Annotated in this window: 54 protein-coding genes, 1 rRNA gene and 1 pseudogene (1 of these 56 running past the window's edge); 27 read left to right on the forward strand and 29 right to left on the reverse strand. The window is 38.1% G+C overall.

The annotated features are described in order from the left end of the window. Positions 1 to 110, reverse strand: a 16S ribosomal RNA gene (locus ZA06_RS00050); the annotation flags it as partial. Between the two features lie 639 nt (positions 111 to 749). On the opposite strand from ZA06_RS00050, the gene thrS reads away from it, so the two are divergent. The 4 genes from thrS (at position 750) to rplT (ending at position 3980) form a co-directional block, all read left to right on the forward strand. Continuing rightward, positions 750 to 2693 carry a threonine--tRNA ligase gene (gene thrS, locus ZA06_RS00055; RefSeq protein WP_053975388.1) on the forward strand — a complete coding sequence of 648 codons (1944 nt, stop codon included), beginning with the start codon at positions 750 to 752 and terminating at the stop codon, positions 2691 to 2693. A gap of 30 nt (positions 2694 to 2723) precedes the next feature. Next, on the forward strand, positions 2724 to 3278 hold the full coding sequence (gene infC, locus ZA06_RS00060) for a translation initiation factor IF-3 (protein WP_205625697.1): 555 nt from the start codon (positions 2724 to 2726) through the stop codon (positions 3276 to 3278). 55 nt (positions 3279 to 3333) lie between these two features. Then, on the forward strand, positions 3334 to 3531 hold the full coding sequence (rpmI, locus tag ZA06_RS00065) for a 50S ribosomal protein L35 (protein WP_053975390.1): 198 nt from the start codon (positions 3334 to 3336) through the stop codon (positions 3529 to 3531). Between the two features lie 104 nt (positions 3532 to 3635). Beyond that, positions 3636 to 3980, forward strand: a complete 345-nt coding sequence (gene rplT / locus ZA06_RS00070) for a 50S ribosomal protein L20 (RefSeq protein ID WP_053975391.1) — start codon at positions 3636 to 3638, stop codon at positions 3978 to 3980. 108 nt (positions 3981 to 4088) lie between these two features. On the opposite strand, the gene ZA06_RS00075 is transcribed toward rplT, so the two are convergent. Beyond that, on the reverse strand, positions 4089 to 5237 hold the full coding sequence (locus tag ZA06_RS00075) for an ATP-grasp domain-containing protein (RefSeq protein WP_053975392.1): 1149 nt from the start codon (positions 5235 to 5237) through the stop codon (positions 4089 to 4091). A gap of 317 nt (positions 5238 to 5554) precedes the next feature. Here ZA06_RS00075 and ZA06_RS00080 point away from each other — a divergent pair, with 317 nt between their 5' ends. The 3 genes from ZA06_RS00080 to ZA06_RS00090 all read left to right on the forward strand — a co-directional run bounded on the left by ZA06_RS00080 (position 5555) and on the right by ZA06_RS00090 (position 10931). After that, positions 5555 to 6622, forward strand: a complete 1068-nt coding sequence (locus ZA06_RS00080; protein ID WP_157503019.1) for a hypothetical protein — start codon at positions 5555 to 5557, stop codon at positions 6620 to 6622. Between the two features lie 159 nt (positions 6623 to 6781). Then, positions 6782 to 10042, forward strand: coding sequence for an amidohydrolase family protein (locus ZA06_RS00085; RefSeq protein ID WP_053976994.1), 3261 nt, complete (start codon positions 6782 to 6784; stop codon positions 10040 to 10042). A gap of 67 nt (positions 10043 to 10109) precedes the next feature. Beyond that, positions 10110 to 10931, forward strand: coding sequence for an HAD family hydrolase (locus ZA06_RS00090; RefSeq protein ID WP_053976995.1), 822 nt, complete (start codon positions 10110 to 10112; stop codon positions 10929 to 10931). Here ZA06_RS00090 and ZA06_RS00095 read toward each other — a convergent pair. The 8 genes and pseudogenes from ZA06_RS00095 to tgt all read right to left on the reverse strand — a co-directional run bounded on the left by ZA06_RS00095 (position 10914) and on the right by tgt (position 19827). Further along, positions 10914 to 11335, reverse strand: a pseudogene (locus ZA06_RS00095) (secondary thiamine-phosphate synthase enzyme YjbQ). The gene ZA06_RS00090 and the pseudogene ZA06_RS00095 overlap by 18 nt on opposite strands. A gap of 6 nt (positions 11336 to 11341) precedes the next feature. Then, entirely contained in the window at positions 11342 to 12526 is a 1185-nt protein-coding gene (locus ZA06_RS00100) for a hypothetical protein (protein WP_053976996.1), read from the reverse strand. 156 nt (positions 12527 to 12682) lie between these two features. Then, positions 12683 to 13705, reverse strand: coding sequence for an AI-2E family transporter (locus ZA06_RS00105; protein WP_082331880.1), 1023 nt, complete (start codon positions 13703 to 13705; stop codon positions 12683 to 12685). Between the two features lie 206 nt (positions 13706 to 13911). After that, on the reverse strand, positions 13912 to 15456 hold the full coding sequence (gene dnaB / locus ZA06_RS00110; protein WP_053975394.1) for a replicative DNA helicase: 1545 nt from the start codon (positions 15454 to 15456) through the stop codon (positions 13912 to 13914). Positions 15457 to 15627: 171 nt separating this feature from the next. Then, positions 15628 to 16581, reverse strand: coding sequence for an acetyl-CoA carboxylase carboxyltransferase subunit alpha (locus ZA06_RS00115; protein WP_053975395.1), 954 nt, complete (start codon positions 16579 to 16581; stop codon positions 15628 to 15630). A gap of 157 nt (positions 16582 to 16738) precedes the next feature. Further along, positions 16739 to 17629 (reverse strand): DMT family transporter, encoded by an 891-nt coding sequence (locus tag ZA06_RS00120; RefSeq protein ID WP_053975396.1) that lies wholly within the window; start codon positions 17627 to 17629, stop codon positions 16739 to 16741. Then, a complete protein-coding gene (locus ZA06_RS00125) occupies positions 17616 to 18692 on the reverse strand; it encodes an LptF/LptG family permease (protein WP_053975397.1) in 1077 nt (358 codons plus the stop codon). Before ZA06_RS00125 ends, ZA06_RS00120 begins: the two co-directional genes overlap by 14 nt. A 4-nt stretch (positions 18693 to 18696) precedes the next feature. Next, positions 18697 to 19827: a tRNA guanosine(34) transglycosylase Tgt gene (gene tgt / locus ZA06_RS00130; RefSeq protein ID WP_053975398.1), complete on the reverse strand. Its 1131-nt coding sequence runs from the start codon at positions 19825 to 19827 to the stop codon at positions 18697 to 18699. A gap of 249 nt (positions 19828 to 20076) precedes the next feature. Here tgt and ZA06_RS00135 point away from each other — a divergent pair, with 249 nt between their 5' ends. The 3 genes from ZA06_RS00135 to ZA06_RS00145 are packed head-to-tail and all read left to right on the forward strand — an operon-like array spanning position 20077 to position 22586. Continuing rightward, positions 20077 to 20922: a transketolase gene (locus ZA06_RS00135; RefSeq protein ID WP_053975399.1), complete on the forward strand. Its 846-nt coding sequence runs from the start codon at positions 20077 to 20079 to the stop codon at positions 20920 to 20922. 17 nt (positions 20923 to 20939) lie between these two features. After that, on the forward strand, positions 20940 to 21893 hold the full coding sequence (locus ZA06_RS00140) for a transketolase family protein (protein ID WP_053975400.1): 954 nt from the start codon (positions 20940 to 20942) through the stop codon (positions 21891 to 21893). Between the two features lie 54 nt (positions 21894 to 21947). Next, entirely contained in the window at positions 21948 to 22586 is a 639-nt protein-coding gene (locus ZA06_RS00145) for an outer membrane beta-barrel protein (RefSeq protein WP_082331881.1), read from the forward strand. A 70-nt stretch (positions 22587 to 22656) separates the two neighbouring features. On the opposite strand, the gene hisS is transcribed toward ZA06_RS00145, so the two are convergent. Beyond that, on the reverse strand, positions 22657 to 24027 hold the full coding sequence (gene hisS, locus ZA06_RS00150) for a histidine--tRNA ligase (protein WP_053975401.1): 1371 nt from the start codon (positions 24025 to 24027) through the stop codon (positions 22657 to 22659). Between the two features lie 131 nt (positions 24028 to 24158). On the opposite strand from hisS, the gene ZA06_RS00155 reads away from it, so the two are divergent. Beyond that, positions 24159 to 25400 carry an ABC transporter permease gene (locus tag ZA06_RS00155; RefSeq protein ID WP_053975402.1) on the forward strand — a complete coding sequence of 414 codons (1242 nt, stop codon included), beginning with the start codon at positions 24159 to 24161 and terminating at the stop codon, positions 25398 to 25400. Positions 25401 to 25404: 4 nt separating this feature from the next. On the opposite strand, the gene ZA06_RS00160 is transcribed toward ZA06_RS00155, so the two are convergent. The 4 genes from ZA06_RS00160 to rpsF form a co-directional block, all read right to left on the reverse strand. Next, on the reverse strand, positions 25405 to 25872 hold the full coding sequence (locus ZA06_RS00160) for a DUF6495 family protein (RefSeq protein ID WP_053975403.1): 468 nt from the start codon (positions 25870 to 25872) through the stop codon (positions 25405 to 25407). A gap of 71 nt (positions 25873 to 25943) precedes the next feature. Then, a complete protein-coding gene (gene rplI / locus ZA06_RS00165; RefSeq protein WP_053975404.1) occupies positions 25944 to 26393 on the reverse strand; it encodes a 50S ribosomal protein L9 in 450 nt (149 codons plus the stop codon). A gap of 13 nt (positions 26394 to 26406) precedes the next feature. After that, positions 26407 to 26703: a 30S ribosomal protein S18 gene (gene rpsR / locus ZA06_RS00170; protein WP_053975405.1), complete on the reverse strand. Its 297-nt coding sequence runs from the start codon at positions 26701 to 26703 to the stop codon at positions 26407 to 26409. Positions 26704 to 26706: 3 nt separating this feature from the next. Further along, entirely contained in the window at positions 26707 to 27045 is a 339-nt protein-coding gene (gene rpsF, locus ZA06_RS00175) for a 30S ribosomal protein S6 (protein ID WP_053975406.1), read from the reverse strand. Between the two features lie 198 nt (positions 27046 to 27243). Here rpsF and ZA06_RS00180 point away from each other — a divergent pair, with 198 nt between their 5' ends. Next, complete coding sequence (locus ZA06_RS00180; RefSeq protein ID WP_053976999.1) at positions 27244 to 27939, forward strand: LytR/AlgR family response regulator transcription factor; 696 nt, start codon at positions 27244 to 27246, stop codon at positions 27937 to 27939. Positions 27940 to 27980: 41 nt separating this feature from the next. Here the strand turns inward: ZA06_RS00180 and priA are convergent, their stop codons facing one another. From priA to nadC, 3 genes are read right to left on the reverse strand one after another with little or no spacing between them, the layout of a single operon-like run. After that, the gene (priA, locus tag ZA06_RS00185) at positions 27981 to 30434 is read right to left on the reverse strand and encodes a replication restart helicase PriA (RefSeq protein WP_053975407.1); all 2454 of its coding nucleotides are present in this window, start codon (positions 30432 to 30434) and stop codon (positions 27981 to 27983) included. 1 nt (position 30435) lies between these two features. After that, entirely contained in the window at positions 30436 to 31377 is a 942-nt protein-coding gene (locus tag ZA06_RS00190; protein WP_053975408.1) for a YihY/virulence factor BrkB family protein, read from the reverse strand. Between the two features lie 36 nt (positions 31378 to 31413). After that, positions 31414 to 32274, reverse strand: a complete 861-nt coding sequence (nadC, locus tag ZA06_RS00195) for a carboxylating nicotinate-nucleotide diphosphorylase (RefSeq protein WP_053975409.1) — start codon at positions 32272 to 32274, stop codon at positions 31414 to 31416. Between the two features lie 96 nt (positions 32275 to 32370). Here nadC and rlmH point away from each other — a divergent pair, with 96 nt between their 5' ends. Next, a complete protein-coding gene (gene rlmH, locus ZA06_RS00200) occupies positions 32371 to 32844 on the forward strand; it encodes a 23S rRNA (pseudouridine(1915)-N(3))-methyltransferase RlmH (protein WP_053975410.1) in 474 nt (157 codons plus the stop codon). Positions 32845 to 32846: 2 nt separating this feature from the next. Here rlmH and ZA06_RS00205 read toward each other — a convergent pair whose 3' ends face one another. From ZA06_RS00205 to ZA06_RS00220, 4 genes are all read right to left on the reverse strand, one after another. Continuing rightward, a complete protein-coding gene (locus tag ZA06_RS00205; protein ID WP_053975411.1) occupies positions 32847 to 33872 on the reverse strand; it encodes a DUF481 domain-containing protein in 1026 nt (341 codons plus the stop codon). 68 nt (positions 33873 to 33940) lie between these two features. Next, positions 33941 to 34240: an HPF/RaiA family ribosome-associated protein gene (locus ZA06_RS00210; RefSeq protein WP_053975412.1), complete on the reverse strand. Its 300-nt coding sequence runs from the start codon at positions 34238 to 34240 to the stop codon at positions 33941 to 33943. Between the two features lie 83 nt (positions 34241 to 34323). Next, positions 34324 to 36387: a M3 family metallopeptidase gene (locus ZA06_RS00215; protein ID WP_082331882.1), complete on the reverse strand. Its 2064-nt coding sequence runs from the start codon at positions 36385 to 36387 to the stop codon at positions 34324 to 34326. Positions 36388 to 36418: 31 nt separating this feature from the next. Beyond that, the gene (locus ZA06_RS00220) at positions 36419 to 37966 is read right to left on the reverse strand and encodes a tetratricopeptide repeat protein (RefSeq protein WP_053975414.1); all 1548 of its coding nucleotides are present in this window, start codon (positions 37964 to 37966) and stop codon (positions 36419 to 36421) included. A 154-nt stretch (positions 37967 to 38120) separates the two neighbouring features. Here ZA06_RS00220 and ZA06_RS00225 point away from each other — a divergent pair, with 154 nt between their 5' ends. The 3 genes from ZA06_RS00225 (at position 38121) to ZA06_RS00235 (ending at position 41640) form a co-directional block, all read left to right on the forward strand. Further along, on the forward strand, positions 38121 to 38696 hold the full coding sequence (locus tag ZA06_RS00225) for a non-canonical purine NTP diphosphatase (protein ID WP_053975415.1): 576 nt from the start codon (positions 38121 to 38123) through the stop codon (positions 38694 to 38696). A gap of 193 nt (positions 38697 to 38889) precedes the next feature. Next, positions 38890 to 40695 carry a DEAD/DEAH box helicase gene (locus tag ZA06_RS00230; protein WP_053975416.1) on the forward strand — a complete coding sequence of 602 codons (1806 nt, stop codon included), beginning with the start codon at positions 38890 to 38892 and terminating at the stop codon, positions 40693 to 40695. A 162-nt stretch (positions 40696 to 40857) separates the two neighbouring features. Further along, positions 40858 to 41640 carry a carboxypeptidase-like regulatory domain-containing protein gene (locus ZA06_RS00235; protein ID WP_053975417.1) on the forward strand — a complete coding sequence of 261 codons (783 nt, stop codon included), beginning with the start codon at positions 40858 to 40860 and terminating at the stop codon, positions 41638 to 41640. Between the two features lie 37 nt (positions 41641 to 41677). Here the strand turns inward: ZA06_RS00235 and ZA06_RS00240 are convergent, their stop codons facing one another. Next, positions 41678 to 42052, reverse strand: a complete 375-nt coding sequence (locus ZA06_RS00240; protein ID WP_053975418.1) for a VOC family protein — start codon at positions 42050 to 42052, stop codon at positions 41678 to 41680. A 29-nt stretch (positions 42053 to 42081) separates the two neighbouring features. Continuing rightward, complete coding sequence (locus tag ZA06_RS00245; protein ID WP_053975419.1) at positions 42082 to 42747, reverse strand: TrmH family RNA methyltransferase; 666 nt, start codon at positions 42745 to 42747, stop codon at positions 42082 to 42084. 36 nt (positions 42748 to 42783) lie between these two features. On the opposite strand from ZA06_RS00245, the gene ZA06_RS00250 reads away from it, so the two are divergent. Both ZA06_RS00250 and ZA06_RS00255 read left to right on the forward strand, forming a co-directional pair. Next, complete coding sequence (locus tag ZA06_RS00250) at positions 42784 to 43467, forward strand: SIR2 family NAD-dependent protein deacylase (protein ID WP_053975420.1); 684 nt, start codon at positions 42784 to 42786, stop codon at positions 43465 to 43467. A 159-nt stretch (positions 43468 to 43626) separates the two neighbouring features. After that, on the forward strand, positions 43627 to 44856 hold the full coding sequence (locus ZA06_RS00255) for a LamG domain-containing protein (RefSeq protein WP_053975421.1): 1230 nt from the start codon (positions 43627 to 43629) through the stop codon (positions 44854 to 44856). A 44-nt stretch (positions 44857 to 44900) separates the two neighbouring features. On the opposite strand, the gene ZA06_RS00260 is transcribed toward ZA06_RS00255, so the two are convergent. Further along, positions 44901 to 46016: a C1 family peptidase gene (locus tag ZA06_RS00260; RefSeq protein WP_394332248.1), complete on the reverse strand. Its 1116-nt coding sequence runs from the start codon at positions 46014 to 46016 to the stop codon at positions 44901 to 44903. A 182-nt stretch (positions 46017 to 46198) separates the two neighbouring features. Between ZA06_RS00260 and ZA06_RS00265 the strand changes: the two genes are divergently transcribed. The 4 genes from ZA06_RS00265 to ZA06_RS00280 all read left to right on the forward strand — a co-directional run bounded on the left by ZA06_RS00265 (position 46199) and on the right by ZA06_RS00280 (position 49346). Further along, positions 46199 to 47266 carry a BamA/TamA family outer membrane protein gene (locus ZA06_RS00265; protein ID WP_082331884.1) on the forward strand — a complete coding sequence of 356 codons (1068 nt, stop codon included), beginning with the start codon at positions 46199 to 46201 and terminating at the stop codon, positions 47264 to 47266. Positions 47267 to 47374: 108 nt separating this feature from the next. Further along, positions 47375 to 48073, forward strand: a complete 699-nt coding sequence (locus ZA06_RS00270) for a lysoplasmalogenase (RefSeq protein WP_053975423.1) — start codon at positions 47375 to 47377, stop codon at positions 48071 to 48073. A 133-nt stretch (positions 48074 to 48206) separates the two neighbouring features. Continuing rightward, entirely contained in the window at positions 48207 to 48701 is a 495-nt protein-coding gene (locus tag ZA06_RS00275; protein ID WP_053975424.1) for an RNA polymerase sigma factor, read from the forward strand. A 3-nt stretch (positions 48702 to 48704) separates the two neighbouring features. After that, on the forward strand, positions 48705 to 49346 hold the full coding sequence (locus ZA06_RS00280) for a hypothetical protein (RefSeq protein WP_053975425.1): 642 nt from the start codon (positions 48705 to 48707) through the stop codon (positions 49344 to 49346). Positions 49347 to 49361: 15 nt separating this feature from the next. Here the strand turns inward: ZA06_RS00280 and ZA06_RS00285 are convergent, their stop codons facing one another. Both ZA06_RS00285 and ZA06_RS00290 read right to left on the reverse strand, forming a co-directional pair. Then, positions 49362 to 50159: a lysophospholipid acyltransferase family protein gene (locus tag ZA06_RS00285; RefSeq protein WP_053975426.1), complete on the reverse strand. Its 798-nt coding sequence runs from the start codon at positions 50157 to 50159 to the stop codon at positions 49362 to 49364. A gap of 45 nt (positions 50160 to 50204) precedes the next feature. After that, a complete protein-coding gene (locus ZA06_RS00290; RefSeq protein ID WP_053975427.1) occupies positions 50205 to 50846 on the reverse strand; it encodes an NUDIX hydrolase in 642 nt (213 codons plus the stop codon). 59 nt (positions 50847 to 50905) lie between these two features. On the opposite strand from ZA06_RS00290, the gene ZA06_RS00295 reads away from it, so the two are divergent. Together ZA06_RS00295 and ZA06_RS00300 are read left to right on the forward strand one after the other, a co-directional pair. Beyond that, positions 50906 to 51640 carry a peptidylprolyl isomerase gene (locus tag ZA06_RS00295; RefSeq protein ID WP_053975428.1) on the forward strand — a complete coding sequence of 245 codons (735 nt, stop codon included), beginning with the start codon at positions 50906 to 50908 and terminating at the stop codon, positions 51638 to 51640. A 94-nt stretch (positions 51641 to 51734) separates the two neighbouring features. Beyond that, on the forward strand, positions 51735 to 53897 hold the full coding sequence (locus ZA06_RS00300; RefSeq protein WP_053975429.1) for a M3 family metallopeptidase: 2163 nt from the start codon (positions 51735 to 51737) through the stop codon (positions 53895 to 53897). A gap of 72 nt (positions 53898 to 53969) precedes the next feature. Here ZA06_RS00300 and ZA06_RS00305 read toward each other — a convergent pair whose 3' ends face one another. Together ZA06_RS00305 and ZA06_RS00310 are read right to left on the reverse strand one after the other, a co-directional pair. Continuing rightward, on the reverse strand, positions 53970 to 54575 hold the full coding sequence (locus ZA06_RS00305; RefSeq protein ID WP_053975430.1) for a trimeric intracellular cation channel family protein: 606 nt from the start codon (positions 54573 to 54575) through the stop codon (positions 53970 to 53972). Continuing rightward, the gene (locus tag ZA06_RS00310; RefSeq protein ID WP_053975431.1) at positions 54575 to 55291 is read right to left on the reverse strand and encodes an RDD family protein; all 717 of its coding nucleotides are present in this window, start codon (positions 55289 to 55291) and stop codon (positions 54575 to 54577) included. The genes ZA06_RS00305 and ZA06_RS00310 overlap by 1 nt, the downstream gene beginning before the upstream one ends. A 32-nt stretch (positions 55292 to 55323) precedes the next feature. Between ZA06_RS00310 and ZA06_RS00315 the strand changes: the two genes are divergently transcribed. The 3 genes in view from ZA06_RS00315 to ZA06_RS00325 are tightly spaced (each overlapping or abutting the next) and all read left to right on the forward strand, a layout consistent with a single transcriptional unit that may run on beyond the window. Beyond that, the gene (locus tag ZA06_RS00315) at positions 55324 to 56298 is read left to right on the forward strand and encodes a stage II sporulation protein M (protein ID WP_053975432.1); all 975 of its coding nucleotides are present in this window, start codon (positions 55324 to 55326) and stop codon (positions 56296 to 56298) included. Then, the gene (locus ZA06_RS00320; RefSeq protein WP_053975433.1) at positions 56298 to 57170 is read left to right on the forward strand and encodes a hypothetical protein; all 873 of its coding nucleotides are present in this window, start codon (positions 56298 to 56300) and stop codon (positions 57168 to 57170) included. The genes ZA06_RS00315 and ZA06_RS00320 overlap by 1 nt, the downstream gene beginning before the upstream one ends. Then, positions 57171 to 57671, forward strand: the 5' portion of a protein-coding gene (locus tag ZA06_RS00325; RefSeq protein WP_053975434.1) for a DUF4129 domain-containing protein. The gene runs 249 nt beyond the window's last position; only the first 501 of its 750 coding nucleotides appear in the window; it begins with the start codon at positions 57171 to 57173; its stop codon lies beyond the right edge, outside the window. It begins immediately after the preceding gene.

Genomic DNA, 57671 nt, shown 5'->3' on the forward strand with positions numbered 1-57671 from the left:
ACGCCCCCGTGCGCCACTCGTCAGCCACCGAAGTGCTGTTACCGTTCGACTTGCATGTGTTAGGCCTGCCGCTAGCGTTCATCCTGAGCCAGGATCAAACTCTTCATCGTTAAATCTTAAATATTATATAGACTATCGAAACGGAATTTTCTGGTTCTCAAAATGGCTTGTTCTTTGTTCGACCAGATCTCAAAATAAGATCGGTCTTACGCTGTCAATTCAATATGTTAATGAACTTGTCTTCTTTGTTTTTCCTAAGCTTATCGCTTAAGCGGGTGCAAATATAGAACCCTTTTTTGAGTCTCACAAACAGTTCGGTCATTTTTTTGAAAAAGTTTTTTTTTCGAGGCGCAATCGCCTCTCAAAACACTTATAACCGACTCTCTCAATGAACTCCTCTCGCCTTCGCAGCGCTCGCTGTTTTTGCGGCTGCAAATATACCGCCTTTTTGGATATGCGCAAGCCTTTTTTGCGGTTTTTGGAAAATATTTTGAAGCAAGGAGTTTAGAGGGCTGGAATTGAGGTGTTTGGATGTGGAAATATTTTATTCCTCGTAATGTGCTTCTACCCCTACCCTTTTCTATCTATTCTTATGTATATAATATGTATCGCTTTCCACTACTATATATAATACCGTATTCAACCAAACGCTACACTCCTCAATGAGGTCATTCCAAATAATACATATATATGTATTGTATGAAATTATTTATCCTCTTATCTTTGTCCTCTTAAATAGAAGACAATAAATGATTGATATTACATTACCAGATGGAACGGTAAAAAGCTTTGAACAAGGCGTTACACCGATGGATGTTGCTAAAAGCATCAGTGAGGGGTTTGCTAGAAACGTGATTTCGGCAAATTTTAATAACGAAACCATTGAAGTTTCTACCCCAATAACTACCAACGGTTCCTTAATATTATATACATGGAATGATAAAGATGGGAAAAAGGCCTTTTGGCACTCTAGCTCTCACGTATTGGCCCAAGCTTTGGAAGAATTGTATCCTGGTGTAAAACTGTCTATAGGTCCTGCCATTGAAAATGGGTTTTATTATGATGTTGATTTTGGTGACCAATCCATTTCTGATAAGGACTTCAAGGCTATTGAAACCAAAATGCTAGAGATTGCTAGAGGAAAGCACGATTTTAAGATGCGTTCTGTTTCCAAGGCAGATGCTTTGGCTATGTACCAATCTCAAGGTAATGAATACAAAGTAGAATTGATCGAAAATCTAGAAGATGGTACCATTACTTTTTGTGACCATTCTACCTTTACAGATTTATGTCGAGGAGGTCACATTCCTAACACAGGTATCATTAAAGCTGTAAAATTGCTTTCGGTAGCTGGTGCTTACTGGAGAGGAAACGAAAACAACAAACAACTGACTAGAGTTTACGGCATATCCTTCCCTAAACAAAAGGACCTGACTGAGTACCTTCATTTATTGGAAGAGGCCAAAAAACGTGACCATAGAAAACTTGGGAAAGAATTGGAACTTTTCACCTTCTCCCAAAAAGTTGGTCAAGGGTTACCATTATGGCTCCCAAAAGGAGCTGCTTTAAGAGAGCGTTTGGAAAACTTCCTCAAAAAAGCTCAAAAGAAAGCAGGTTACGAAATGGTAGTGACACCTCATATTGGTCAAAAGGAATTATATGTAACTTCTGGTCACTATGCAAAATATGGAGAAGACAGTTTTCAACCAATCCACACACCTAACGAAGGAGAAGAGTTTTTGTTGAAACCAATGAACTGCCCTCACCACTGTGAAATTTACAATACCCGTCCTTTCTCCTATAAAGAGTTACCAAAGCGCTATGCAGAATTTGGTACCGTATATAGATATGAGCAAAGTGGAGAGTTACACGGCTTGACTCGTGTAAGAGGTTTTACTCAAGATGATGCGCATATTTTCTGTACACCAGATCAATTGGATACTGAATTTAAGGAAGTAATCGATTTGGTACTTTATGTATTTGGATCTTTAGGTTTCGAAAACTTCACTGCTCAAGTATCTGTTCGTGATCCAGAGAATCCAGAGAAATATATAGGTAAAGTTGAAAATTGGGAGAAAGCCGAGCAAGCCATTATCAATGCAGCCAAAGACAAAGGTTTAAATTATGTGATTGAAGAAGGTGAAGCCGCCTTTTACGGTCCAAAATTAGACTTTATGGTTAAGGATGCCTTAGGAAGACAATGGCAATTAGGAACCATTCAGGTGGACTATAACTTACCTGAGCGTTTTGACCTTACATATAAAGGTAGTGACAATGAGCTTCACAGACCTGTTATGATTCACCGTGCCCCGTTTGGAAGTATGGAACGTTTCGTAGCAATTTTGTTGGAACACACTGGAGGAAACTTCCCTCTTTGGCTGGTTCCTGAGCAGGCTATTGTACTATGTATAAGTGAGAAATATGAAAAATACGCCGAAAAAGTTTTAAATTTGTTGGAAAATCACGAAATTCGCGCCCTCATAGATAATCGTAACGAAACCATAGGAAAGAAAATCCGTGAAGCGGAAATGAAAAAGATTCCATATATGGTGATTATCGGTGAAAATGAAGAAGCTGAGGGTAAAATTTCAGTTCGTCAACATGGTGGAGAAGATTTAGGTTCCATAACCATTGAAGAGTTTTCAAACATTGTTGACCAAGAGATCAAAAAGACCTTAAAAACCTTTAAATAAAAAATTAAGTTTAACTAAAATTTATAAGTCATAGCAATACGTAGACAAAGAAATAACTTTAAGAGAGAACAAAAGGAAGACCAGCACAGAATTAACTCTAAAATTAGAGCCGAAAAGGTACGTCTTGTTGGTGATAATGTAGAGGTAGGCATCTACGACATTAGGCCAGCATTGGCCCTTGCCGAAGAACAAGGTTTAGACCTTGTAGAAATATCACCAAAAGCTGATCCGCCTGTTTGTAAGGTTATGGATTATAAAAAGTTTCTTTACGAACAAAAGAAACGTGATAAAGCATTAAAAGCAAAAGCGTCTAAAGTTGTTGTAAAAGAAATTCGTTTTGGTCCTCAGACTGATGACCACGATTACGAATTCAAAAAGAAACACGCTGAGAAATTCCTTAAGGAAGGTGCTAAACTAAAAGCATTTGTATTCTTTAAAGGGCGTTCGATTGTGTTTAAAGAGCAGGGACAAATTCTATTGTTGAAATTGGCTCAGGATCTCGAAGAATTTGGTAAGGTAGAACAAATGCCAAAATTGGAAGGAAAACGTATGACCATGTTCATTGCTCCTAAAAAAACAAAATAACACCTATTAAGGTAAACAATAATAAGCGAAACGTAAATTAAAAACTAGGAGAAAGATGCCTAAAATGAAAACTAAATCAAGTGCCAAGAAACGTTTTAAACTTACTGGCACTGGTAAGATTAAGAGAAAGCACGCTTTTAAAAGTCACATTTTGACTAAAAAATCTAAAAAGCGTAAACTTGCCTTGACTCATGATACTTTAGTACATAAGTCAGACGAGAACAATGTTAAAACCATGTTACGCTTGAAGTAATATCGGTCTTTAACCGGTTAACAAATTTATAAACCCTGGAGTTAGGCCAAAATTAACAAGTGTCAATTTTATTGACCGCCTACTACAAAAAAACAAATTAAGAAATGCCAAGATCAGTAAATTCAGTTGCTAAGAGAGCTAGAAGAAAAAAGGTTCTTAAGCAGGCCAAAGGTTACTTTGGAAGACGTAAAAACGTTTGGACAGTAGCCAAAAACGCGGTTGAAAAAGCGATGCAATACTCGTACAGAGACCGTAGAAACAAAAAAAGAACTTTCCGTGCTTTATGGATTCAACGTATCAATGCAGGAGCTAGATTACACGGAATGTCATATTCTAAGTTTATGGGAGCCCTTAAAGCTAACAATATCGAATTGAACCGTAAGGTTCTTGCCGATTTAGCAATGAACAACCCAGAAGCTTTTGAAGCAATCGTAAACAAAGTAAAGTAAGGCGTTCGCCTAAATAATAACAACAATTCGCTTATAAAAAACCGATTCAATTTGAATCGGTTTTTTTTGTTTAAAAGTAAAACTTAGCCCTTCGATTTTACATTATATTCATTCCCTTCCTACTTTAATTTTAACCAAATTTGCTAAGCTTACCTTCGTAAAGCTTATATATTTAAATATAAAGGGCAATGGGTCCTTTAAAGCAAATTTTAAAGGAGTATTATTTAACATATAACTGAAATCAAATAACAATTTCCTATCTTTAACAATACTCAACAATAATCCCTTGAGGTTTAAAAAAGATATATAATTGTATTTAGGGACTACAAAATTCACGTTAGAAATAGCTAAACAGTATAAATAAGGGAAATTAATTCCTGCTGTTAATGAAGCATCCAAGGAACCCCAAAAACGAGTATTGACTTCTATTACCTTATATACTTTAGCCTCTATGTCATACCTTAAATCTACATGTGCGACACCTGACCAATTCAAAGATTCCATCATCTTTTTTACTATTCTATATAAATTTTCATCGTAAACAAATTTAACTCCAAGCAAAGGTCTAAATGGATTGGTGTTTGGCATGGTACACTTTTGAATGGTAAATGCCAAGATATCCCCCGATTTACATAATACGCTGCATCCAATATCATAACCTTTTACATATTCCTGAACAATTTGGCTATTAGTAAAATTATTATTTAAAAAATAATATTCTAACTCATCTTTAGTGTTAAAAAGAAAAACCCCTTCTCCTCCTCCTCTACCTTCAACAGGTTTTACTATGAGTGGAAACTTAAGTTTATTAATCCGAAACTTTTCTTCCATTAAAAATAGAGCCGTCTCAGGATAAGGTAAGTCATTAATCAACAAATGCCGTGCTAACATCCATTTGTTTTTTGCTTTTGTAAAATCTACAATTGATGGTAACAAACATAGTTTTTCTGATATTAATTTCCCTCTAAATTTTATAATTGTTTCTATACCTGATTCGTAAATAGGAAGCAACACATCAATCTTATACTCTTTTATTTCTTGATTAATATTTTCTATCCAATCTAGTTCATTTTCTGTTTTGGGATAAAAAGAGAAGTTTTTAATATGCCTTGAAAGCCTCATTGGTATGTACTTCTTATTAGACATAACATAAATATTAATCCCCTTTACTTGAGATAAGCCATTAACTACATATAAAAGCAAACTACTCTCTCCATCAGGAATTAAAATTGACAACATCGTCTCAATTTTACCCATATTATTTTAAATTAATAATATTAAAATACATTTTTAAAGCATTGCGTTTTAATTACTTAAAATAGTAATTTTCCTTCATTATATAAAAAAAATATAACAAAGTTCACACAATCATATTACACTTCATACAGCGACCTTAATTTATGAATCATCATTACCCCTTTAATTCTAACACATTACAGTTTAAACTGTAATTTATCGGATAAATTTATTCATCATCCAATTTATGATTACTTTTTTTAGAATATTACCTATTTTCATCTAAGTGAAAAATGGTTAATAGCAAAAAACAAATATTAATTCATAAATATTAAATGATGAAAATTAGACTTACAAATTATTCCAATTTGATTTTTGGTCTATTCATGCTATTTGCCATGTTTAGTTGCCAAGTGGAACCCTTAAATTCTGAAAAGAAAAGCCAAAATGCTCTATCCTTTGTCGTGTGCAATACCACTAGCTCCCAAGTTGACTTAATTGCAGGAAATGGAAATGGGAATGGTTATGTCGTTGGAAATGTCACTGTTGAAACGATTGATTCTAATTACAAGATCACTTACAACATTACAAATGAATTTTATTGCATTACAGAAACGCATTTATCTGTTGTAAATAGCCCTTATGATTTTCCTGTTAATGGAGGAAGCAATCCCAAGATTGGTAATTTTGAATATGGAGATGATGATTTGGATTGTGAAAAATCGATTTCCTACCTTGTGCCTATTTCCAAAGGTTCATATATAGCTGCCCATGCAAAAGTAAACTGCATCTCACAATCCCCCGAAGATGTCATTTCCAAACTACCTGGAACTGTGCAAGTATGTGTTGAAGCAAAACCAGGCACAGACAGTTATTTTGATCTTAATATCTCTGAAGGAACTACCATATCAGGAATAAGCGGTGCTTGGTGTCTTGATTATGACACCCATTTAAATTATGGTGATGACTGTTTTGATGCAGATGTCTATACTATATTTGATGACTTAACTGGGTTGCCACTTGATTACGAAGAAACATTAGGTGCGATTAATTGGATTCTCAATCAAGATTTCATCAGTCAGGGCTATACCATGGGAGAGATTCAATTTGCAATCTGGAAGTTCATTGAAGATGAAGAAATTGACGGTCCATACTTAGGAGAGTACACACTAGCAAAAGCCTTAGAAATTTACAAAGCAGCCCTTTCACATTTGGATTTTGAACCGGGATGTGGTGATTTATTAGGAGTCATTTTGATGCCTCAGATACCATCAATTCAACCAACAATCATTACCATACCAATTGATTGCTATGAAGGAGAATGCAGCGAAACCGCTTGGGGAGATGGCTGTGGTTTCCCAGGTAACAGTTGGGCTACATATTTCCAATATGGGGCTCCTGAATAATAATAATAATAATAATAATAATAGTTTTTAAAACACATTAAAAAAAGCCAGTTCAATTTGAACTGGCTTTTTTTATATTACCGGTACTCCCTCGCTAAATTTGTTGTCAAAAATCACTATTTATAAGTATATTTCGAGCCAAAACAATTCATTATGCAAATGTTACGAACAAGCTCTTTAATTCTATTACTTCTATCATGTCATTTTACGCTCTTTAGTCAGGATAAAGACAAAACCCCAACTTGGGATGTCAACAATCCACAAGGTGATTTTGATTATCAAACCCATCATTTTTCTACTGATGAAGGGACTTGGATGAATCTAGATGTAAGCCCCGACGGTCAATTTATTGTTTTTGATATGTTGGGCGATATCTACAAAATAAAAAGTATTGGAGGAAAAGCCACTTGTTTGAGAGAAGGAATTGCTTTTGAGGTGCAACCTCGTTTTAGTCCTGATGGAAAACATATTTCTTTTACTAGTGATGCGGGTGGTGGTGACAATATTTGGATGATGGATGCCGATGGTAAAAATGCCAAAGCCATCACCAAGGAGGATTTTAGACTTTTAAACAACGCTATTTGGACTCCAGATGGGCAATATATCATAGCTAGAAAACACTTTACTTCTGAACGATCGGCTGGTGCGGGTGAAATGTGGATGTACCACAAAACAGGAGGTAGTGGTATCCAACTTACCAAACGCAAAAACGACCAACAGGATGTCAACGAGCCTAGCATGTCTCCTGACGGCAAATACCTTTATTATAGTGAGGACATGTACCCTGGAGGATATTTTCAATACAACAAAGACCCAAATAGCCAAATTTATGTGATCAACAAATACAACATGGCAACTGGGGAAATTGACAGAATTAGTGGCGGTCCTGGAGGAGCTGCTCGTCCTCAAATTTCCAGAGATGGAAAAAAACTTGCCTTTGTAAAACGAGTACGAGAAAAATCGGTGCTGTATATTCATGATTTGGAAACTGGTCAAGAGTGGCCACTTTATGACAAGTTGAACAAGGATCAACAGGAAGCTTGGGCCATTTTTGGCGTCTACCCTAACTTCAACTGGATGCCTAACAATGAAGAGATAGTGTTTTGGGCTGGTGGTAAAATCAATAAAATCAACATCAACTCTTTAGAGGTTACCAACATTCCATTTCAAGTAGATGCTAACATTAAAATTGCCAAAGCTGTTGAATTTGACAATCCTGTGGCTCCCGACACCTTTGATGCTAAAGTTATTAGACGTGCAGTAACTTCCCCTGACGGAAAAACACTTGTGTTTAGTGCTGTTGGGCATTTATGGTCGCAAAAACTTCCAAATGGTACTCCAAAACGTTTTACCTCTAACACCGATTTTGAATTTGAACCAAAATTCTCATCGGATGGAAAAAGCATTGTTTATGTAACTTGGAACGATGAAGACTTGGGTGCCATCTATAAAATTCCTGCTTCTGGAGGGACTCCAGTAAAATTGACTTCTGAAAAAGGAATCTACAGAAATCCTTCCTTCTCTCACAACAGTAACCAAATTGTTTATTTGAAAGAAGCCGGTAACAATGATCAAGGTTATGCTTATGACAACAACCATGGGATTTATGTAATGAATGCCGATGGCAGCAATTCCAAATTTGTAACCAAAGAAGGAGATTTTCCTTTCTTTAATAATGAAGACACAAAAATCATTTACCAAACGGGAGGCAAATTCTTTGGAGAACTTACAAAGGAGTTGAAAATTGCCAATCTTAATGGTAATGACGATCAAGTATTGGTAAAATCAAAACACGGCAACAGATTAGTGCCTAGTCCTGACGGCAATTGGATTGCTTTTATTCATCTGCATAAAGTATATATGGCTCCAATGCCACATGCTGGCCAGACTTTGGATATCACAGATGCAACTAAATTTGTCCCTGTAACCCAACTTTCAAAAGATGCCGGACTAAACCTTCACTGGTCTGCTGACAGCAAAAAATTACACTGGACTTTAGGGAACACCTATTACACGGCAAACATTTCAGACGACACGAAATTGGTTGAAGATGGCATTACCATCAATTTAAAAGTGAAAACTGATAAACCTGAAGGACGTATTGCTTTAACAGGAGCAAGAATTATTACCATGGAAGGTGATGAAGTAATTGAAAATGGAACCATCATTATCAATGAAAACAGAATTGAATCTTTGGGCAGCGATTCCGATGTCAAAATCCCATCCAATTCGAAAGTATATGATGTCACTGGAAAAACCATTATGCCCGGGATTGTAGATGTACATGCTCACGTTGGTGGGTTTAGAGATGGTTTGCCTACTCAAAAACACTGGCAATTCTACGCTAATCTAGCTTTTGGTGTCACTACTGCACATGATCCATCGGCTAATTCTGAAACTATTTTCACCTTATCTGAATTACAAAAAAGTGGTGATATGGTTGGACCAAGATTATTCTCTACTGGATTCATTCTTTATGGTGCCGATGGCGATTTTAAAGCTGTTATCAACGGACTTAAAGATGCCCGTTCTTCCATTAGACGTACCAAAGCATTTGGAGCACTTTCAGTAAAAAGTTACAACCAACCAAGACGTGACCAACGCCAACAAGTATTACAAGCCGCTCGTGAAGAAGGTATTTTTGTAGTGCCTGAAGGAGGATCCAATTTCTTCCACAATATGTCTATGATTATGGATGGTCATACAGGAATAGAGCACAATATTCCCGTGGCACCTGTTTATAAAGATATTGTTGAATTATGGAGTAACAGTAATGTTGGCTACACCCCTACTCTTATTGTGAATTATGGAGGATTGAATGGCGAATACTATTGGTACCAAAAAACCAATGTGTGGGAAAATGAAAAACTGTTGAAATATACTCCAAGAGGTATTATCGATGCTCGTTCAAGACACAGAACGATGGTACCTGATGACGAATATGAAAATGGACACATTTTAGTTTCTGAAACTTGTAAAAAGCTATCTGATGCCGGTGTAAAAGTGAATTTGGGAGCTCATGGTCAGTTACAAGGTCTAGGAGCTCATTGGGAATTGTGGATGTTGCAACAAGGAGGTATGACTAACCACGAAGCCCTTAAAGCCGCAACCATCAATGGTGCGGATTATATTGGAATGGCCAAGGATATTGGTTCTTTAAAGGAAGGTAAATTGGCCGACCTTATCGTTATGGATAAAAACCCGTTGGAAGATATCCAAAATTCAGAAAGCATTATTTACACGATGGTGAATGGAAGACTTTATGATACTGAAACCATGAACGAAATTGGTAACAATCCTAAAGAGCGCACAAAGTTCTATTGGGAAAACAAGAAGTACAACCAAGCGTTCCCGTGGCATGAAGAAACCCAAAGTTTTACAACACCATCCTGTAGTTGCCATATTGGGGTTGCCCACTAAACAATATATTAACATTAATTTCAGAGCCTTTTGCCTTGAGAGTCTTAGCTTTGGAAAAAATTTGCCTATGAATTTATCTCAAATCAAATTGGTGGTCACCGATATGGATGGTACACTGCTCAATTCCAAAGGGGAAGTGAGCAGTAATTTTTATAAATTATTCAACGAACTAAAAACTAACAATGTTCATTTTATAGCGGCCAGTGGCCGTCAATATTTCAGTATCCTTGACAAACTAGGATCTATAAAAGACGAGATTACCATTATTGCTGAAAATGGAGGTCTTACCAAACAAGGCGACAAGCAATTGCACGCCAATTATTTCCCAATGGAAGATATCAATCGTCTGATTCCTATTTTAAGGGACATTGAAGATTCCTATATAGTTTTATGTGGAGAACGTTCGGCCTATATTGAAAGCAACGATGAGAGCTTCATCAATATGTTTAAGGAATATTACACCGAATTTAAACAGGTTGAAGACTTGACCCAAGTTAGCGATGACAATTTTTTAAAGATTGCTGTATACAGCTTTGGTGGTTCTGAACAAAATATCTACCCACACGTAAAGCATTACGAAGACCAAATACAAGTGAAAGTCTCTGGATCTAATTGGTTGGATCTTTCGCATATGAATACAAATAAAGGCTATGCTTTACAACAGGTTCAGGATCTATTGGGGGTTTCAAAGGAAGAAACCATGGTTTTTGGTGACTACAACAACGATTTGGAAATGATGGCCCAAGCAGCCTATAGCTATGCCATGAGCAATGCCCACCCAAATGTGAAAGAAGTAGCACGCTACCAAACCAAAAGCAATGACGAAGAAGGCGTAGAAGTTATTTTGGAACAGCTTATCAAAGACAAACAATCAATTGCCAAAGGCTGATAATACCAGACGCCTTCCCGAGGCATGATTGCGATGTTCGCATAAATAAATACCTTGCCAAATTCCTAAATTCAATTGTCCTTGAGTAATCGGAATTTGAACAGAGGTTCCCATTAAAGAGGCCTTGATGTGTGCTGGCATATCATCAGGGCCTTCATAAGTGTGGCGGTAATATGGTTGATTTTCGGCACCATTTTATTGATATGACTTTCAAAATCGTCACGAACGGTCGGATCTGCATTTTCATTAATGGTCAAACTCGCCGAAGTGTGTTTGATAAACACATGAAACATCCCCACATTTATATTTTGAATTTCTGAAAACTGACTGAGTATTTCTTGGGTCACCAAATGAAAACCTCTTGACTTGGCCGAAAGCCGAATTTCCTTCTGAAAACTTTTCATGCTTATTTAGGTCTTCTGCTTTTTCTTCTTAGCGGCAGGGAACAACACGTTGTTCAATATTAATCGGTAACCGGGAGACGTAGGATGCAAATCCAATTCCGTTTTGGGGTCTCCTACCCTATGTGTGTAATCTTCTGGATCATGCCCTCCATAAAAAGTAAAGAACCCCCTTCCTTTTATTCCGTGAATATACTTCGCCTCACCATTGGTTTTGTTTTCTCCCATGATGAGTACATTCGACTTGATTTCATCGCGAGTAAAGGCTGTAGTTTGCCCCATAAAGCCCTTCACCAAAGCCGTATGATTTTGACAAAGCATGGTTGGCACAGGATCCCATTTAGCTGAAAAATCCATTAGGGTAAAATAATCGGTTGTTTTTGGAATGCGACGCTTTTGGGTCATGTCTATCGATGAGAATTCATAAACATTAGGATTACGCTCCAATAAAAAGTCCTTAAAAGCAAATGTTTTGCTGAAATCAATTTTATTCTGATAAGCTGGATCGCTGCCATCACCATCAAACATTGGCTCACAAATATCCACACCTTCGGCACTTAATGCAATATCAAAACTATCGGTAGCACTGCACATGGCAAACATAAAACCACCTCCAACTACATAATCCCGAATCTTTAGCGCCACAGCCAATTTGGCTTCAGATACTTTATCATATCCCAATTTTGCAGCCAATTCTTCCGCTGCTTTTTTCTCTTCAATATACCAGGCCGCCGATTTGAATGATCGATAGAATTTACCAAATTGCCCTGTAAAATCTTCATGGTGCAAATGCAACCAATCGTATAACAACAAGGCATCATTGAGCACTTCTTCATCATAAATAGTATCATAGGGAATTTCTGCATAAGTCAACACCATAGTTACGGCATCGTCCCAAGGTTGCTTTCCGTAAGGTGTATATACGGCAATTTTAGGTGCCTTTTCCAAGACCACCGCCTCCATATTTTGGGAAGGACTGCTAATAAATTCCAAGATTTCTTCGGCTTTGGAATTGGATAAGACTTCAAAACTCACCCCTCTAATCTGGCACTCTCGTTGGATTTCTTCAGCATCAGGTAATAAAAAGGAACCTCCTCGGTAATTCAGCAACCACTTTACCTTAAGCTGCTTTTCCAATGTCCAATAGGTAATGCCATAAGCCTTCAGATGGTTTTGCTGCCCTTCGGCATCCATAGGAACCAAGATGTAAGAGGCAAAACTAGCATTTGCACAAAAAACCAAAAATACCACTAAGGCGATTATCTTCTTCATAGTGGAAAGATACTTAAAAATTAGCCTTTCATAAAAAGCTTTAAGGAAATATTAAGCCAACATACTGTGTCCTGTCACCTAGGTTGTTCCCGAAAGTAGATTGGCAATACGCTTGGTATTTGGGAACTGTTCCAAGATAATTTTCATGAAAACAGTTATAGGAATGGCCATGATCAAGCCTGGAATTCCCCAGATATAGCCCCAAAGCATCAACATTACCAGTACCGTAATGATATTGATGGAAAAGGATTTGCCCATAAAAATAGGCTCCATAATGGCACCAAACAATACTTGAACCCCGGTAATGGACAATACAAAAAAGAATAAAGTGCTGCTTGGCTCCAATTCAACAAAGGCAAAAATGGCCAATGAAATCACGGCAATAAATGACCCAACCATTTGCACGAAGTTAATAGCAAAGGTAAATAAGCCCCAGAATATAGGGAAACTTACATCAAAAACCACACAGGCCAAGCCAGTTCCAATTCCTGTAAGCAAGCTTACCAAAAACTTCACCTTGATAAATTTTATCAAGTCCTTTTCAATTTTGATAAACGTCTTTACCGATGTGTGGCGCTGTTTTAGAATGGTGGTATTCAACAATTGGTGCATATTGATGGATTCTGCCAACCACAATACCACAAAAAAAGCGGTCATCAATATAGAAGTAGCTAATTTTCTAATAAAATCGAAGGTAGTTCCCAAATTCTCTTTTTGCAGAAATTGGGCTAGGACGTTTTCATTTTCTTTGAATTCTACACCAAAAGTTGTGGTGAGATAGCTTTTTAGGTTGAGAAGTTTTACTTCAGCCTTATCAAAAAACTCACTTTTGGTGGCCATAATTTGTTGGCTAGACAATTTTACCAACTCTACACCTACCCATAATCCTAAAACAATCAACAAAATCACAATGACAATACTTGCCATTTTAGGAATGTTTCGTTTTCCCAACCAACGCATTAATGGCAAAAACAAAAGGGCTATAAACATTGAAAACACCAATGGAATAAAGATAAACGACAAGGTTTTCAATAAATAAAACACTAATGGAATTACTATAATTAGTAATAACATGTTGGTGGTACGGGTTTGATTGATCATGTTGGCAATTTTTCTTTTTAATGAGCGCAAAGTTACATCAAATTGTTTGGATTGCCTTTAAAATAGTAGCTCCAACAAAGGTTAAAATTGTACTAACCACAGGACTTTGATGAAATTAATCTCCCTAAATTTTTCCCATAAAAAAACAGGAACCTTAGCTCCTGTTTCTTCACATCTTCAAAATGAGTAAAAACTCTATCAATTAATTAAAAAGGCACATCGTTGTCGTCCGGTAGTTCCGGCGCTCCAAAGGCATCATGTGCCGATGGTGTAAAGTTACTTGGGCTAAAATTATCATCTCCTCCATCATTCATTTTACTATGGAATTCCCCAAACGGCGTATCAAATTCATCCAGGTTGTCGAATTTACCTAAGTGTCCAAGGAACTTCAGACGGATATTTTCCAAACCACCATTCCTGTGTTTTGCTATGATAAACTCCCCTTGTCCTTCGGTTGGTGAACGCTCTTCATCATCCCACTCTTCAATTTTATAGTATTCCGGTCTATAGATAAACGCTACGATATCCGCATCCTGCTCGATCGCTCCAGATTCACGAAGATCCGATAGTAACGGACGCTTACTTCCTCCACGGGTCTCAACCGCACGCGACAGCTGCGACAGTGCGATTACAGGAACGTTCAATTCCTTTGCCAAGGCCTTAAGGTTACGCGAAATCATCGAGATTTCCTGCTCACGGTTTCCACCTCCCTTTTGGCTTCCCCCAGCGGTCATCAACTGAAGGTAATCGATCATGATCATTTTAATGCCGTATTGGGATGCCAAACGTCTGGCTTTTGCACGCAAATCGAAAATAGAAAGCGATGGTGTATCATCTATGTATAGTGGTGCCTGTTCCAAGGACTTCACTTTTACGTTCAATTGTTCCCATTCATGCTTCTCCAATTTACCAGTTCTCAATTTTTCCGAAGACAATCCCGTTTCACTCGAAATCAAACGCGTAATCAACTGTACGGAGGACATCTCCAGAGAGAAGAAGGCTACGGGCATATTTCCATCTACCGCTATATTTCTCGCCATTGTCAAGGTTAAGGCTGTTTTACCCATACCAGGACGTGCTGCCACAATAATCAAATCGGAAGGCTGCCATCCAGAGGTAAGCTTATCCAACTTTGTAAATCCTGTTGGAATACCACTCAACCCTTCCCTGTTGGAAATCTCTTCAATTTTTTTCTTCGCCTGGATTACCAAACTTTGGGCAGACTCAGTAGACTTTTTAACGTTCCCTTGAGTTACCTCATAAAGTTTTGCTTCTGCATGGTCCAAGAGGTCGAATACATCCTTTGTTTCATCGTAGGCTTCTTCAATAATTTCGTTTGAAATTTTAATCAAACTACGTTGAATGAATTTCTGAAGGATGATACGCGCATGGAATTCGATATGCGCCGAAGACGACACCCTTTGGGTCAAGGAAATTAAATAAAAGTCACCCCCTATCAACTCAAGCTTCCCGTCCTTCTTTAACTGGGTTGACACCGTTAAAAGGTCAATTGGCTCACTGTTTTCAAATAGTTTGAAAATAGATTCAAAAATATGCTTGTGAGCTTCCTTGTAAAAAGCATCGGGGCTAAGGATGTCGATAACTTCGTCGACACCTTTCTTATCTATCATCATGGCTCCGAGTACGACCTCTTCCAAATCTGTGGCTTGAGGTGGGATTTTTCCCTTTTCTAGGCTAATTAATGTACTCTTATCGACTCTGTATCCTTGTATTGGGCTTGGTTGTTTCATATATCACGAATGTAAATAAAATGATATGAAAGATTAAAAAAAATGGCGATATCAATCTTAACAATCCATTAACAATCTAACTGTTAATAAGTTAAAAAAATTGTTAATAGTGCCAAAAAAAACTGAAGTTATCCACTTCAGTTTTTAATTAAAGCTTTAAAAATGAGTTATTTATCCTTTAAACACACCCATATTGATGTATTTGTCCATACGCTCATTTACCAAATCTTTTGGTGATAAGTTTTTGAGCTCGTCGTAATTTTTCTCAATGGCATTTTTAACCGCCAAAAAGGCTCCTTCACGATCGGTATGGGCACCTCCAAGAGGTTCTTTTATAATATCGTCTACCAATTTTTGTTTCTTCATATCTGGAGCGGTAAGCTTTAATGCTTCAGCTGCCTGCTCCTTGTATTCCCAGCTTCTCCATAAGATTGAAGAACAAGATTCTGGAGAGATTACCGAATACCATGTGTTTTCCAACATCAATACACGGTCTCCTACACCAATACCCAACGCTCCCCCTGAAGCACCTTCACCAATAATTACCGTGATGATTGGCACTTGAAGTCTGGTCATTTCAAAAATATTTCTTGCAATGGCTTCACCTTGTCCACGCTCTTCTGCTTCCAATCCTGGATAAGCACCTGGCGTATCTACAAAGGTTACTACAGGAATACCAAATTTCTCAGCAGACTTCATTAAACGCAAAGCCTTACGGTATCCTTCTGGATTGGACATTCCAAAATTACGGTACTGTCTTGTTTTAGTATTGTACCCTTTTTGCTGTCCTACGAACATATAAGTTTGATCACCAATTTTACCCAATCCACCAATCATGGCCTTATCGTCCTTTACATTTCTATCGCCGTGAAGCTCTAAAAACGTGTCCCCGCAAAGGGCTTTGATATAATCTAGGGTATAAGGTCTGTCTGGGTGACGGGACAACTGTACACGTTGCCAAGGCGTCAAGTGTTTATAGATATCTTTTTTAGTCTCTTCTAATTTCTTTTCAATCTTCTTACAGGTCTCACTAACATCCACTTCGCTCTCCTCGCCTATAAGTTGACATTTTTGCAGTTGGTCTTGAAGTTCTTTAATTGGAAGTTCAAATTCTAAATATTCCATTGAAACTTAAGTTTAATTTTAGTTAGCGTACAAACCTACATAATTTTTCGTTTTTAACTCATGAAAAAATGCGAAATGTAGCTTCGTGTCTTATGACGGCGCAAAATTAAATATATTGAAGAAGAATAGAAAAACTTTAACGGGTTTTACCAATTAATTAGCGTTTTATTTTGTTTGCTTTGCGCTGTTTTAAAATGGCTTCCAAGATTAAGGTTCCCAACACTAAAAATACGCCGTAATAAAAATTGGCTCCCATGATTTCTGTTTCAGGAAATAAAAGAATCGCCAAAACAATACCGTAAACAGGCTCTAGATTATAGGACAGAATTACGGTATAAGGACTAATATACTTCATCACTTTTACCGCTTCAATAAAGGCATAAGCAGAACAAATCGATCCAAGAATAAATAGGTAAAGAAAGTCCATCCATGAAATTTGAAAGAATTGGGCATTAAAGCCTCCCTTAAACAACATGAAGACACTTAAAAACAACACACCACTTATAAATTCATAAAATGAAATGATGGTCGCATCGTATTGCTTTATATAAACCCCGTTCAACACTGAAAAAAGTGATGATAATAAAGCCGAAATAACTCCCAATATCATTCCATTAATATAATGAAGTTCACCTCTCGAGATTAAAAACACGCCTAAAACAACTATCAATCCAAAGATAATTTCATACCAAACAATGCGTCTTTTATAAATAATTGGCTCAATAAATGAGGCAAAAAAAGCGCCGGTAGAAAACATGGCCAAGGTAATGGACACATTGGATTGGTTGATGGCTTCAAAAAAGGTGATCCAATGCAGGGCGATAATAATTCCGGCCAGTACAAATTGGAGTAGGACTTTTGGCCTAAGTCGCATCCCCAGCTTTTTGTACTTCATATATCCAAATATCAAAATACTGGCAATGACCATACGGTACCATACCAAGTCCATGGCTCCTACCGAAATTAACTCTCCAAGAATAGCGGTAAATCCTGCAATAAAAACCAAAAAGTGTAACTGCAGATAGTGTTTTAGCTTAGCGTTTGGCATTGTACAGAAGGTATAGCGCTAACATACCAAAGATTACATTTGGAAACCATACGGCCACCAATGGCGGAAAGTCCGATTGCTCTGCCATGACCCCAAATACCTTATCGAAAAACACATAAACCATGGCAATGGAAATTCCAAAGGCCAAATTGACTCCCATTCCTCCCCTACGCTTGATAGAAGACACCGATACTGCAATAATGGTAAGAATGAATACAGAAACCGGCAAACTCCACTTTTTGTACTGCACCACTTCGTAACGTCCAATATTGGAAGACCCTCTTTTTTTCTCCTTTTCGATAAATCGGGTCAACTCTCCATATAATAAGGTCTCGGCCATATAATTGGCCGGGGTAAGATCATCCAAATCGAACTTAAAAAGGGTATCATATCTTCTGATGCTTTCCAAGACTTCGTCATTTTCATCATAAATCCGTTTCACAAAATTGGTCAGCTTATAAGTAGTGTCTTGCTCTACATAAGTGATGTTGTCAGCAAATATTTTATACTCCAACTTATTGCCATCGTAATGTTCCAAAGTGAATTTGTTCCCTCGTTTCATTTTAGGGTCAAAACGGCTTACATAAATAATATCATGGTCATTGATCTGACGATAGATATCCTGCGTTTCGATAACATTACTGTTCTTCTTTAAGTATTTATAGCGAAACTCATTGTATCCCTTACTGGCCAAAGGCGCTAAGTAAAGCCCTAGCAACAATGCAAAAGCAGCAACAATACTTGCTCCAATCATATAAGGTCTGAGGAATCTAGAAAAAGACACTCCGGAACTCAAAAAAGCTACAATTTCTGTATTGTTTGCCAATTTGGAGGTAAACCAAATCACCGACAAGAACAAAAACAAGGGAAAAAGCAGGTTGGCGAAATAAACAGTAAAATCCAGATAGTACTGTGCCACGGCTGGAAACGGTACTTCGTTTTCTAAAATCTTTCCGATTTTCTCTGCTAAGTTTACTGTAATTCCAATAGGGATAAACAGTAATAACATCATTAAAAATGTAAACAAATACCGTTTAAGTATGTACCAATCCAGTATTTTCATAGGCTTATAAACGCTTGTCCATTTGTTTAACCATCATATCTTTCCAGGTTCTAAAATCTCCCGCTAATATATGTTTTCTTGCTTCTCTAACCAACCATAAATAGAACCCTAGATTATGGATTGTGGCAATTTGTTTTCCTAAGAGCTCATTTACAGAGAACAAGTGACGTAAATAAGCCTTACTATATTCGGTATCTACAAAAGTGATGCCCATAACATCAATTGGCGAAAAGTCATCTTCCCACTTTTTGTTTTTAATGTTGATGGTTCCATGGGCGGTAAACAACATTCCGTTACGGGCATTTCTTGTAGGCATTACACAGTCAAACATGTCAATACCTAACGCAATATTTTCCAAAATATTGATAGGGGTCCCAACTCCCATTAAATAACGAGGTTTATCCTCAGGTAAAATGGCTGTTACCACATCGGTCATGGCATACATTTCCTCTGCCGGCTCACCTACAGACAATCCTCCAATGGCATTTCCAACAGCGCCTGCATTGGCAATATATTCAGCAGATTGCTTTCTTAGATCTTTATAGGTACTCCCCTGAACAATTGGGAAAAACGCCTGACTGTAATCGTATTTAAACGGTACTTTATCCAAATGATTGATACATCTGTCCAACCAACGGTGGGTCATGTGCATGGAACGCTTGGCGTAGTTATAATCGCATGGGTACGGCGTACATTCATCAAAAGCCATGATAATGTCCGCACCAATACTCCTTTGGATTTCCATTACATTTTCCGGAGTAAACGTATGGTAACTACCATCGATATGCGACTTGAACTTCACCCCTTCTTCCTTGATTTTTCTATTCCCAGAAAGCGAATACACTTGATACCCCCCAGAATCGGTCAAAATATTTCTGTCCCAATTCATGAACTTGTGCAATCCTCCTGCCTTTTCCAAAATGGAAGTTTGTGGTCGCAAATACAAGTGATAAGTATTTCCTAGAATGATATCTGGGTTGATTTCATCTTTCAATTCGCGCTGGTGCACTCCTTTTACCGAGGCCACTGTTCCAACGGGCATAAAAATGGGAGTTTCAATAGTACCGTGATCGGTAGTAATTACCCCTGCTCTAGCACTACTTTGTGGGTCTTTCGCTTTTAAGTCAAATTTCATCTTTCTGCGTATAATTTTAACCAGCCCAAAACCGTATCCAAATCCCAAATAGAATCCGTAACTATCAAGTTTTCAGGACTAAAAAAATGTATCAATCCGCAAAGATAATTAACTAAACACGATCTCTCCTGATATTTAAAAATAAACTTTAAAAACTATGTTGAAAATGAGGCTAAAATACCTCTGAAATCGTTTTGTTTACGCCCTATAAAGCCTTATTTTAGCGCCTTTAAAAAATACGTTTTAAAGATGCCAAACACACAGCAATTAGAAGACTTAGTAATTCAAGTGCGTAGAGATATTCTACGTATGGTACACAAGGTAAACTCAGGTCACCCTGGGGGGTCTTTGGGATGTACCGAATTTATGGTAGCATTATACAATGAGATCATGGATAGAAAGGAAGGTTTTGATATGGACGGAATAGGTGAAGACCTTTTCTTCTTGTCAAACGGACACATTTCACCAGTATTTTACAGTGTACTTGCCAGAGCAGGATACTTCCCTGTAGAGGAGTTAAGCACATTCCGATTAATTGATTCCCGCTTACAGGGACACCCAACTACACACGAAGGGTTACCAGGTGTAAGAATTGCTTCTGGATCGTTGGGTCAAGGTATGTCTGTAGCACTTGGTGCTGCACAGGCCAAAAAAATGAATAACGACGCTCACTTAGTGTACAGTTTGCACGGAGACGGAGAGCTTCAAGAAGGTCAAAACTGGGAAGCTATCATGTATGCCTCTGCTAAAAAAGTAGACAACATTATCGCTACAGTAGACTTGAACGGTCAACAAATTGACGGTGCAACAGACGAGGTATTGCCAATGGGTAACATCCGTGAAAAGTTTGAAGCATTTGGTTGGACTGTTGTTGAAATTGAAGAAGGAAATAACGTAGAAGCCATCATCAAAGGAATGGCTGAAGCCAAATCAAAAACAGGTCAAGGAAAACCAGTTTGTGTTTTATTAAAAACCATTATGGGTAACGGTGTTGACTTTATGATGTACACTCACGAATGGCATGGTAAAGCTCCTAATGACGCACAATTGGAGAGTGGATTAAGCCAAAACCCTGAAACCTTAGGAGATTACTAATAACAACGCAACACAAAATGAAAACATATACATATACAGAAAAGAAAGATACTAGAAGTGGATTTGGGGATGGTTTAACCGAACTTGGACGTACCAATCCTGATGTTGTAGCGCTTTGTGCCGATTTGACTCCATCTTTGAAAATGGGTGATTTCATCAAGGAAAATCCAGAGCGTTTTTTCCAAATTGGAATTGCTGAAGCCAACATGATGGGTATTGCTGCTGGTTTGACAATTGGAGGAAAAATTCCTTTCACAGGAACTTTCGCCAATTTTTCAACAGGTCGTGTTTATGACCAAATCCGTCAATCTATTGCCTATTCAGGTAAAAACGTAAAAATCTGTGCTTCTCACGCCGGTTTAACTTTAGGTGAAGATGGTGCAACCCACCAAATCCTTGAAGATATCGGGTTAATGAAAATGCTTCCTGGAATGACGGTAATCAATCCTTGTGATTACAACCAAACCAAAGCTGCTACAATCGCAATCGCAGAACATGAAGGTCCAGTTTACTTACGTTTCGGACGTCCATCTGTGCCAATCTTTACGCCTGCCGATCAAAAATTTGAAATCGGAAAAGCGATTCAGTTAACTGAAGGAACGGATGTTACCATCGTAGCAACTGGTCACTTGGTATGGGAAGCTTTGGAAGCGTCTAAAGCATTGTACGAGCAAGGTATCTCTGCAGAGATTATCAACATCCACACCATCAAACCATTGGATGAGAAAGCTATTTTGGATTCTGTTGCTAAAACAGGTTGTATTGTAACTGCGGAAGAGCACAATTACCTTGGTGGTCTGGGAGAAAGTGTTGCTAGAGTTTTGGCAACAAACAATCCAACGCCTCAAGAATTTGTAGCTACTCAAGATACTTTTGGTGAATCTGGAACTCCAGCTCAATTGATGGACAAGTACGGATTGAACGCTGAAGCTATCGTGAAGGCCGCCCAAACTGTAATGAAAAGAAAATAATAACTGTTTCCTGACGTTTTAGACGGTATAACCCAAATCTAAAACAGAGTATTTATGAAAACGTTACAGGATCTTTTCAAACCAAGAAATAAGAATTACGGCAAAGCCTTTGGCCTACTGTGTGTCATCATACTTACAACGGCCCTTAACCATAAAGCCCAAGCACAGGATTTAATTGGTTATGGACTAAAAGGAGGATTGAATTACAGTACCAATGGTGAATATTTTGAAGCTGCTTCGGTGAGTTACAAATCTCCCGATAGAAATATCGGGTTCCATTTTGGGCTCTTCGGAAAAATAGGTGGTCGTTTGTATTTTAGACCGGAATTGGTGTATACCAATACCAAAAGTGAATACGACAACGACGACCTGAAGGTTCAAAAACTGGATGCCCCAATGCTTTTAGGGTTTAGAGTTGTTGGTCCATTGCATGTTTTTGCAGGACCGTCTTTTCAATATATTTTAAAGACTGAATTTGGTGATAACACAATTGACCAAATTGAAAACGACTTTACCACCGGGCTTAATTTTGGTGTGGGTGTCACTATTGATAAGTTGAGTATTGATTTAAGGTACGAAAGAGGTTTCAATTCCAACGAAGCCAAATTTCTGAACAATGACCTTAGCATTTTACAAGACCGAATCGATACACGTCCTGACCAATTCATCTTAAGTTTGGCATTGTTTCTATAATACGCCGTAACCAACATTATAAAAAAAGCCCCGAGATTACTCGGGGCTTTTTTAATTTATAAAGGTTTTGTTATTTAAGTCTTCCCACCAATTCTTCTAAGAATATGGTTTGCTGTTCTCCAGTGGCCATGTTTTTTAAGGTAAAGGTATTAGAATTTAATTCAGACTCCCCTACCATCACCACAAACGGCACTTCGCGTTTATTGGCAAAGTTCATTTGCTTTTTCATCTTAGCGGCATCTGGATACATTTCTGCAGCCACTCCTTGCTTACGAAGTTCCTTAATAGCCTTTAAACAACCTAAGGCTTCGGCTTCTCCAAAATTGATAAACAAAACTTTTATATTTTCCGTAATGGTTGGAGGGAATAAATCCAGCTCTTCCAAAACCAAATAGATTCTGTCCAATCCAAAACTAATTCCAACACCACTCACGTCCTTCAACCCAAAAATTCCGGTTAAGTCGTCATAACGACCTCCACCACCAATGGATCCCATTGCTACGCCTTTTGGTGCAGACACTTCAAAAATAGCACCTGTATAATAGTTCAAACCTCTAGCCAAGGTTACGTCCAATTGTAATTTGGCGGTTTGCAATCCTAATTCGGTAATGGCATTGTCAATGAACTGTAATTCCTCGATTCCTTTTTTACCATCTTCCGAAGTATTTAAGATTTCACCTAGCGCAGCCACCTGCTCTTCAAAAGTTCCAGAAAGTGAAAACAACGGTTGCAATTTGTCAATCCCCTCTTGCGGAATCCCTTTGCCCAACATTTCTTCTTTAACTTTCTCCTCACCTATTTTATCAAGCTTGTCCAAGGCCACTGTGAAATCGATCAATTTATCATGTGCCCCGATCACTTCGGCAATACCCGATAATATTTTACGGTTGTTGATTTTAATGGTCACACCTTTCAACTTCAAAGTAGTGAATACGGCATCGTACAACTGTACAAACTCCACTTCCTGCCATAGGGATTTAGACCCCACCACATCGGCATCACATTGGTAAAATTCTCTAAAACGCCCCTTCTGCGGTCTATCTGCTCTCCAAACCGGTTGGATCTGGTAACGCTTAAACGGAAATTCAATTTCGTTTTGGTGCTGTACCACGAATCTAGCAAATGGCACCGTTAAGTCATAACGCAGGGCCTTTTCGGAAATTTTGGAGGTCATTTTTTGGGCATCTTTTTCAGCATATAATGCATCGTCTACCTTTCCTAAAAAATCCCCGGAATTCAAAATCTTGAAAATAAGGCGGTCACCTTCATCACCATATTTCCCCATTAAGGTTTCCGAATTCTCAAAACTTGGCGTTTCTATAGGTTGAAACCCGAAGGCTTCAAAGTTCGCTTTAATAGTATTGAAAATATAATTTCGCTTTGCCACCTCCATGGGGCCAAAATCTCTCGTACCTTTTGGTATTCCTGGTTTTTTTGCCATATCTAACGTTATTGAACCACAAAAATATTATAATTTTTACTGGCAGTCATAAGTTATTTCGATTTTATAGTAACTTTATTGGGTATTTAAAGTCTTATAGAAAAAGACACCAATTATAGAATTCCTTTTGAATGTTTTCACTGGCCAAAGAAAATTTTAAAATCGCCCTAGACTCCGTAAAAAGTCAAGTATTACGAACTGTTTTAACTGTTTTGATCATTGCCATTGGCATCACGGCCTTGGTGGGTATTTTGAGCGCTGTTTCCAATTTGGAACACACCATTTCAAGCGACTTTTCCTCTATGGGAGCCAATACTTTCAACATCCAACGCTATAAGTTTACTGTGGAGCGCCACGGGAGAAGGGAACGTCCCAAAAACAACCCAATCATTACCTACCGAAATGCAAAGGATTTTGAAGACCAATACAATTATCCCTATACCCAAACTTCTATTTCGTTTTACGGAACTTCTTCCGCAGAAGTAAAATATGAAAACAAAAAAACCGATCCCGAAGTTGCCGTAATTGGGGCCAATGAGCAGTTTATCCAAAATTCGGGGCTTGAAATTGAAGACGGTAGAGACTTCAATTTTTTTGACATTGAAAACAATAATAGTGTCTGCGTAATAGGAAGCGACCTTAAAAAAGCACTGTTGGACAACATTAATCCCATCAATCAAGTTTTAAGTGTTCGCGGCGCAAAGTTTAAGGTAATTGGAGTCCTAAAATCTAAAGGATCCACTTTTGGAAACAACCAAGATCTTAGAATGATCATTCCGCTGCAAAAAGCCAGAAGCATGTTTACCAATGCTGACATCAATTACAGCATTAGCGTAAAAACCGATAAAAATGACATGCTTGAAGGCGCACAGGACCATGCCGTAAGTACCTTTAGAAACATTAGAAAACTTAACCCTGTTGAAGAAGACAACTTTGCTATTGAACGTAGCGACGATCTTTTGAACCGAATTGGTTCCATGACCACGTACCTCTACATCGCGGCTTGGGTAATTAGCATCATTACCATCATTGGCTCATCCATAGCTTTAATGAACATCTTGTTTGTTTCGGTTACGGAACGCACCCGTGAAATAGGGGTTAGAAAAGCTTTGGGTGCCAAACGAAAAACCATTGCTTTTCAGTTTTTTATGGAAGCCATTCTTATTGGGCAAATGGGAGGAATTGTAGGCATTATACTAGGTAGTATTATCGGGTTTGCCTTTGCAAAGATAGCCGACTTCGATTTTGTCATTCCATGGCTGGCCATGTTCTCGGCTTTTACCATTGCCTTTGTTGTGGCTATTGTGGCAGGATTGCTTCCCGCCATCAAAGCCGCCAAATTAGATCCCATTGAATCCTTAAGATACGAGTAGCCTATTAATTGATAAGCTTATCAAAATAGGTATAAAGTTCACCTTTGGTGATTACCCCACCTTGCTGGATGAGCTTAAACTTATCTAAAGCCTTATCTTCGGTATACTCTTTTTTTGCATTTAAGAACTCTACGTCCTCATCCATCAGGTTTTCACGCAACCAATTAAAACCATCCCTTGAAGTTAAATCAATGGCATTTTTAAGATGAATGGCAATAAGCTGCATGTGCTCTTCGGTGAAATAGAACAAGTGTATTTGTTGGGGTGAAATATGTTCTAAATAATCTACCTTTCCCAAAACACCTTCCCAAACCAAATCACTGAACACATCAAGCTCCTGTTCCGCTACTTCGGGTTTGTTGGCTTTGATATCTGCCCATTCATCTGCCGTAATGGATTGCGTTGCCAAAAAATTGATAAACTCTTTGTGCAATTCTTCAAATTGCTCTTTGGTAAGCCTTGAATATTTCATGTGTAAATTTTATATAATTAAAAAGCCTCAATCCAAAGGGTTGAGGCTTTTTTGTAATATGATGTTGCGAATTATGCTTCAGCAATAACTTCAAATGGTAAAGCAACAGTCACTTCACGGTGCAATCTTACAACTGCCTCGTATTTTCCTAATCTCTTAACAGAACCACCAATTACATTGATGAATTTCTTCTCGATAGTGTGACCTTCTTTTTGTAAAGCATCAGCCAAATCAATGCTGGTTACAGAACCAAACAATTTATCTCCAGCACCAGCCTTAGAAGCGATCTTGATTTCCAAAGCTTTCAAAGCCTCAGCAATTTTAGTAGCCTCGTCAACAATTTTCTTTTCTTTAAAAGCTCTTTGCTTTAAAGTCTCTGCCAATACTTTTTTAGCAGAAGCTGTAGCCATTACAGCAAATCCTTGAGGAATCAAAAAGTTTCTACCATAACCGTTCTTAACTGTTACAATATCGTCTTTAAATCCTAAATTTTCAACGTCTTGTCTTAATATAAGTTCCATAGTTATTGGTATTTTATTTTAATAAATCTGCTACATATGGCATCAACGCAAGGTGACGCGCTCTCTTTACAGCTACAGATACTTTTCTTTGGTATTTCAAAGAAGTTCCTGTTAAACGTCTTGGTAACAATTTACCTTGCTCGTTTACAAACTTCAATAAGAAATCTGGATCTTTGTAATCTACATACTTAATTCCAGACTTTTTAAAACGACAATATTTCTTCGTTTTGCTAGTATCGATGTTTAATGGAGTAAGATATCTGATCTCTCCATCTTTCTTTCCTTTTGCTTGTTGTTCGATTGAAGACATAATTTACGCTTTTTGTTTGTTTCTAGTTCTTCTCTTTTCAGCCCAAGCAATTGCATGCTTGTCTAATTTCACGGTCAAGTAACGCATAAAACGCTCGTCACGTCTGAACTCCAATTCTAGCGGAGAAATAACCTCACCATCTACAGTGTACTCAAATAAGTGATAGAAACCACTTTTTTTGTTTTGGATTGGATACGCCAATTTTTTAAGCCCCCAATCTTCTTTGGCTATCATCTTTGCCCCTCTAGAAACAAGAAAATCTTCGTATTTCTCTACTGTTTCCTTTACCTGAGTCTCAGATAAAACGGGATTTAAGATGAAAACAGTTTCATAATGATTCATATAAAAATGTATTTATAATTAAAAATGGGTGCAAAAATAACCATTATTTCCAACACTAACAACATTTTTTCAATTAAAAAACTGGACTTTGCGCCTCAATAAATTTTTGTTAAAAATAACGTTTTACCGATGTTTTTTGGTTTTTATCCGAATTTTTTGTACTATTGTCGATATCTTAACCTAAAACACAACAATGTTATGACTTTAAACTGTGTAGTAGTTGATGATTCCGCGATACAACGCTTATCCATCGTAAAGTTAATAGAGAACCACCCTTCTCTTAATTTAATTGCTGAATACAGCAGTGCTTTGGAAACCAAAAATGGTTTAAACACGCACAAAGTCGATTTAATCTTTTTAGACATCGAAATGCCCGTTTTGAATGGGTTTGAATTATTGGACGTATTAAATAATAAGCCCCAAATTATTTTTGTGACCGGTAAAACAGAGTATGCCTTCAAAGCATTTAATTACGACGCTACCGACTACCTTCAAAAACCAATCACAAGAGAACGCTTTAATATTTCAGTAGACAAGGCCATTGAACAGCACAAGCTAAAAATGGACTTTAACGAAACTGACGGCGAGCACATCTTTGTAAAGAGCAACCTTAAAAAACGTAAAGTATATATTAAGGACATAAAATGGATTGAAGCTCTTGGTGACTATGTAAAATTGGTAACCGAGGAAAACAGCCTTGTAGTACTTTCTACAATGAAAGCTTTTGAAAAAGAACTTCCAGAAGGCAAGTTTTTAAGAATCCACAAATCATATATCGTTAACCTGGATAAGGTAGACAGATTTAACAGTAAAAATGTAGAAGTTGGTGCTTACGAGATTCCGTTAAGTAGAAACAAGAAGACCCAACTAGTAGACGCTTTAAATAATATTTAATAGGACACTCCCCTAAAGTTTAGGTAAGGATAAAGTCATTATTAATAATTGTCAACATTAAGAACTACTCTTACAGCCCTAAAATCTTTAACACTATTGAAGCTATTGTTTATTCTAACGATAGCTTCTTTTGTTTTTGCCAATGACTGCTTCTGCGGAATTTTCACCAAAATGTTTTTATGGTAGTTATTTCTAATTCTAGCCACAGGAGGAAACTCCGGCCCCAACACATATTCTCCAAAAAACTGCCTTAAGGACTTCGCATACCAATCGGCAGCCAAGTTTACCCGATTATAATCCTTATGCTTTAGGGTAATTTTAATCAATCTATAAATAGGCGGATATTTAAAGTTGTAGCGCTCGTCCAATTGTTCCTTGTACATATCCAGATAACTATTGGTAGAAACCTGCTGTAGAATACGATGGTGTGGATCGTAAGTTTGAATCAATACTTTCCCTCTAATATCGGTACGTCCTGCCCTACCTGACACTTGCACCATAAGCTGATAACTACGTTCATGAGCCCTAAAGTCAGGGAAGTTCAATAGGTTATCGGCATTCATTACCCCTACCAACTTCACATTTCTAAAATCAAGCCCTTTGGTGAGCATTTGCGTTCCCACCAAAATATCGATCTCCTGCTGCTCAAACGCTGTAATGATTTTTTCGTAACCAAACTTTCCTCTTGTGGTATCCAAATCCATCCGTCCCACCTTGTGATTTGGAAATAAAGCCTTCACCTCCTCCTCCACTTGTTCTGTACCAAAACCTTTACTATCCAGTTCCGAGCTTCCACAAGCTTGACAACTTTGTTGCATGGCCATGTGATAGCTGCAATAGTGGCAACGTAACTCTCTTTTATATTGATGATAGGTTAAACTCACATCGCAATTGGGACATTGCGGAGAATGCCCACAGGTATTACATTCCACTATAGGAGAAAACCCTCGACGATTTTGAAACAAGATCACCTGATGCCCTTCGGACAAGGTTTCTGTAATTTCTTCAATCAAACGATCACTGAAGTGACCGTTCATCCGTTTTCTTTTGTGCTTGTCTTTGATATCGACCAACTCAATATCTGGCATCAACACATTATTAAAACGATGCGTCAATTCAACAAAACCGTATTTACCCTGTTGTGCATTGAAATAGCTTTCCAAACTTGGGGTTGCCGAACCTAACAATGTTTTCGCCTTAAACAGACTAGCCAACACCACAGCGGTATCCCTTGCATGGTAACGCGGCGAAGGATCAAATTGCTTAAAGGACGATTCATGTTCTTCGTCCACAATGATCAATCCTAAATTTTGAAAGGGCAACATCACCGAGGAACGCGCTCCCAATATAATTTGGGCTTTTGGAGCATTGTTCAACACATTGTTCCAAACCTCAACCCGTTCATGAGAAGAATATTTGGAATGAAACACCGACACCTTCTCTCCAAAATAATCCTGAAGCCTGTTGACTAGTTGCGTAGTTAAAGCAATTTCAGGTAAGAGATACAGCACCTGTTTCCCTTGGTCTACCATTTCCTCAATGAGCTTCACATAAATCTCTGTTTTCCCCGAAGAAGTTACCCCATGAAGTAAGGTGATATTTTGTGTTTCAAAAGCATCCTTTATTTCCTGTAAAGCTGTTTCCTGATAAGAATTAAGATTTTTGGAGGCCATGTTATCGTCACCGTCATACTGCACTCGATCTGTTTGGATATGGTATTCCTCAAATATTCCTTTGTCTATCAATGCCTTTACAATTGCAGACGAAGCGCCACTCTCTTCAGACAAGTCAGATACTTTTACAGGCTTTTGGGTTTTGGCAGAAAGCATAAACAAACTCATCACCACCTCCCTTTGTTTAGGTGCTCTAGACAATTGTTCCAAAAGCTCCTTAAGTTTATCTTCGGAAGTATATAGAGCTCCTAGTTTTACATAGCGCACCAGTTTAGGCTTATATTTTTCGTAAACTTCCTCTTCAACAGAAATGATATTCTTTTCCAGCAAGCGTTTAAGGATGGGCAATACATTTTTCCGATCCAGAATACTTTCCAAATCCTGTATTTTCAAGGACGATTGATATTGAAGCGCCTCATACACCAGGAATTCATCATCCCGTAAATCTCCTTCATCTTCAATAACGGCCTCCCCTTTTGTAATTACCGTTTCACTCTCCAAAATAAATGCACCGGGAAGTGCCGAACGCATCACTTCGCCTAAAGTGGACAAGTAGTATTTAGCAATCCATTTCCAGTGTAAAATTTGGGTTTCCGTCACTATTGGAACCTCATCCAAAATCTGATGAATGTCCTTTGCTTCATAGGCCAAAGGCTTTTCGGTATGCACACTCAACACAATGGCCGTATAAATTTTACTCTTTCCAAAAGGCACGGATACACGCATTCCTGGTTTTAAAAATTCAGCTTCGGCCTCCGTGATATGGTAGGTGAACTGCTTTTCCAAAGGAATCGGTAATATAACATCTATAAAATTCAGCATACTAAACTCCTTTCTTTAAACGGTTGATGGTAGCATTGAGCTCATAGCCCAACAAAAGAATATTAGAATTCAACCACAGATAAAAAAGAAGAATCAACAAAGCCCCAATGGAACCATAGAGCTCATTATACTGTGAAAAGTTTTCTATATAAATACCAAAAAAATAGGAGTTTAAAATGATGAGTAAGGTTGTAAACAAAGCCCCAACCGAAAAAAACTTTGAAGATTTCCCTTCTTTGGTTCCAAAATAGTACAATACGGCAGTTGCAATATAAACCATCAACACAAAAAAGACATATTTGGCAACGATAAGCCAAGTTACATTGCTTTCTTTTGGAGCTAGCCCTTGTTGATGCAAACTATCCAAAAGCGGCTGGATGATGTAAATCTCGAAATATCCAAAAATGGCCACGGTAATAATGAGCAAAAGCGCCAAAATCAAAGCCACTCCTACTGCCAACAAATATTGCCTAAACACACTTCTGGTAAGCTGCTCATGATAGGAACTTTCAAACCCCGAAAACACGGCACTCACCCCATTGGCCATAAGCATAATGGAAAGCAAAAACACGGAAGACAGCAAACCTCCTCGTTCATTATTCTCAATATTTCCGAAGATATTCGCAAAGAAAAAATCGGAGGTTTTTGGAGGTAGAAAAGATTCCAAAAACATCAAAAATTCATCTCTAAACCCATCGATTGGAATATGGGGAATCAAGATTAAAATGAACAGAAGAAAAGGAAAAATAGCCGTAAAAAAGCTAAAGGCAATGGCGCTGGCTCTAGAGGTTACAGCTCCCTTTACGATTCCGGTGATGTAAAGTTTTAGCAAATCGTATAACGTCAATCCCTCTAAGGCTGGAAGCTGGATTTTTTTCAACAACCGCATAAAGGTGCTTATAACGGGAATTGACTCTAGCTTTTCTTCTAAGGATTTGGTCATAGATTATGTTATTTGCTTAACTTTTTAAAACAATGATTATTCTACAGCTTTTAAACTTAAATCCATATTGTTGACAGAATGCGTCAAGGCTCCTGAGGAAATATAATCCACGCCGCATAGGGCATACTCTCGAATACTGGCTTCGGTGATACCTCCAGAGGACTCTGTCAAACATTTATCTCCAATCATTGCAACGGCCTTTTTGGTATCCTCGTAATTAAAATTATCGATCAAGATTCTATACACACCTTCATTTTCGAGAATTTCTTTTATTTCATTAAAGTCCCTAGCCTCCACAATTATTTTCAGGTCCTTATTAGTATCTTGCAAATACTGCTTCGTCTTGGTAATGGCCTTAGTTACGCCTCCAGCAAAATCAATATGATTGTCCTTAAGCATGATCATATCATAAAGGGCAAAACGGTGATTTTCTCCACCACCAATTTTTACCGCCCATTTTTCCAAAGCGCGAATTCCAGGCGTAGTTTTTCTGGTATCCAACAACTTGGTTTTGGTACCCTCCAATAAATCTACATATTTTTTAGTCTTAGTGGCAATGGCGCTCATGCGCTGCATGGCATTCAACACCAAACGCTCAGCCTTAAGTATGGATTGGGAAGGCCCTTCCACATAAAACACCACATCTCCTTTTTGAACCGTGCGACCATCTTTAATAAAGGTTTTCATCGAAAGATTTTTATCGACAGTTTTAAAGACCATTCTGGCGAAATCTACCCCTGCAATAATTCCATTATCCTTTACCAAAAGTTTCGCCTTCCCCATTGCAGTAGCAGGAATACAGGCCAATGAGCTATGATCTCCATCACCCACATCCTCTCGGATGGCATTGGCAATGATTAATTCTAATTCGTTATTAAATTGAGCTTCGGAAATCATGATAACTATATTTTATGCTAAAATAAGAATAGATTTCCGATAATGGAATTCCATATCCAGATTTCAATTCACAATCTTTAGTTGTAATTTTGCCGCATGACCATAAAACTTTTAGCCATAGGGAAAACCGATTCTAAGGACTTACAATCCCTAATCAACGATTACGAAAAGCGCCTTGGATTTTACATTAAGTTCGACTTGGACATTATCCCTGACCTTAAAAAGGTAAAGCACCTCAGCGAAGCACAACAAAAGCAAAAAGAAGGCGAACTGATTTTAAACAAACTCCAACCCACAGATGTTCTGATTTTATTGGATGAAAATGGTAAGCAAATGGACTCCGTCAACTTTTCGGAATACCTACAAAAACATATGAATTCTGGCATTAAGCAATTGGTGTTTGTCATTGGCGGGCCTTATGGTTTTTCACCTGAAGTATATCAAAAAGCTCAAGGGAAAGTTTCCTTGTCCAAAATGACCTTTTCACACCAAATGGTACGTTTATTTATGATTGAACAACTCTATAGAGCCTTCACCATCTTGAAAAATGAACCCTACCATCACCGTTAAGCTTAATCGGTGTCCCAACCAAAAGTGGCCTGAAACACATAGTCATTGGTAGAAGCTCCTTCAACAGGTTTATTATCATAGTTATAGGTAAGCCCTAGTTTGATAAACAAATTGAAAGGCAGATCGTATTTGGCAGTCACATTAAGGTCGGTACGAAAACGTCCGCTCTCTGTTAAACTGGGATAACCAGTTACGTGAGAATACAAATCGAAATCATCAAAATCGAACAAATTGGCCTCTACCGACACAAAGGCTTCCAAACTGTTTCGGTTATTGATATCGGCATCTGTATAGCGTTCGTTGTTCCATGCCAACCCCCCACCCGAAGCCAAATACATTTTGTTGGAATGAATGATATACTTCCCAATACCGCCTTGAATAGCGGTACGAAGTTTTAATTTCTGTTCGTCATTGGAAAGGAAATTTGCCGAAGCCAAGGCAAACCAGTCTTTTTTAAGAAAATAACGGGACCCTAAAGTCGCATCGGTACGAATGGTAGACTCCACATTATCCTGACTGCTACTCACCCGATTGTATCCCCCGTTAAAAAACCATTTGCTTCCCGTATAGGAAATCTTGCTGTTAATGGTCAACTGGGCCAAGTTATTCAACTTGGTGAAATTGAAACCCACCGAGACCTCAGCATCTACCCTAGAAATAAAATCGGATTCCACTTCCTTGAAATAGACAATCTCATCCACCTTTACGGTGAGGGTTTCATCCTCATTCACCAAAAGCACCTCATTGGGCTGTTCTTCCGACATTTTAATGGAGCCATTAAAACGTCTTCCGTTGGATAGATTGATTAAAAAAAGCTGCATGCTTTTTACTTTTTTCACATGCAGCCATTTTATTCTAAAATCGTCTTTACTATAATCGGTCTCTATGGTCAACACCCCATTGTTCATTTCTTTCATCGTCCCAACAATGGTATTGTTGTTCTTTAAAACAATGGTGTCATTTTGCGCATTGCCTTGCAATACTGTGACCAAAACCACCACTAAAGCGTAGAGTAAGTTTTGTTTCATATTTGGAGAGGGATTTTAACAAATTAAAACGATGTTCTAATATAGAAAAAATCACTTACTCCACGAAATCAATACGTTGCAAACAATTGTTTTCTCTTTTTCAACTGTTTTTCCAAATCGCCAATGGTTTCTTTAACCGCCATTTCAAAATTACGTTCTGTGGAAGAAGCAAAAATTCTTGGACCAGGCAAACTCAATTCCATATTACAAATTTTCCAATTTTTTTGATAATTGTTATCTTCTTTAAAAGAAACACTGCAATTGATTACCCAATCATATTTTTTTGCTAATCCTTCAAGTTTTTGAATTGTGTAAGTAGATAAAGAATTACTGTTATCTAGATTTACGTATTGAATTTTGATTTTCATGATTGTGGCTTTTAAGGGTTAAACATACTGCAATTTACAGCCCTTAACCCAAACAAAATATGACCACCATCATAGTTACCAAATTACTCCAACCCTAAACTTTTTATATAAGCTTCGTTGTTGGAAGGTCTTCCCAAAAACTCTTCCACAGCACTTACCACATCGCGTTGACTACCATTGGACAATATCAACTTTCTGTAGCGCACGCCGGTTTCTTGATCTGTCAAACCATTTTTCTCGAAAAGTGTAAACATATCTTGAGCGTATACTTCAGACCATAAATATCCGTAATAGTAAGTTGGGTGGGTATTCACGTGAATCCAACTTCCTTGCGGATGTGTTCCTTCAACATACCAATCCATAACACCCATTTGTTTGTCGATATTCTTCCAAATCTCATCCGTATTTACAGGGTTGGCAGGATCGTATTTGTCATAAAGGTTCATATCGTAGATACACTTTCTCAACATAGACTGGGCATTTAAACCAGACGACACATTTTGGGAGGCTTTCATGTTATCAAACAACTCCTTAGGGAATACTTCTCCTGTTTTGTAATGTTTCGCAAAAGAACTCAACATCTCATAATTTCCAATCCAGTTTTCAAAGATTTGCGACATTGCTTCCACAAAATCGGAATTGGCCTGAGCCTGAACATTAAATTCTCCATCGTAAGACATGCTGTTTACAATATGACCAAACTCATGGAAAAGCGTGCTCAATTCTTTATAGGTCAATAATGAAGGCATATCTTCAGTTGGCTTGGTAAAGTTCCCCAATAGCATAGCCACAGGTACCTCATATCCTTCCGCTGTTTGTCTACCATAAGTTAATGGCACCCCATAAAACCAAGTTTCTTTAAAAGGTCTTGGATATAAATCCAAATAGAAACGTCCTTTCAACTTGTTGTTCTCGAACACTTCGTAAGCTTCCACTTCTTCAGACCAAACTGATGCATTTTCAGCCTTGCGGAACTCAAGTCCTAACAACTGCTGATAAATAGTAAACAAACCTTCCAAACAAGCATCCATTGGAAGATATTCCCTAATTTTCTCGTGGTCCACATTGTAATCATTCTTTAAGATTTGATCTTTATAATATCCCAAATCCCAAGCGTTAACTGTTTGCCCTTTCTTGGCTGCCACAGCTTCCAACACTTTTAAATCTTCAACAGCCTTACCTTTAGATTCTGCTACCAAACCATCAATAAAGTTCCATACGGTTTCTGGAGTCTTGGCCATTTTCAATTTCAAATTATACTCTGCATAAGATTTGGCTCCAAACAACTGCGCCAATTGGTAACGCTTGCTCACCAAAGAATCTAAAATCTCTAAATTCTTATCGGCTCCACGGTTGTCATACTTAATAGTGTAGGCTTTTCTAACCTCAGAGCTATTTGGGTTGTTCAACATGGTCACTCTAGTAGCATTGATTACAGGAATACCATATGAACCATCTTCTTGTTTGTACTGGGCTTTGAAAGATTCTGGCAAACCATCGGTTTCGGCTTCTGTTAAGGTCAACACTTCATTGGCTGTATTCATATTTGTTGAATACTGTGAAGACAAATCGCTAATTTCCGCTGTAAGCGTTTTAAACTTCTCAAGGTTTTCAGGGCTTAAATTAACTCCAGACTGCTTGAATCCTGCAATCACGTCATCTACCATTTTCTTTTTGTGTCCTTGAAGGGTATTGTACGCTTCTGAAGCTGCAAAGGTCTCAAACTTTTCAAACAATAATTTATCAGACCCAATCACAGTTCCCAAAGAATCCACTTTTTGATTCCCTTTCAAACCTTCAGCACGTACAATAGAATCTGTAGACACCCAATACAACATGAAAGCATTGTTACTAGCCTTGCTCAATTGGTTGTTAATTCTGTCGTATGCCACAAAGGTGTTTTCAAACGTAGGTGTTTCCTGCCCTTTGATAGCTTCTACCTCCGTCACCACGTTATCGATGGTAGTGGCTACATATTCTTCTATGGCAGCACCATCCACAGATGCGTAATCTATTGGAACATTTAGTTTAACATTGAAAGGATTATTTTCTGAGAGTGTTTTTAGTTGCACCTGTTCAGATTCAGTTTTGTCGGCACATCCCATTAGCAATAAGAGTGTAAAAAGTGAATAAAAAGTAGTTTTCATTAAAGTATTTTTAAAAATCCGAACAAATATACTATTCCATAACTACTTTGTCAGCTAATAATACCTTAACTTTTTGAATTCCTTGTTCTACCAACTTTCTTTTAGGTCCTCGCTCCAAAGCAAGCTCATATTGTTGTAAGGCTTCCCCATAACGTTTTTGCTCTACCAACCATTCCCCGTATAACTCATGTGTTGGTTTTTGAATGGATGGTGGTCCGTAGCTGTAGGTCATAGCCTCTTGGGCAGCTACCGAAGCCTTTAGCAAGGTTTCTGTTTTTTCAACATCCTCATTCAGCCAAGCCTGTAGCGCTTTAAGTTGGGTCAATATCACTGTTGAACCATCAATACTACGTTGTGTAGGTGTTTCCCTTGTTACCGAAGCACAAAACGCAGCGCCTTGAGATAGATTATCAACCAATAAACTTTCCTTTTGGATTTTTTCTTCTAAATCTACAATGAGGCTGTCCAATTGTTGAGGCTGCTTATCATATAACGCCTTATAACCATCCAAAAACTGATTCATGGCTTTAATTGAAATTCGTAACCCAGACACATCAATAGGAATCTCGGCAATGGCATTGTCCCAATCATCCGTTTCACACAAATAAGTTCCTTTTAAAAATACCATATGCGTTCTGGCACGTTTGGAAGGCAATTCATTGGTGTATTTCTGCATGTCCCAAACCATGTCCCTAGCCTTGTTGATACTATCCATTTGCAAATAGCCATATTCCAACCAATGATAAGAATGATACCCTCTTGCATCATTATCCAATTCTTTAGCATTCTTTCTGGTAATACTGGCCCCATAAGACGCCACGTTGGAACTGACCACCTCATCCCACATTCCCAAAGCCACATAAATATGGGATGGCATATGCAAGGCATGGCTGGCATCTGGAGCAACTTTGGAATAGCTATTGGCGGCATCCAATGCCAAATGCGCATGATAAGGATCATCATAGGAATGTATCAAATAGTGCAAAGCCCCTGGATGCTTAGGATTATCTTCCAACACCTGTTTTGCTATCACAGCGCCCTGTCCAAAAACAGAATCATTCCTAGCCCCTACAACCGAGCCCAATTGGGAAAGCGCATAAAAAGAGGCCACTTCATTATTACCCGGATACTTTTCATACAAACTCCCCATAAAATCTCGATACTTTACATCGCGCTCATTCTTGGACGTTTTTGGGGTGTACAATATTTCTACAGCTTTTATAAAGTCCTGCTCTACTTCTGATAATTCATTCAAATTATCCAATTGCTTCATTTTTGCAATAACTGCATTAGCCTCTTCAAAGTCTTGTTCAGACCACAAACTATGATTGTAAGTCATAGCCTCTCCCCAATAGGCCATGACCAAGTTTGGATCTAATTCCTGAGCCTTTTTAAAAGCTTCCCTAGCATCAACATATTCAAAACTATGCAATAGCAGCAATCCATTTTCAAAATATGGCTTTGCCTGTTCATCCCCTTGAACAGTAAACTCTACACTTCCCAAGGCTGTTTTTTCGGTGACAGTTTCTTTACAATTAAAAACGATAAGGGCTAACAAAAGAAAACAAAAAAGTCTCATAATAAGTCTATTTACAACAACGCTTTAAAGCACTATTTATAAGGTTTATACTCAAATATAATCAATTATTAGTAGACCTAGATTCATTGGGAAATTCTACATGAGTTTTAATTTGAAATACTAAGTTGTACTTTTGAAGCCTAAATTTCAAGCTATGAAACTGGTTTTTGCCACCAACAATCTAAACAAACTTCAAGAAGTTCAAAAGTTAATTCCCTCAAACATCCAATTGCTGAGTCTAAAGGATATTGATTGTTTGGAGGACATTCCGGAAACCCAAGACACCATTGAAGGCAATGCCATTCAAAAAGCCAATTACATCAAAGAGAATTATGGCTACGATTGTTTTGCAGACGATACCGGTTTAGAGGTTGAAGCTTTAGATGGTGCCCCTGGCGTCTATTCTGCACGGTATGCAGGACCACAAAAAGATGCCAATGACAATATGGACAAGCTATTGGAAGCATTGGAAAATCATTCCAACCGAAAGGCACAATTCAAAACAGTCATAGCCCTTTCTCTTAACGGAAAACAACATACTTTCACTGGGATTTGCAAAGGCAACATCACTCAAGAAAAAGCTGGCTCGGCTGGCTTTGGATACGATCCAATTTTTAAACCGGAAGGATACGAGCTTACATTTGCAGAAATTTCCATGGAAGAAAAAAACCGCATAGGTCACCGCGGAAAGGCTGTTGCTCAGCTTGTGGAATATTTAAATCAACTCTAGAACTCTTAACAAAATCATAATTATCAGGGAATTCCTGTTCTCTGAAATAAAAAGCGTATATTTGCCGGCTGAAACTCAAAAGGTTGAGTTAAATTCCTCAGAGTGAGGATGTGTTACAGGAAGATTTAGGTTAAGTATGTCGATTCGCTTCTTATGTAACACTACAAAAACATAATCGAATACTTACAATCGAATGAACACATTCCAAGATTTAGGTCTTAATGACGACCTATTACATGCTATTACCGATTTAGGATTTGAAACCCCTAGTGATGTCCAAGCACAAGCCATCCCAATTTTATTGGAAGAAGACACCGATTTGGTTGCCTTGGCACAAACGGGAACAGGGAAAACCGCAGCTTTCGGATTTCCGATGCTACATAAAATAGACGTTAGCAGCAGAACCACACAAGGACTTATTTTATCTCCAACCCGCGAACTTTGTTTGCAAATTACCAACGAGCTTAAACTTTACGGAAAATACTGTAAAGGATTAAACGTTGTAGCCATCTACGGTGGATCCAGCATCAGCGATCAAGCTAGAGCTATCAAAAAAGGGGCACAAATTATTGTTGCAACTCCTGGTAGAATGAAGGACATGATTAGCCGAAACATGGTAGATATTTCAAAAATTGAATATTCTGTTCTGGATGAAGCCGATGAAATGTTGAACATGGGATTCTATGAAGACATTACAGACATTCTATCCCACACACCTGCAGAAAAGAGTACTTGGTTATTCTCTGCAACCATGCCTAGAGAGGTTGCTGCCATTGCCAAAGAATTTATGTACGATCCTAAGGAAATTACTGTAGGATCCAAAAACGTGGGTAGTGACCAAGTTTCGCATGAATACTATTTAGTAAATTCAAGAGACCGTTACCTAGCCCTGAAACGTTTGGCCGATGCCAATCCTGATATCTTTTCAGTAGTATTCTGTCGTACTAAGCGCGATACGCAAAAAGTGGCAGAAAACCTTATTGAAGATGGTTACAACGCTGGAGCACTTCATGGAGATCTAAGCCAGAACCAAAGAGATTTGGTGATGAAATCTTTCAGAAACAAGCAAATCCAAATGCTTGTAGCTACAGATGTAGCTGCCCGTGGTATTGATGTGGACGATGTTACCCACGTAATCAACTACCAACTTCCGGATGAAGTTGAAACCTATACTCACCGTTCTGGACGTACAGGTCGTGCAGGAAAAACGGGGGTTTCTATGGTGATTGTTTCCAAAAGTGAGCTTCGAAAAATAAAAAGTATCGAGCGCATCATTAAGAAAAACTTCCAGAAAAAAGACATTCCAAGTGGTATGGAAATTTGCGAAGTGCAATTGTTATCCTTGGCAAACAAAGTCCACAATACGGAAGTTAACCACGAAATTGACAAATACCTAAGCAACATCAACGAGTTGTTTAAGGATACCGATAAAGATGAACTGATTAAAAAATTCTTTTCTGTAGAGTTCAACCGTTTCTATAACTACTACAAAAAATCGCAATCCTTAAATGTTGAAGAACCTAGAGGAGGTAAAGACAGCGGTAGATCATCTTCTTCAGACGATGTGAGATACTTTATCAACATTGGTAAAAAAGACGGGTATGACTGGATGAACCTAAAGGATTTCTTAAGAGATCTTTTAGAATTAGGCAAGGACGATGTCTTTAAAGTAGATGTTATGGACAGCTTCTCTTTCTTTAATACAGAACCTGAATTACAAGAGAAAATTCTAAGCTTTTTCACGGACTTTAAACATGAAGGTCGCTATGTAAATGTTGAACTAAGCTCAGACAAAGGAAAGTATGGCGGCAAAAAACGTAAAGGCGGTAGACGCGATGGCGGAGGAAGAAGAAGAAGCAACGACGACTTTAAAGGCGGAAGCTCTCGAAGCAAAGGAGAAGGCAAACGTTTTGAAGGAGGTTCTAAACCACCAAGACGCAGCGGAGCTCCAAAATCTAGTTCTGTTGGCGGATCCAGACCAAGACGTTCTAGACGCTAAACAATAATATATTAAGAGGCTATCCTAAGAAAACAGGATAGCCTCTTTGCTTTCAAATTGGCTCTAACAAGGAAAAGCGCTTGTTAATTTTTAGTCAAAATTTTTTGGATGTATCAGTAATATATCTTTAGTTTATTACTTTTATACCTTACAAAGATTGATATGAAATACCTACTTCTACTAATATGTACTTTTTTTATAACCACCTCTGTGGTCTCTCAAGAAGATGACACCAGAGTAAAAGGTATTGTAGTAAGTTCAAGTACAGGAGAAACTTTGGAAAAGGTAAACATTGTCAATCTTAACCAGGTTATAGGAACCTCTACGGATGACAAAGGAGCTTTTGAAATCAAAGCCAAAGCTAACGACACACTGCATTTCTCATATCTTGGATACAAATCCATTAAAGTAAGGGTTACCAACGACTGGATTAAATTTGGGGAAACTCAAATTGAATTGACGGAGTCCGCATTGGCATTGGAAGAAGTTGTAGTAAACCAATTAAGGCTAACGGGATATCTGGAAGTTGACGTAAAGCAGGTACCTATCAAGACCAATTACCGCTACAGTATTTCAGGATTGTCCAACAAGGGATATGAAGCAGGAAACAACTCTCCTAATGCGGTAAACAAAGTGCTGGGAGCCATTTTTAACCCTGCAGATTTCCTTTATAATGCTTTTGGAAGAAAGCCTAATGAAATGAAAAAACTGCGCCAAATGAAAGAGGATGATGAAATCCGAAATCTTTTAGCCACCAAGTTTGACCGTGAAATGCTTACCGTACTATTACAGGTAGACCGTTATGATTTGGATGAAATTGTAAGTCACTGCAACTACTCCAAGGACTTCATTGAAACGGCCAACGATCTTCAAATTTTAGATGCCATCAGTGAGTGTTACGAAGAATACAAAGTACTCAATAGAAATAGACCTAGTAGGTTTTAAATATTAAAGAAAAAGTCGAAACTAAGTTTCGACTTTTTTATGCTCTTGAATGAAGGGCAATCCTATTCCCTTCCGAATCTATGAATGCTGCCATATACCCGTGTTCCGGTGAAATTTGTGTCTTGGGCTGGTAAATCTGCCCACCTGCTTCCTCTATCCTATCCAATTCATTTTGCACATTTTCACTTATGAAATAAATCAGGGTTCCCTCCTGACTTGGAATATAGGAATCCTGTTTGATCAAGGTGCCCTGTGCTCCTGGCACTTCCCCTCTGTCTGGAAACCACCCCATTTGCAAACCTCCAAAATCATGAAGGGCAATTTGTACTTGAAAAACAGTTTCATAGAATTTTTTGGCCCGAGCCATATCAGACACGGGAATTTCAAACCAACCAACCATATTATTTGCCATAGCCAGAGAATTTACAATTTCATTTAAAGTTACAAATTCTCCTTGTTTTCATGATAATGAGCTACAATTTTATCGTAATTTTTAATGGACTTTTTGACCCAATCCATGCGCTTTTCGAAAATCTCTGCTTCGGTAAGTCTCCAGTCCAAATCACTCAGTCTCATTTTTGAAGTCACATGCTGCAATATAATTGCTGCAGAAACTGAGATATTCAAGCTTTCTGTAAAGCCCACCATAGGAATCTTTAAATAGCAATCAGCTTCCTTCAAGACATCTTCAGAAAGGCCCTCGGTCTCTCTTCCAAAAAAGAAACAAGACTTTTTAGTGAAATCGAATTCATGCAATTCGCAGTCGTTGGTATGTGGCGTTGTGGCCACAATTTGATAGCCTTTCTTTTTTAAATCAGCTACACATGATTTTACACTATGATATCGATTTATATCTACCCATTTTTGGGCTCCCATGGCAATTTCCCTATCAATACGTCTGCTATTTCGCTCCTCTACAATATGCACTTCCTGTATGCCAAAAACGTCACAGCTTCTAATAACTGCACTAGTATTATGCAACTGAAAAACGTCCTCTGTAGCAACCGTAAAATGTTTGGTACGTTGAGCCAATACTTCTTCAAATCGTTGTTTTCTGCTATCGGTAAGATAGGTCTCTAGGTATTCTAAAAGTTTGAGATCTGTCATGGGCCAAATATAATTTATAAATAGTAATTTTGACTCATGAAACACCTCGTAGTACTCACAGGAGCAGGAATGAGCGCCGAAAGCGGCATTAAAACCTTTAGGGACGCCGATGGCCTTTGGGAAGGGCACGATGTTATGGAAGTGGCTTCTCCGGAAGGCTTTAGAGCCAACCCCGAATTGGTCTTGGACTTTTACAACCAAAGACGCCGCCAGTTATTTGAAGTATCCCCAAATGCCGCACATTTTGCCTTGGCTGAATTGGAAAAAGAATATCAAGTAAGTATCATCACCCAAAATGTTGACGACCTTCATGAACGCGCCGGCAGCACCAACGTGCTTCATTTACATGGTGAATTATTGAAAGCCCGAAGCACCTACGACGATGCTGATATTGTTGATTGCACTACCGACATTGTAATGGGAGATAAATGCCAAAGAGGATATCAAATGCGTCCACATATTGTATGGTTTGGAGAAGCAGTCCCCATGATAGAACCTGCCATTTCCATTTGCGATACAGCAGACATACTACTTATAATTGGCACTTCATTACAGGTCTACCCTGCGGCTAGTTTAATGCACTATGCTCCTGAAAACACGCCCACATTTTATATTGACCCAAGACCTGCGGTTTCTAACTCTAAAAACATTACCGTAATTGCCGAAAGCGCTACTCAAGGGATGAAAATTTTCAAGCAAAATTTACTTTCATTATTATAATTTAAGTTTATTAAAATTGACGCTTTCAATTCACAAATACCTAATACACAACACTTAAAGATAGTTTGCATAGAGGTTAAATTAAGGTTAATCGACACGGTTTCACAGCTTTAAAACTGAAAAGCTTCCTAATTTTAACTTTCTAGCTGATTAATGATTATGACAAAATTTTTAAGCTCAAAAATTCAATTACTCTTTATTTTAATAGGTTTAAGTTGCAGTACTCATGCTCAAAACGCCCTTCACTTTGACGGCGTGGACGATTATATACAAACAGACTACAAAGGCATTGAAGGGGATGGTGCCAGAACCGTTGAAGCTTGGATAAAAGTGGAGCCTAGTGATACTTGGCGATTTATTGTAGATATGGGTATCTCAGGAATTGGACAACGATTTTCTTTTAAAATTAACAACAATGCACGCTTCATTAGAATTGAAGTTGGGGGTGGCGGTATTTACGGTAAAACAACCGTCACAGATAATAAATGGCATCATGTGGCCACAACCTATGACCCGGACTTATCCGAAAATCAATTTAAACTTTACGTAGACGGAAAATTGGACAGAGAAGGAGATCTTGATTTAGAAGTGGACACAGGTATCGACAACCCCATACGAATTGGTTTCAGTAATTATGATTTAGGCCCTTTTGAAGGTCTCCTTGACGAAGTGAGGGTTTGGTCTGTTGCCCGAACTGAGGAAGAGATCAAAAACAATATGAATACCGAAATATGCCAATCTCCCAATTTGGAACTTTATTATAAATTCAACCAAGGCATTCCAAATGGTAACAATAAATACCAAAATATTGTCATGGACTATGCGGGAAATGCTTACAATGCCGAACTTGAAAATTTTAAATTATCAGGAACCAACTCCAACTGGACAGAAGGAAGCCCAATTTCTCCAACAGATTTAGACACTTCTGTTAATGCTGAAGGCTCTAGGCTCACAGCAAATTTACAAGGCGCCAACTACCAATGGATTGATTGCTCTGACCACAATAAAGAAATAAACGGAGCTACATCCCAATCCTTTAGCCCAAAAGTTATTGGTTCATATGCTGTAAAAATCACCAATGCCGAAGGCTGTATGGAGTTGTCTAACTGCATCACTATTTCGTCTTTGGAAACATTTGACAGTCCTTTTACCAACACTATTGCTCTTTCCAAAAATGAGTTTGAAAAAGGTGTATCAATCGATTTGGGCTCTTCCTTTACAGAAGTTCAAACAAAACTTATCAATATAGACGGACATGTCCTTTCGGAAGACAATTTTAAGGATATTGATAAAATTGATATGGATATAAACCAAATTCCTGGATTGTATTTTCTTCAAATTACAACCAATATGGGAGATTCAGGTATTCTTACCATTGTAAAACAGTAACACATAAAAAAGGCAACCATTTTTTGGTCGCCTTTTCTTTCAGATTATAAATTCAAGTTGTTCTTTACAGAGGGTTGCAGTGCATCCTTATGCACCATAATGGAAATGGTTTTCAATTTAAAATATGCTTCGCTCATATAAATGAACCCATCATTAGGGACCTTTTTTGTGTGCTTCCCCCAAGAATTTTTCACTTTGTAATAAATAATGCCGTTTTGATCTTCAACCATGCCTACAATATGCATTAAATGATCATCGGTAGTATTAAAATTTTCAAACTCCTGTTGGCGGAATTCTGGAGTTATCTCCTTTTCTTTAGTAATAGCTTTCAATGCAACCTCCCCTATCTTTTTATCCTCAGGGATTACCGCAAGACCATATTTAGAAGAAAATGTTGTTTCAGTAACATCGCAATCCAATTCGATGGAAAACCCAGCTTTTAGGGCTTCATTTGTAATCTGCACCAATTCATCCAAAGCTACATTATAATAGCTTCCATTTGAGAAATTATCAGGAATCTCCAATATAAAATTGCTGTTATAAGGATGATGTGTAAACGAAGTAATGCTCACATAATCCTGAATTTGCAACCCAGTCATTTCCAAAAATGATTGAGGTGTATAAGTCTCTCCTTCATAAACAAAGGTTTCAATTTGTTTTCCTAAAGCTGCATCCAATACGGCTTCAACATCCATTTTCCAATCCCCTCTATAGGCCGTTGGATTTTTAATATAAGCATCCAAAATGGGTTTTAAATCACCTAAAATTTCAGAATGATCATGCTTTTTTTCCGTTTCTTGCAATCCAGTATACACCTCATTGGGAACCACCCCAAACTGTGAGATACTATTGATAACATCATGTGCCAAACCACCTTCACTAAATTGTGCCATCCCTTGGCGCATTACATAATTCCACGCCTTTCTAGGGTAGGTCTGCCTCACATTATACATTTCAGATAAATCGATATGTTTTCCTGAAAGGCGCATAATTTCACTCTCTAAAAAAGAAGAGGTAGAAAAACTCCAACAAGTTCCTGTATTGCCTTGACTAATGACCTCGGTAGTTTCAAGATCTATAAGGGATTTAAATTGGTAGGATTGAGAAAATGCAATGGTTGAAGTTGCCATTAGCATAACATAGATGAAGGGCTTTTTAATGTTCATTCTTAACATTTTTAATTCTAGGCCGCTAAAATAATAAAAATGAAAAAGTTCTCCTTAGCAATTCTCAAAATACATGACCCCATGTTTTCTTCAAAATCATAAACCCTAAAAACATAACTCTCTCATTGTAAGAACTATCGGAAATATTTGTATATTTAAATACAACTATTCCAATTATGAAAAACCGCTTCTTTCTATTCATCTTTCTTTTGTGCATTACCCCTAATTGGGCCCAACAGGACACCTCTTCTGAAACTAAAGATTCCATCGTTCAAAAACCTCACGAGTTTACGGTAATGCCATATGTAAGTTACAACAGGAACCTAGAATTTATGTTTGGGGTCACCCCGATGTACATGTTCCGAATGAACAGAAATGATTTAAAATCCCCCAGATCCATGGTAGGTCTGGCCGGTGTGTATACCACCAATAAGTCCTACTTTATTGCGGTTTTCTCCCAAATGTACTTTAAAGAAGATTCTTGGAGGTTACAAGTTTTTGGCGTTACTGGTGACCACCTCTCCCAATTCTATGCCGGTGATATTGACGAACCTGGGTTTTATGATTATGCCACTAATACAACTATCATAAATGTAGGAATTAAAAGGAAAATTGTGGAGCATTTATACGGTGGGCTTGCCTATACTTACTCTCATTACGAAACAGATTTTTACAATTTACAGCCCGCAACCACCACCACTTCGCAAGGCCTTGAAATTAACTTTATGATAGACAAGAGAAGTAACATTTACTATCCTATGAACGGTTACCAAACCAAACTCCGCTTGAAAATGTACCCTTTATGGATGGGCAATGATGAAAGGGCCAACCGTATTTTAACTTCTCACAACCACTACTTCCCATTTAGAAAAGATAAAGATGTGTTGGCTGCCCGTTATTCGGGACAATTTGGTCTTGGCAGCATTCCTTTTGAACAACAGGTTACCGTTGGGGGAAAAGATATCAGAGGATATTCCGAAGGGAAATATCGCGGTGATGGCTTGATTGCCATACAGAGTGAATACAGATGGAATTTCCACAGAAAAATGGGCTTTGTTGGCTTTGCCGGCCTAGCCACCATTTATGGATCTGACACCTCTAGTTTTGATTGGAAAATGTATCCAGGGGCTGGTGTGGGGTATCGCTACCAAGCCTTTAAATCCATGAAATTTAATGTGGGGCTGGATGCCGCTGTAGGGAAAGACGATTGGGGAATCTATTTCAGAATTGGTGAAGCATTTTAACAATTTTCCCGCTCTTAAATTACTTGATAGCGTTTTTTGTTACAATTAAAAACAATACCTTTAAGGAAACCTTTTACTAGGTTACGCCTAAACGAATACAACACATTAATGCTTACCAAAACAGAAAAGTCCTTTAGCCTCATCTACTTCATTATTGTCCTAGCCGAATTGGTTTTTGGAAATTCTGAACGCCTACATGCATTGCACTATGTAAGCAAACCCGCTATCTTAACCACTTTGATCATCTTTTTTGTGACGCGAAGCAATCATCTCAACAAAACGTTGCGATTAATGACTTTGTTCGCCCTTTTGTTTTCACTTTTGGGAGATATAGAACTTATGTATGCCCAACGCGACGAACTTTACTTCATCTTTGGTTTAGTGGCCTTTTTAGCGTCCCACGTGATGTACACATTCGTGTTTTTAAAAAACAGAGATCCCGAAAAAAAACCATTTCCCTTCATTGCAATTCTACTCCTCTTTGCAGTTGGATTGTTATTTACTATTTATGAAGGATTAGGAAATTTAACCGTGGCTGTTATTACATACATGCTGGTCATTCTAACCATGGTTACAACAGCTTACCTAAGAAAGGAAACAGGGACGCGCAATAGCTATTATTTAATATTTTCTGGCGCACTGCTATTCATGCTTTCGGATAGTATTTTGGCCATCGACAAGTTTCACGAGCCCCTACCCTTTTCCCACATTAGCATTATGTTCACCTATGCTCTGGCTCAGTATTGCATCGTGTTGGGACTTTTAAAATCAAGGGACAAAATTGAAATTCTTCAAAAAACAACCTAACTTTTAATTCGTTAGTTTTCAGAAGCAAAAACAACACCTATGTTAAAAATTTGAAAATTTACACCATAAAACGCTCCTAAAGTGTAACATCTTCTCTGCAACCTCTACAAATAGTCAGCTAACAACTAAAAATTTGGATAAAGAACTAGAACATAGTTTTGTAAAATTACTTGAAGAGCACCAAAACATTGTGCACAAGGTGTGTAGGCTATATACCAACAACCAAGATGCCCACAATGATTTGTTTCAGGAAATTACCATACAGCTATGGAAAGCCTATCCAAAATTTAGGGGAGATGCTAAGTTTAGTACTTGGATGTACCGAGTAGGCTTAAATACAGCCATTACCCTATACCGGAAGTCTAAACGCAGAATTGACACTCAGGAGTTTGACGCTGTACAGTTCAAAATAAAATCGGAGGAGTATGACGACACCGAAGAACAACAACTTAAACTCTTGTACAATGCCGTTTACCAGTTGAATGACATTGAGAAGGCCTTGGTATTTTTATTCCTTGAGGACAAAAACTATAAAGAAATCAGTGAGACCTTAGGGATATCGGAAGTGAATGCTCGAGTGAAAATGAACCGCGTGAAAACAAAATTAAAAACCATCTTAAATCCGTAACAAATGGATGAATTAGAACTATTAAAGAAAGATTGGAATAAACGTGGGGACAGTTACCCCAAGTTGTCCTACAACGATATTTACAAGATGATCCTTAAAAAATCCTCTTCCATCGTTAAATGGATCTTTATTCTAAGCATGCTGGAATTTGTGTTCTGGCTAGGTATTTCATTTTTGCTTAAAGACTCCAAAAACCTCAAATCCTTCGACCGATTGGATGGTAGCTACCTCCTAATTCCTTTAACTGTCATTGGGTATGTGGTGTTGGCTTACTTCTTCTTTCTGTTCTACAGAAACTACCGAAAAATATCGGTTACGGACAGTGCCAAACAACTCATGGAAAACATTCTAAAGACTAGAAGAACCGTGAAGCAATACGTAGCTTTTAACTTGTTTTACATGGTGTTTTCAAGCTTGGCAGTGCTGTTTATTGAATTTGACCAAAACCAAGATTTGATTGCTAAGGTACAGGAAGCCTCTGCCAATGGTCATCTTTTAATGTTCTATGCCAAAGTTATCTTAACCTTTACTGTAGTGTTTGGTTTGGTAATCTTGATTCTTTTAGGCTTCTATTGGCTAGTCTATGGGATTTTACTCAAAAAACTTAACAGAAACTACCACGAACTCAAAAAATTGGAAATCTAGAAACCTATGAGTGTTTTACCACTCACGCTGTTTGTTGAGCTCTTCCAGTTCCATAAGTTCTTTTTGGGAAATCACCTTTAAAAAGGAAGGGTGTTGCTCTATGGCATATTCAATTTTCTCAACAATGTCTGCAACAGAATCATTGTCGTAATCAATTTCTAAAGGCTGTTTAATTTCAAAAGATTGCAGTACGTTTTTCTTCTTTACTCGAAGTCCCTTTTTGTCGAAGGAACGTCTAAACCCGTCAATCACAATAGGCACAACCACTGGTCTGTACTTTTTAATGATGTGAGCCGTTCCTTTTCTAATAGGTTTAAAAGGCGTGGTGGTTCCTTGTGGGAAGGTAATTACCCAACCATCATCCAAGGCTTTTCCTATATTGGAAATATCGCTCATTTTCACTTGACGGTTTACATCCTTCCCTTCGGCTCTCCAAGTACGCTCAATACTCACAGATCCTACGTAGGCCAAAATCTTGGGCAATAAACCATCTTTCATGGTCTCTTTCGCCGCAACGTAGTACAAGTTTAATTTTGGATGCCACAAGTACCCCACATTTTTGATGGAATCTATTCGTCCACTTAAACTGGCGTTGAACACATGGAACATAGCCACGACATCGGCAAAATAGGTTTGATGGTTGGAAATGAAAAGGACATTTTTGTCAGGAAGATTCTTGATAACTTCAGAGCCTTCAATCTGAAGTTCGTTAAAACCTCTAAAACGTCTGTGGGTAATAACACCCAACACACGGATTAACCATTTCTTTATAAACAATATATGTCCAAAAGGATTTTTCTTAAACAATCCCATACCCTTTAATTTTTACGAAGCTACAAAAGTAACAATTCTATAATTTTAAGTCGCCTGTTTTAACAAGTCTTTTAACTCACTAAGCATCATAGCGGTAGCCCCCCAAACAATGTGATTATTCAATTTAAACGCCGGAACTTCAACATTCTTTTTGTAAGAAGTATTCACAAAAGCACTGGTTAAACTGCCTTCATCAACAAAGTGTCCAAAGGGAACTTCAATTAGGTCTTCTACTTCATCTTCCTGCTTGATAAAACTTGGGGTTTTGTTGGTAACCCCCAAAAATGGGTATACGGTAAAGTTACTGGGCGGAATATATAAGCGGGTCAAGGGTTTTACAATATCAATGTCTGTCATGGGCACCCCTATTTCTTCATGGGTTTCCCTTAAGGCCGTTTCTTCTAGATTTTGATCCTTGTGTTCATAGCGGCCACCAGGAAATCCAACTTGGGCAGAGTGCACTCCTTTGTAGGTTTTCCGGAGAATCAACACCAATTTGGTGTATAATTTTTCATCGGGGTAAAACAAGGCCATAACCCCCGCGTTTTTGGAATGTCTTATGGCCTGCTCCTGCTCTTTCATCAATTCCAAACGAAAAGGCGGAGACATTTTAATCTGCGAGGCTTCTCCTGGAAGTGGCAGATTTTTTATTTTTGAAACCAATTTAGTGAATGCATCAAATTCCATAACCCCATTTTTAATTGCCCAATCACTCAGGAAATTAACAAATCCCTAAATAGATACAGATGTCCAACATTATTAAGACTCTAAAAACACCCTTTCTTTTATTTCTCACCTTTTGTGTTCTAACAAACTGTGAAGGTACGCAATCCAAGAAAAAAAACACAACTTCCAAGGTAGATTCCACTACCGTACCCCAGATACAACCTAAAGAAAAGGACACTATTACTACGCCAAAACGAAAATTCCCACGACTTACAGATGACACCGTGATGGAATTCTTTTTGGAGTACGAAAAACACAACAAGGAAAACAAAGTGCGTATCACAACCGACTTTGGTGAAATTGATATTTTACTGTTTGACGAAACAAAATTTCACCGTGCCAATTTTATATACCTCACCAAGCAGCATTATTTCGATAATACCCAATTTTATAGAGTGGTTAACAATTTCATCATTCAAGGTGGTAGTTCCGATGATTACGAAATCACAAAAAAGAGAAGTAAAATTGGCAAATACCTATTACCACCAGACACTAAAAAAGGTTTTAAACATGATCGTGGCATTGTAAGCATGCCTAGCAGCGAAATTGAAAACGCCTATAAATTAGCTTCCCCTTATGAATTTTTCATTGTCCAAAAACAAGGTGGTGCTCACCATTTAGATGGCGCCTACACAGCCTTTGGGAAAGTCATAAAAGGCATGGACGTGGTAGATAAAATTGCGGCCCAAAAAACAGACAAGGCAGAATGGCCTCTTCACAATATCTATATAAGAAAAGTAGAAATTATTGATTAAAATCTTACTACAAACTAAGGTTTTAACGAAAAATTCACGCAAAATTCAACCGAGATTTAATACCTTCGAGGCCGTTAATAAAAACTAATTCTAAATGAAACAAAAAAATATCGCTAAACACATCCAAGCCTTTGGATTATGTGCTTTAGTTGCATTTACTTCATGCAAAGATGTCCCTAACCAAACAGAAGACATTGCTATGGCAGACAATACCGAAAACATTTTACTACAAGAATGGACAGGACCTTACGGAGGTGTTCCTGCTTTTGATAAAATGAAGGTAACCGATATCAAACAAGCCATGGAAACGGCTATGGAATCGCACCTTCAAGAAATTGAGAAAATTGCCAACAATCCAGAACCGGCTACCTTTGAAAATACCATTGTAGCCATGGAAAGTTCAGGAAAAACCTTGGATCGCGTGTATGCCTATTACGGCATTATGAGCAGTAACGTATCAACTCCAGAGTTTAGAACCATTCAAGCTGAATTGGCGCCTAAATTATCTGAGTACGGCTCTAAGATTTCACAAAACGAAAAGTTGTTCCAACGTATCAAAACAGTTTACGATGCATCTCAAACCACGCCTTTGGAAGCAGATCAACAACGTGTAGTTGACTTGACTTATAAAAGTTTTGAAATGAACGGAGCGAATCTTGATGCTGAGAAAAAAGCCCGTTATGCTGAAATCGATAAAGAATTATCAAGTCTTTACAACAAGTTTTCAGATAACTTGTTACACGACGAAGAAAACTATGTAACCTACCTTAACAAAGAGCAATTAGGAGGGCTTTCGGAAGGATTTATCAAATCTGCAGCTAAAATTGCTGCCGATAAAGGTCACGAAGGTGAATATGCTATTACTAACACCCGTTCTTCAATGGATCCGTTCCTTACCTATTCTACCGAGCGCGAATTGCGCAAGCAGGTTTGGACCAACTACTACGCTAGAGGAGACAACGGCGATGAGTATGACAACAACGCTTTGATTGCCCAAATCTTGAAACTACGTAAAGAGCGTGTTGGATTAATGGGTTACGACAACTATGCGCAATGGCGTTTACAAGACCGTATGGCTAAAAATCCTGAAAATGCAATGGATTTAATGATGGCTGTTTGGCCAGCGGCTATTGGTAGAGTTGCAGAGGAAGTTGCAGACATGCAGGCTATTGCCGATGCTAATGGAGATAACATTACAATCGAGCCTTGGGATTACAGATACTACGCAGAAAAAGTGCGTCAGAAGAAATATGATTTAGACAGTGATGAAGTAAAACAATACTTGCAATTGGATAAATTAACTCAAGCATTATTCTATGTTGCGGGAGAATTGTTCAACTATGAATTTACACCTGTTAAAGAAGGAAGCGTACCTGTATTCCACGAAGATGTAAAAGTTTGGGAAGTAACCGATAAAGATTCAGGAAAATTGGTAGGACTTTGGTATTTGGATCCTTATGCCCGTGAAGGAAAACGTTCTGGTGCTTGGGCTACTACCTATAGAAGCTACACGTCTTTTGAAGGAGAGAAAACCGTATTAGCTTCTAACAACTCTAACTTTGTAAAACCTGCTCCAGGTGAAGCTGTATTGGTATCTTGGGATGACGCTAACACGTTCTTCCACGAATTTGGTCACGCACTACACTTCTACTCTGCTAATGTAAAATACCCTACTTTAAACAGTGGTGTTAGAGATTATACTGAATTCCAATCACAATTATTAGAGCGTTGGTTATCGACGGACAAAGTAATCAACCAGTTTTTGGTGCACTATAAAACAGGTGAGCCTATTCCTGCTGAATTGGTAGCTAAAATCAAAAAAGCTGCTACCTTCAACCAAGGATTTGCAACTACAGAATATTTGGCATCTGCGTTAATAGACATGAAATTGCACTTGGCAGATCCAACAAACATCGATATCGACAAATTTGAGCGTGAAACTTTAGCAGAATTGAACATGCCTAAGGAATTGCCAATGCGTCACAGAACACCACAATTTGGTCACGTATTCTCTGGTGAAGGCTATGCCACTGCATACTACGGATATATGTGGGCCGATGTATTGACAAGTGATGCTTCTGAAGCCTTTGCTGAAGCTCCAGGAGGATTCTACGATAAAGACGTTGCCGCTAAATTGGTAAAATACTTATTCGCTCCAAGAAACGCCATGGACCCAGCTGAAGCTTATCGCTTATTTAGAGGTCGTGATGCTAAAATTGAAGCATTGATGAGAGACCGTGGGTTTCCAGTTCAATAAGTAAAAACTTCATTATAGAAAAAGAAAACCACGCTAGAAGCGTGGTTTTTTTTTTATGTTAATAATTGATGTTTATTCTCTATATAAACTAGGCAAACTAATCTTAAACTTAACAGCCAAAAGCCTGATGACAATGACTACTAGGGCCGCAAAAACAAAAACAATATTCTCTGCAATAGGCAGTTCCCTTAACACAAAATAGGTGCTTCCTCCCAAAATACAGGCCGTGGCATAGATTTCCTTTCTAAAGATGACAGGAATCTCATTACACAGAATATCACGAATCACCCCTCCAAAACAGGCAGTCATTGTTCCTAAAGCAATACATATTAAAGGATGAAGAGAAGCTACCAATCCTTTTTCTATACCAACAACCGTGTAAAGACCAATCCCAATAGTATCGAACAACAGCAAAGAAGTTCTTAGGTAGTTGAGTTTACTTTTGAACAAGACAGCAAATAAAGTGGCTCCAAAAATAACATAGACATAGGTCATATTGGTCATCCAAGCAACCGGTGTTTGTCCAATCAACACATCCCGAAGGGTGCCTCCTCCTACCGCCGTTACAAAGGCAATGATAAAAACCCCAAAAGGATCCATCTTTTTGCTCAGCGCCACCAAAACTCCCGAAATGGCAAAAGCAATGGTTCCTAGTATATCAATGATTTGAAAAAACATTACATCTGTTGTGTGTAGTAATTGTAGTCCTTAATCACAGTATCCACAAAATCTATTGGCTTTTCTTTGGGCTCAATGCCAATTACTTTAACAATTTGGTCATGTAACATCACAATAACATTGTGCTGTCCATTTCTCTTAGCATCTTGATATAAGCCTTTTATGGTTTGCATATCACTATCCTTAAACAAGGTTACCTGAGTATATGTAGGCACATAATCAGTAGGCAAATCCTTTAGAATCATATCATTTACAGAAACCAGATCCTTTTCACTAATTACTGTAGTTCCCGCCGCCATATCACCTAAACGCTGCCCATTTCCTTTGAATAAAATGGTCAATATCGCCACACCTCCACTTGAAAGACTTACATCAATAATCCTTAAAATCCACCTCACAAAATAATTGGCAAAAGTTGGCTTAGAACCATCCAATTTTACCACTCTAATTTTTAATGCAGACTTTCCAATGGTTTGCCCATTCCAAAAAGCTTCCAACAATAAATAATACAAAAAAGCAGGGAGCGTAATCAACAAATACAAGGCCCATTGATCTCCCATACCCAAATCCAAAGCCCCCAAAAGCATGAACGACAATATTATATAACACCCTACAACCAAAGAGTCCAACAAATATGCCAATATCCTATCTCCAATACCAGCAACATTTTGATGGATGCCTACATTTTGCGCAGTTTCTATTTGAAATTTTTCCATATTTTCTTTTCTTTGAAAGCAAATAGCTACTTATGCGTGAAGCTGCTTTCGCCAAGCAAAATAAAAATAAATGGTTACAATTTGAAAACATTCTTTCAAATAAAACAACGGTAAACCCAAACGAGCTTTCCGATCTCTATATTGAAATTACCGACCATTTAAGCTACGCAAAAACTTTTTATCCCAACAGCAATACCGAACGCTATTTAAATCAACTGGCCTCTAAGGCGCATTTAACAATTTACACCACTAAAAAGGAATCCAAAAACAGACTTATTTCTTTTTTCAAAACTGAATTCCCCACGCAGTTCTATCATCATCAACGGGAATTGCTGATTGCCTTTTTGGTATTTGCACTTTTTTGTATCGTAGGCGCCTATTCGGCAGCCCATGAAGGCGACTTTGTAAGAGCAATTATGGGCGACGGTTATGTAAATATGACGCTAGAAAATATTGAAAACAACGACCCTATGGCCGTTTACAAAAAGACAGGGGAAGTGAATATGTTTTTAGGCATTACCATCAACAATATCAAGGTAGCATTGATGGCCTTCGTCTACGGAATTCTATTGGGTGTAGGCTCCCTATTCGTGATGATGCAAAATGGCATTATGTTGGGAAGCTTTCAATATTTCTTTTACGAAAAAGGATTACTATGGGAATCGGCTAGAACCATTTGGATTCATGGAACCTTTGAAATTTCGGTCATCATCATTGCCGGTTGCGCAGGCTTGGTGGTTGGAAACGGCATTCTGTTCCCCGGCACCTATACCCGTTTGGAATCCTTTAAACGAGGTATTGTTAACGGACTTAAAATTTTACTGAGTACCATTCCATTTTTTGTGGTAGCAGGGTTCCTTGAAGGTTTTGTAACCCGTCACACCGAAATGCCGGATTGGCTGGCCATTTTTATTATTGGCAGCTCTCTATTTTGCATCGTATTTTATTACATTTTATATCCTATCCAATTACATAGAAAATCAACCAAAACACTAACCCCAAACTAATGAAATCATACATAGAATTTAAACAACAGCGTGAGCTTGGAGCCATCTTAACGGATACTTTTGCCTTTTTCAGAATGGAATTCAAACCTCTTTTTAAGGCTATTTTCAAAATTGCAGGTCCTTACATCGTGTTCTTTTTGGTATCCCTAGTATTTTACGTTTATATTGTGGGAGACAGCTTTAATTTTGATTTAAGCAAAGGGTTTCCAAGTACCAACCCAATGATGTATCTACTTGCTATGGTAATTTATTTTATAGCTGCCATTTTGGCCTACACGGCAACAACATCAACAGTATTACACTACATCAAATCATACATAAAGCATAATGGAGCCACAGATGTTTTAGAAGTCAAACAAAATGTGAAACAAACATTTTGGGGGTTCCTAGGACTTTCACTTTTGAAATGGCTCACCTTATTCGTTTCTATGATGCTTTGTTGTTTGCCTGTGTTCTATTTTATTGTACCAATGGCTATAGTGTTGCCTATTTTGGTATTTAGAGAAATGAATGCCGGCGATTCCTTTGGTTATGGCTTTACTTTGACTAAAGATGAATTCTGGATCACGCTTGCCACAATCATTGTTTTCTACATCATTATAGCAGTTGCGGCCAGTATATTTTCTGTACCCACGGTAATCTACACTTGGATTAAAATGGGGATTTTTAGCGGTGCCGTAGACCCTAGCAATATGACGTCGTTTGCAGACCCTGTCTACATTTTCCTAAACGTACTTAGTTCTCTCTTCCAATACGCCCTTAACGTCTTGGTTACCATCGGAACCGCCTTTTTGTATTTCAATTTAAATGAACGCAAAAACTTTACAGGAACCATGGAACGAATTAAAGCTATTGGAAACACAGAGGACTAAATGCGGCTTCAATATTTCATAGCAACATTCCTATTTTTGATAGCTCCTTTGGTCAATGCCCAACAGGATTCCTTGACGGTTCGTAACGACGATAGTCCTGTAGCCATTAAGAAGATCAACCTTGAAGACTTAGCAAAATATAGTGAAGATAACGATTTTAGTTATGTTGAAACTCCCGAAGGAGAGAATGCAGTTGGTGACTTTTTTCAGGGTATCCAATCATTTTTTATCGACATGCTAAGAACTATCTTGGAAGCCATTTTTGGAGTAGGTCAAGCTACAGGGATACTAAATTTTATTCTGCAGGCCTTTCCTTATCTAATTTTTACCACGCTAGTTTTTTTATTGTCGAAATTCTTTTTAAAAGTCAAGTCTAAAAACATTATTTCTGGGCAGTCCAACCCGCCTACCGTTAAGTTTTCGGATGATGAACATATCATTAAAAATGAAGATATTCAGGGCTTGATACAAAAAGCCATTTCCCAAAACAATTATAGATTG

The organism is Mangrovimonas xylaniphaga (assembly GCF_001280435.1).
In the GTDB taxonomy this organism is placed as follows: Bacteria; Bacteroidota; Bacteroidia; order Flavobacteriales; family Flavobacteriaceae; genus Mangrovimonas_A; species Mangrovimonas_A xylaniphaga.

Coding starts and splice junctions, on each gene's coding strand:
- thrS (WP_053975388.1), top strand. CDS start 750: ATGATTGATATTACATTACCAGATGGAACGGTAAAAAGCTTTGAACAA.
- rpmI (WP_053975390.1), top strand. CDS start 3,334: ATGCCTAAAATGAAAACTAAATCAAGTGCCAAGAAACGTTTTAAACTT.
- rplT (WP_053975391.1), top strand. CDS start 3,636: ATGCCAAGATCAGTAAATTCAGTTGCTAAGAGAGCTAGAAGAAAAAAG.
- ZA06_RS00075 (WP_053975392.1), bottom strand. CDS start 5,237: ATGGGTAAAATTGAGACGATGTTGTCAATTTTAATTCCTGATGGAGAG.
- ZA06_RS00080 (WP_157503019.1), top strand. CDS start 5,555: ATGAAAATTAGACTTACAAATTATTCCAATTTGATTTTTGGTCTATTC.
- ZA06_RS00085 (WP_053976994.1), top strand. CDS start 6,782: ATGTTACGAACAAGCTCTTTAATTCTATTACTTCTATCATGTCATTTT.
- ZA06_RS00090 (WP_053976995.1), top strand. CDS start 10,110: ATGAATTTATCTCAAATCAAATTGGTGGTCACCGATATGGATGGTACA.
- ZA06_RS00100 (WP_053976996.1), bottom strand. CDS start 12,526: ATGGATGCCGAAGGGCAGCAAAACCATCTGAAGGCTTATGGCATTACC.
- ZA06_RS00105 (WP_082331880.1), bottom strand. CDS start 13,705: ATGATCAATCAAACCCGTACCACCAACATGTTATTACTAATTATAGTA.
- dnaB (WP_053975394.1), bottom strand. CDS start 15,456: ATGAAACAACCAAGCCCAATACAAGGATACAGAGTCGATAAGAGTACA.
- ZA06_RS00115 (WP_053975395.1), bottom strand. CDS start 16,581: ATGGAATATTTAGAATTTGAACTTCCAATTAAAGAACTTCAAGACCAA.
- ZA06_RS00120 (WP_053975396.1), bottom strand. CDS start 17,629: ATGCCAAACGCTAAGCTAAAACACTATCTGCAGTTACACTTTTTGGTT.
- ZA06_RS00125 (WP_053975397.1), bottom strand. CDS start 18,692: ATGAAAATACTGGATTGGTACATACTTAAACGGTATTTGTTTACATTT.
- tgt (WP_053975398.1), bottom strand. CDS start 19,827: ATGAAATTTGACTTAAAAGCGAAAGACCCACAAAGTAGTGCTAGAGCA.
- ZA06_RS00135 (WP_053975399.1), top strand. CDS start 20,077: ATGCCAAACACACAGCAATTAGAAGACTTAGTAATTCAAGTGCGTAGA.
- ZA06_RS00140 (WP_053975400.1), top strand. CDS start 20,940: ATGAAAACATATACATATACAGAAAAGAAAGATACTAGAAGTGGATTT.
- ZA06_RS00145 (WP_082331881.1), top strand. CDS start 21,948: ATGAAAACGTTACAGGATCTTTTCAAACCAAGAAATAAGAATTACGGC.
- hisS (WP_053975401.1), bottom strand. CDS start 24,027: ATGGCAAAAAAACCAGGAATACCAAAAGGTACGAGAGATTTTGGCCCC.
- ZA06_RS00155 (WP_053975402.1), top strand. CDS start 24,159: ATGTTTTCACTGGCCAAAGAAAATTTTAAAATCGCCCTAGACTCCGTA.
- ZA06_RS00160 (WP_053975403.1), bottom strand. CDS start 25,872: ATGAAATATTCAAGGCTTACCAAAGAGCAATTTGAAGAATTGCACAAA.
- rplI (WP_053975404.1), bottom strand. CDS start 26,393: ATGGAACTTATATTAAGACAAGACGTTGAAAATTTAGGATTTAAAGAC.
- rpsR (WP_053975405.1), bottom strand. CDS start 26,703: ATGTCTTCAATCGAACAACAAGCAAAAGGAAAGAAAGATGGAGAGATC.
- rpsF (WP_053975406.1), bottom strand. CDS start 27,045: ATGAATCATTATGAAACTGTTTTCATCTTAAATCCCGTTTTATCTGAG.
- ZA06_RS00180 (WP_053976999.1), top strand. CDS start 27,244: ATGACTTTAAACTGTGTAGTAGTTGATGATTCCGCGATACAACGCTTA.
- priA (WP_053975407.1), bottom strand. CDS start 30,434: ATGCTGAATTTTATAGATGTTATATTACCGATTCCTTTGGAAAAGCAG.
- ZA06_RS00190 (WP_053975408.1), bottom strand. CDS start 31,377: ATGACCAAATCCTTAGAAGAAAAGCTAGAGTCAATTCCCGTTATAAGC.
- nadC (WP_053975409.1), bottom strand. CDS start 32,274: ATGATTTCCGAAGCTCAATTTAATAACGAATTAGAATTAATCATTGCC.
- rlmH (WP_053975410.1), top strand. CDS start 32,371: ATGACCATAAAACTTTTAGCCATAGGGAAAACCGATTCTAAGGACTTA.
- ZA06_RS00205 (WP_053975411.1), bottom strand. CDS start 33,872: ATGAAACAAAACTTACTCTACGCTTTAGTGGTGGTTTTGGTCACAGTA.
- ZA06_RS00210 (WP_053975412.1), bottom strand. CDS start 34,240: ATGAAAATCAAAATTCAATACGTAAATCTAGATAACAGTAATTCTTTA.
- ZA06_RS00215 (WP_082331882.1), bottom strand. CDS start 36,387: ATGAAAACTACTTTTTATTCACTTTTTACACTCTTATTGCTAATGGGA.
- ZA06_RS00220 (WP_053975414.1), bottom strand. CDS start 37,966: ATGAGACTTTTTTGTTTTCTTTTGTTAGCCCTTATCGTTTTTAATTGT.
- ZA06_RS00225 (WP_053975415.1), top strand. CDS start 38,121: ATGAAACTGGTTTTTGCCACCAACAATCTAAACAAACTTCAAGAAGTT.
- ZA06_RS00230 (WP_053975416.1), top strand. CDS start 38,890: ATGAACACATTCCAAGATTTAGGTCTTAATGACGACCTATTACATGCT.
- ZA06_RS00235 (WP_053975417.1), top strand. CDS start 40,858: ATGAAATACCTACTTCTACTAATATGTACTTTTTTTATAACCACCTCT.
- ZA06_RS00240 (WP_053975418.1), bottom strand. CDS start 42,052: ATGGCAAATAATATGGTTGGTTGGTTTGAAATTCCCGTGTCTGATATG.
- ZA06_RS00245 (WP_053975419.1), bottom strand. CDS start 42,747: ATGACAGATCTCAAACTTTTAGAATACCTAGAGACCTATCTTACCGAT.
- ZA06_RS00250 (WP_053975420.1), top strand. CDS start 42,784: ATGAAACACCTCGTAGTACTCACAGGAGCAGGAATGAGCGCCGAAAGC.
- ZA06_RS00255 (WP_053975421.1), top strand. CDS start 43,627: ATGACAAAATTTTTAAGCTCAAAAATTCAATTACTCTTTATTTTAATA.
- ZA06_RS00265 (WP_082331884.1), top strand. CDS start 46,199: ATGAAAAACCGCTTCTTTCTATTCATCTTTCTTTTGTGCATTACCCCT.
- ZA06_RS00270 (WP_053975423.1), top strand. CDS start 47,375: ATGCTTACCAAAACAGAAAAGTCCTTTAGCCTCATCTACTTCATTATT.
- ZA06_RS00280 (WP_053975425.1), top strand. CDS start 48,705: ATGGATGAATTAGAACTATTAAAGAAAGATTGGAATAAACGTGGGGAC.
- ZA06_RS00285 (WP_053975426.1), bottom strand. CDS start 50,159: ATGGGATTGTTTAAGAAAAATCCTTTTGGACATATATTGTTTATAAAG.
- ZA06_RS00290 (WP_053975427.1), bottom strand. CDS start 50,846: ATGGAATTTGATGCATTCACTAAATTGGTTTCAAAAATAAAAAATCTG.
- ZA06_RS00295 (WP_053975428.1), top strand. CDS start 50,906: ATGTCCAACATTATTAAGACTCTAAAAACACCCTTTCTTTTATTTCTC.
- ZA06_RS00300 (WP_053975429.1), top strand. CDS start 51,735: ATGAAACAAAAAAATATCGCTAAACACATCCAAGCCTTTGGATTATGT.
- ZA06_RS00305 (WP_053975430.1), bottom strand. CDS start 54,575: ATGTTTTTTCAAATCATTGATATACTAGGAACCATTGCTTTTGCCATT.
- ZA06_RS00310 (WP_053975431.1), bottom strand. CDS start 55,291: ATGGAAAAATTTCAAATAGAAACTGCGCAAAATGTAGGCATCCATCAA.
- ZA06_RS00315 (WP_053975432.1), top strand. CDS start 55,324: ATGCGTGAAGCTGCTTTCGCCAAGCAAAATAAAAATAAATGGTTACAA.
- ZA06_RS00320 (WP_053975433.1), top strand. CDS start 56,298: ATGAAATCATACATAGAATTTAAACAACAGCGTGAGCTTGGAGCCATC.